Origin of the sequence: Halalkalicoccus tibetensis, from assembly GCF_037996645.1 — an archaeon.
In the GTDB taxonomy this organism is placed as follows: Archaea; Halobacteriota; Halobacteria; order Halobacteriales; family Halalkalicoccaceae; genus Halalkalicoccus; species Halalkalicoccus tibetensis.
Genome location: NZ_JBBMXV010000003.1, coordinates 56,380 through 110,142 on the forward strand (window position 1 = coordinate 56,380; position 53,763 = coordinate 110,142).

Annotated in this window: 56 protein-coding genes and 1 pseudogene (2 of these 57 cut by a window edge); 36 read left to right on the forward strand and 21 right to left on the reverse strand. The window is 69.2% G+C overall.

Translation table 11 applies throughout. From position 1 onward, the window contains the following. The 3 genes from WOA58_RS08715 to WOA58_RS08725 form a co-directional block, all read left to right on the forward strand. On the forward strand, positions 1–552 hold the 3' portion of the coding sequence (locus WOA58_RS08715) for a helix-turn-helix transcriptional regulator (protein ID WP_340603801.1). 237 nt of this gene lie to the left of the window's left edge; only the last 552 of its 789 coding nucleotides appear in the window; the start codon falls outside the window, past its left edge; it ends in the stop codon at positions 550–552. Positions 553–799: 247 nt separating this feature from the next. Then, on the forward strand, positions 800–1,171 hold the full coding sequence (hisI, locus tag WOA58_RS08720) for a phosphoribosyl-AMP cyclohydrolase (protein WP_340603802.1): 372 nt from the start codon (positions 800–802) through the stop codon (positions 1,169–1,171). After that, positions 1,164–2,294 carry a DUF7118 family protein gene (locus WOA58_RS08725; protein ID WP_340603803.1) on the forward strand — a complete coding sequence of 377 codons (1,131 nt, stop codon included), beginning with the start codon at positions 1,164–1,166 and terminating at the stop codon, positions 2,292–2,294. Before hisI ends, WOA58_RS08725 begins: the two co-directional genes overlap by 8 nt. Here WOA58_RS08725 and WOA58_RS08730 read toward each other — a convergent pair. Continuing rightward, on the reverse strand, positions 2,267–2,629 hold the full coding sequence (locus tag WOA58_RS08730; RefSeq protein ID WP_340603804.1) for a group I truncated hemoglobin: 363 nt from the start codon (positions 2,627–2,629) through the stop codon (positions 2,267–2,269). The two genes, WOA58_RS08725 and WOA58_RS08730, sit on opposite strands and share 28 nt — an antisense overlap. Positions 2,630–2,799: 170 nt before the next feature. Between WOA58_RS08730 and WOA58_RS08735 the strand changes: the two genes are divergently transcribed. Beyond that, positions 2,800–2,967, forward strand: coding sequence for a hypothetical protein (locus tag WOA58_RS08735; protein ID WP_340603805.1), 168 nt, complete (start codon positions 2,800–2,802; stop codon positions 2,965–2,967). A gap of 9 nt (positions 2,968–2,976) precedes the next feature. Here WOA58_RS08735 and glmM read toward each other — a convergent pair whose 3' ends face one another. Next, positions 2,977–4,344, reverse strand: a complete 1,368-nt coding sequence (gene glmM / locus WOA58_RS08740; RefSeq protein ID WP_340603806.1) for a phosphoglucosamine mutase — start codon at positions 4,342–4,344, stop codon at positions 2,977–2,979. 74 nt (positions 4,345–4,418) lie between these two features. Between glmM and WOA58_RS08745 the strand changes: the two genes are divergently transcribed. Both WOA58_RS08745 and prs read left to right on the forward strand, forming a co-directional pair. Next, on the forward strand, positions 4,419–5,189 hold the full coding sequence (locus tag WOA58_RS08745) for an HVO_0234 family beta-propeller protein (protein WP_340603807.1): 771 nt from the start codon (positions 4,419–4,421) through the stop codon (positions 5,187–5,189). Positions 5,190–5,227: 38 nt separating this feature from the next. Next, positions 5,228–6,076: a ribose-phosphate diphosphokinase gene (prs, locus tag WOA58_RS08750; RefSeq protein WP_340603808.1), complete on the forward strand. Its 849-nt coding sequence runs from the start codon at positions 5,228–5,230 to the stop codon at positions 6,074–6,076. On the opposite strand, the gene ileS is transcribed toward prs, so the two are convergent. Beyond that, positions 6,068–9,295 carry an isoleucine--tRNA ligase gene (ileS, locus tag WOA58_RS08755; protein WP_340603809.1) on the reverse strand — a complete coding sequence of 1,076 codons (3,228 nt, stop codon included), beginning with the start codon at positions 9,293–9,295 and terminating at the stop codon, positions 6,068–6,070. The two genes, prs and ileS, sit on opposite strands and share 9 nt — an antisense overlap. A 212-nt stretch (positions 9,296–9,507) precedes the next feature. Here ileS and WOA58_RS08760 point away from each other — a divergent pair, with 212 nt between their 5' ends. From WOA58_RS08760 to WOA58_RS08780, 5 genes are all read left to right on the forward strand, one after another. Beyond that, entirely contained in the window at positions 9,508–10,179 is a 672-nt protein-coding gene (locus WOA58_RS08760) for a uracil-DNA glycosylase (protein ID WP_390220769.1), read from the forward strand. A 32-nt stretch (positions 10,180–10,211) separates the two neighbouring features. After that, positions 10,212–10,637 (forward strand): HIT family protein, encoded by a 426-nt coding sequence (locus WOA58_RS08765; protein WP_340603811.1) that lies wholly within the window; start codon positions 10,212–10,214, stop codon positions 10,635–10,637. A 154-nt stretch (positions 10,638–10,791) separates the two neighbouring features. Then, on the forward strand, positions 10,792–11,676 hold the full coding sequence (locus WOA58_RS08770; RefSeq protein WP_340603812.1) for a transcription initiation factor IIB: 885 nt from the start codon (positions 10,792–10,794) through the stop codon (positions 11,674–11,676). A gap of 38 nt (positions 11,677–11,714) precedes the next feature. Further along, positions 11,715–12,302, forward strand: coding sequence for an imidazoleglycerol-phosphate dehydratase HisB (hisB, locus tag WOA58_RS08775; RefSeq protein WP_340603814.1), 588 nt, complete (start codon positions 11,715–11,717; stop codon positions 12,300–12,302). Then, on the forward strand, positions 12,302–12,805 hold the full coding sequence (locus WOA58_RS08780; protein ID WP_340603815.1) for an amino acid-binding protein: 504 nt from the start codon (positions 12,302–12,304) through the stop codon (positions 12,803–12,805). Before hisB ends, WOA58_RS08780 begins: the two co-directional genes overlap by 1 nt. A 1-nt stretch (position 12,806) precedes the next feature. Here the strand turns inward: WOA58_RS08780 and gdhB are convergent, their stop codons facing one another. The 3 genes from gdhB to WOA58_RS08795 all read right to left on the reverse strand — a co-directional run bounded on the left by gdhB (position 12,807) and on the right by WOA58_RS08795 (position 17,068). Further along, positions 12,807–14,078 carry a glutamate dehydrogenase GdhB gene (gene gdhB / locus WOA58_RS08785; protein WP_340603816.1) on the reverse strand — a complete coding sequence of 424 codons (1,272 nt, stop codon included), beginning with the start codon at positions 14,076–14,078 and terminating at the stop codon, positions 12,807–12,809. Positions 14,079–14,080: 2 nt separating this feature from the next. After that, complete coding sequence (locus tag WOA58_RS08790; RefSeq protein WP_340603817.1) at positions 14,081–14,254, reverse strand: rubrerythrin-like domain-containing protein; 174 nt, start codon at positions 14,252–14,254, stop codon at positions 14,081–14,083. Between the two features lie 66 nt (positions 14,255–14,320). Continuing rightward, a complete protein-coding gene (locus WOA58_RS08795) occupies positions 14,321–17,068 on the reverse strand; it encodes a bacterio-opsin activator domain-containing protein (protein WP_340603818.1) in 2,748 nt (915 codons plus the stop codon). Between the two features lie 152 nt (positions 17,069–17,220). Between WOA58_RS08795 and WOA58_RS08800 the strand changes: the two genes are divergently transcribed. From WOA58_RS08800 to WOA58_RS08810, 3 genes are read left to right on the forward strand one after another with little or no spacing between them, the layout of a single operon-like run. Continuing rightward, the gene (locus WOA58_RS08800; RefSeq protein WP_340603819.1) at positions 17,221–17,817 is read left to right on the forward strand and encodes an IMPACT family protein; all 597 of its coding nucleotides are present in this window, start codon (positions 17,221–17,223) and stop codon (positions 17,815–17,817) included. A 44-nt stretch (positions 17,818–17,861) separates the two neighbouring features. Next, entirely contained in the window at positions 17,862–19,868 is a 2,007-nt protein-coding gene (locus WOA58_RS08805; RefSeq protein ID WP_340603820.1) for a S9 family peptidase, read from the forward strand. A gap of 44 nt (positions 19,869–19,912) precedes the next feature. Beyond that, positions 19,913–20,131 carry a YgaP family membrane protein gene (locus WOA58_RS08810; RefSeq protein WP_340603821.1) on the forward strand — a complete coding sequence of 73 codons (219 nt, stop codon included), beginning with the start codon at positions 19,913–19,915 and terminating at the stop codon, positions 20,129–20,131. 93 nt (positions 20,132–20,224) lie between these two features. On the opposite strand, the gene WOA58_RS08815 is transcribed toward WOA58_RS08810, so the two are convergent. Together WOA58_RS08815 and upp are read right to left on the reverse strand one after the other, a co-directional pair. Continuing rightward, positions 20,225–20,425: a DUF7569 family protein gene (locus WOA58_RS08815; protein WP_340603822.1), complete on the reverse strand. Its 201-nt coding sequence runs from the start codon at positions 20,423–20,425 to the stop codon at positions 20,225–20,227. A gap of 31 nt (positions 20,426–20,456) precedes the next feature. Next, complete coding sequence (gene upp, locus WOA58_RS08820; RefSeq protein ID WP_340603823.1) at positions 20,457–21,182, reverse strand: uracil phosphoribosyltransferase; 726 nt, start codon at positions 21,180–21,182, stop codon at positions 20,457–20,459. Between the two features lie 54 nt (positions 21,183–21,236). On the opposite strand from upp, the gene WOA58_RS08825 reads away from it, so the two are divergent. Then, positions 21,237–21,644, forward strand: coding sequence for an SRPBCC family protein (locus WOA58_RS08825; RefSeq protein WP_340603824.1), 408 nt, complete (start codon positions 21,237–21,239; stop codon positions 21,642–21,644). Here WOA58_RS08825 and WOA58_RS08830 read toward each other — a convergent pair. After that, positions 21,639–22,790, reverse strand: coding sequence for a CobW family GTP-binding protein (locus tag WOA58_RS08830; protein ID WP_340603825.1), 1,152 nt, complete (start codon positions 22,788–22,790; stop codon positions 21,639–21,641). The genes WOA58_RS08825 and WOA58_RS08830 overlap by 6 nt on opposite strands. An 84-nt stretch (positions 22,791–22,874) precedes the next feature. Between WOA58_RS08830 and WOA58_RS08835 the strand changes: the two genes are divergently transcribed. Continuing rightward, positions 22,875–23,138, forward strand: a complete 264-nt coding sequence (locus WOA58_RS08835) for a hypothetical protein (RefSeq protein WP_340603826.1) — start codon at positions 22,875–22,877, stop codon at positions 23,136–23,138. Here the strand turns inward: WOA58_RS08835 and WOA58_RS08840 are convergent. Together WOA58_RS08840 and WOA58_RS08845 are read right to left on the reverse strand one after the other, a co-directional pair. After that, positions 23,123–23,314, reverse strand: a complete 192-nt coding sequence (locus WOA58_RS08840; RefSeq protein ID WP_340603827.1) for a VOC family protein — start codon at positions 23,312–23,314, stop codon at positions 23,123–23,125. The genes WOA58_RS08835 and WOA58_RS08840 overlap by 16 nt on opposite strands. After that, the gene (locus tag WOA58_RS08845) at positions 23,308–24,150 is read right to left on the reverse strand and encodes a VOC family protein (RefSeq protein ID WP_340603828.1); all 843 of its coding nucleotides are present in this window, start codon (positions 24,148–24,150) and stop codon (positions 23,308–23,310) included. The genes WOA58_RS08840 and WOA58_RS08845 overlap by 7 nt, the downstream gene beginning before the upstream one ends. Positions 24,151–24,228: 78 nt before the next feature. Here WOA58_RS08845 and WOA58_RS08850 point away from each other — a divergent pair, with 78 nt between their 5' ends. From WOA58_RS08850 to WOA58_RS08860, 3 genes are all read left to right on the forward strand, one after another. Beyond that, positions 24,229–24,525 (forward strand): hypothetical protein, encoded by a 297-nt coding sequence (locus WOA58_RS08850; protein ID WP_340603829.1) that lies wholly within the window; start codon positions 24,229–24,231, stop codon positions 24,523–24,525. Further along, the gene (locus WOA58_RS08855; protein WP_340603830.1) at positions 24,525–25,469 is read left to right on the forward strand and encodes an ArsA family ATPase; all 945 of its coding nucleotides are present in this window, start codon (positions 24,525–24,527) and stop codon (positions 25,467–25,469) included. The genes WOA58_RS08850 and WOA58_RS08855 overlap by 1 nt, the downstream gene beginning before the upstream one ends. A 141-nt stretch (positions 25,470–25,610) precedes the next feature. Next, positions 25,611–27,449, forward strand: coding sequence for a carbon starvation CstA family protein (locus WOA58_RS08860; RefSeq protein WP_340603831.1), 1,839 nt, complete (start codon positions 25,611–25,613; stop codon positions 27,447–27,449). Between the two features lie 164 nt (positions 27,450–27,613). Here WOA58_RS08860 and WOA58_RS08865 read toward each other — a convergent pair whose 3' ends face one another. Together WOA58_RS08865 and WOA58_RS08870 are read right to left on the reverse strand one after the other, a co-directional pair. After that, positions 27,614–28,207 carry a hypothetical protein gene (locus tag WOA58_RS08865; RefSeq protein WP_340603832.1) on the reverse strand — a complete coding sequence of 198 codons (594 nt, stop codon included), beginning with the start codon at positions 28,205–28,207 and terminating at the stop codon, positions 27,614–27,616. Further along, positions 28,204–28,581 (reverse strand): cupin domain-containing protein, encoded by a 378-nt coding sequence (locus WOA58_RS08870; RefSeq protein ID WP_340603833.1) that lies wholly within the window; start codon positions 28,579–28,581, stop codon positions 28,204–28,206. Before WOA58_RS08870 ends, WOA58_RS08865 begins: the two co-directional genes overlap by 4 nt. Before the next feature lie 87 nt (positions 28,582–28,668). Between WOA58_RS08870 and WOA58_RS08875 the strand changes: the two genes are divergently transcribed. From WOA58_RS08875 to WOA58_RS08885, 3 genes and pseudogenes are all read left to right on the forward strand, one after another. Further along, on the forward strand, positions 28,669–28,875 hold the full coding sequence (locus tag WOA58_RS08875; RefSeq protein ID WP_340603834.1) for a hypothetical protein: 207 nt from the start codon (positions 28,669–28,671) through the stop codon (positions 28,873–28,875). 49 nt (positions 28,876–28,924) lie between these two features. Next, positions 28,925–29,581, forward strand: a pseudogene (locus WOA58_RS08880) (DUF5828 family protein); the annotation flags it as partial. 185 nt (positions 29,582–29,766) lie between these two features. Further along, the gene (locus tag WOA58_RS08885; RefSeq protein ID WP_340603835.1) at positions 29,767–30,966 is read left to right on the forward strand and encodes an inorganic phosphate transporter; all 1,200 of its coding nucleotides are present in this window, start codon (positions 29,767–29,769) and stop codon (positions 30,964–30,966) included. On the opposite strand, the gene WOA58_RS08890 is transcribed toward WOA58_RS08885, so the two are convergent. Then, positions 30,967–32,325: a hemolysin family protein gene (locus tag WOA58_RS08890; protein WP_340603836.1), complete on the reverse strand. Its 1,359-nt coding sequence runs from the start codon at positions 32,323–32,325 to the stop codon at positions 30,967–30,969. Positions 32,326–32,407: 82 nt separating this feature from the next. Between WOA58_RS08890 and WOA58_RS08895 the strand changes: the two genes are divergently transcribed. From WOA58_RS08895 to WOA58_RS08905, 3 genes are read left to right on the forward strand one after another with little or no spacing between them, the layout of a single operon-like run. Next, positions 32,408–32,698, forward strand: a complete 291-nt coding sequence (locus tag WOA58_RS08895; RefSeq protein ID WP_340603837.1) for a glutathione S-transferase N-terminal domain-containing protein — start codon at positions 32,408–32,410, stop codon at positions 32,696–32,698. Next, positions 32,698–33,204, forward strand: coding sequence for a redoxin domain-containing protein (locus tag WOA58_RS08900; RefSeq protein WP_340603838.1), 507 nt, complete (start codon positions 32,698–32,700; stop codon positions 33,202–33,204). The genes WOA58_RS08895 and WOA58_RS08900 overlap by 1 nt, the downstream gene beginning before the upstream one ends. 24 nt (positions 33,205–33,228) lie before the next feature. Next, a complete protein-coding gene (locus WOA58_RS08905; protein WP_340603839.1) occupies positions 33,229–33,813 on the forward strand; it encodes an L-threonylcarbamoyladenylate synthase in 585 nt (194 codons plus the stop codon). Here WOA58_RS08905 and WOA58_RS08910 read toward each other — a convergent pair. Together WOA58_RS08910 and WOA58_RS08915 are read right to left on the reverse strand one after the other, a co-directional pair. Next, on the reverse strand, positions 33,796–34,452 hold the full coding sequence (locus tag WOA58_RS08910) for a CRISPR-associated protein Cas4 (RefSeq protein WP_340603840.1): 657 nt from the start codon (positions 34,450–34,452) through the stop codon (positions 33,796–33,798). The two genes, WOA58_RS08905 and WOA58_RS08910, sit on opposite strands and share 18 nt — an antisense overlap. A 42-nt stretch (positions 34,453–34,494) precedes the next feature. Beyond that, the gene (locus tag WOA58_RS08915) at positions 34,495–35,088 is read right to left on the reverse strand and encodes a hypothetical protein (protein ID WP_340603841.1); all 594 of its coding nucleotides are present in this window, start codon (positions 35,086–35,088) and stop codon (positions 34,495–34,497) included. 110 nt (positions 35,089–35,198) lie between these two features. On the opposite strand from WOA58_RS08915, the gene WOA58_RS08920 reads away from it, so the two are divergent. Genes WOA58_RS08920 through WOA58_RS08930 form a run of 3 tightly spaced genes read left to right on the forward strand, consistent with a single transcriptional unit; the run spans position 35,199 to position 37,164 of the window. Continuing rightward, complete coding sequence (locus WOA58_RS08920) at positions 35,199–35,777, forward strand: biotin transporter BioY (protein WP_340603842.1); 579 nt, start codon at positions 35,199–35,201, stop codon at positions 35,775–35,777. Further along, positions 35,774–36,472: an energy-coupling factor ABC transporter ATP-binding protein gene (locus tag WOA58_RS08925; protein ID WP_340603843.1), complete on the forward strand. Its 699-nt coding sequence runs from the start codon at positions 35,774–35,776 to the stop codon at positions 36,470–36,472. The genes WOA58_RS08920 and WOA58_RS08925 overlap by 4 nt, the downstream gene beginning before the upstream one ends. Further along, entirely contained in the window at positions 36,466–37,164 is a 699-nt protein-coding gene (locus tag WOA58_RS08930; protein WP_340603844.1) for an energy-coupling factor transporter transmembrane component T family protein, read from the forward strand. The genes WOA58_RS08925 and WOA58_RS08930 overlap by 7 nt, the downstream gene beginning before the upstream one ends. On the opposite strand, the gene WOA58_RS08935 is transcribed toward WOA58_RS08930, so the two are convergent. The 3 genes from WOA58_RS08935 to WOA58_RS08945 are packed head-to-tail and all read right to left on the reverse strand — an operon-like array spanning position 37,161 to position 42,250. After that, the gene (locus tag WOA58_RS08935; RefSeq protein WP_340603845.1) at positions 37,161–37,370 is read right to left on the reverse strand and encodes a DUF2171 domain-containing protein; all 210 of its coding nucleotides are present in this window, start codon (positions 37,368–37,370) and stop codon (positions 37,161–37,163) included. The two genes, WOA58_RS08930 and WOA58_RS08935, sit on opposite strands and share 4 nt — an antisense overlap. A 51-nt stretch (positions 37,371–37,421) precedes the next feature. After that, entirely contained in the window at positions 37,422–40,682 is a 3,261-nt protein-coding gene (fdhF, locus tag WOA58_RS08940) for a formate dehydrogenase subunit alpha (protein WP_340603846.1), read from the reverse strand. Then, entirely contained in the window at positions 40,679–42,250 is a 1,572-nt protein-coding gene (locus WOA58_RS08945; RefSeq protein ID WP_340603847.1) for an NADH-ubiquinone oxidoreductase-F iron-sulfur binding region domain-containing protein, read from the reverse strand. Before WOA58_RS08945 ends, fdhF begins: the two co-directional genes overlap by 4 nt. A gap of 271 nt (positions 42,251–42,521) precedes the next feature. Here WOA58_RS08945 and WOA58_RS08950 point away from each other — a divergent pair, with 271 nt between their 5' ends. Next, entirely contained in the window at positions 42,522–44,657 is a 2,136-nt protein-coding gene (locus WOA58_RS08950; protein ID WP_340603848.1) for a heterodisulfide reductase-related iron-sulfur binding cluster, read from the forward strand. Here the strand turns inward: WOA58_RS08950 and WOA58_RS08955 are convergent. Next, the gene (locus WOA58_RS08955) at positions 44,654–45,091 is read right to left on the reverse strand and encodes a TIGR00725 family protein (protein WP_340603849.1); all 438 of its coding nucleotides are present in this window, start codon (positions 45,089–45,091) and stop codon (positions 44,654–44,656) included. The genes WOA58_RS08950 and WOA58_RS08955 overlap by 4 nt on opposite strands. A gap of 66 nt (positions 45,092–45,157) precedes the next feature. Here WOA58_RS08955 and hemB point away from each other — a divergent pair, with 66 nt between their 5' ends. From hemB to WOA58_RS08985, 6 genes are all read left to right on the forward strand, one after another. Then, entirely contained in the window at positions 45,158–46,207 is a 1,050-nt protein-coding gene (gene hemB / locus WOA58_RS08960; protein WP_340603850.1) for a porphobilinogen synthase, read from the forward strand. Between the two features lie 413 nt (positions 46,208–46,620). Further along, positions 46,621–48,450 carry an ammonium transporter gene (locus WOA58_RS08965; RefSeq protein ID WP_390220784.1) on the forward strand — a complete coding sequence of 610 codons (1,830 nt, stop codon included), beginning with the start codon at positions 46,621–46,623 and terminating at the stop codon, positions 48,448–48,450. Positions 48,451–48,588: 138 nt separating this feature from the next. Beyond that, complete coding sequence (locus tag WOA58_RS08970) at positions 48,589–49,290, forward strand: TOBE domain-containing protein (RefSeq protein ID WP_340603851.1); 702 nt, start codon at positions 48,589–48,591, stop codon at positions 49,288–49,290. A gap of 24 nt (positions 49,291–49,314) precedes the next feature. Next, positions 49,315–50,655 carry a glutamate-1-semialdehyde 2,1-aminomutase gene (hemL, locus tag WOA58_RS08975; RefSeq protein ID WP_340603852.1) on the forward strand — a complete coding sequence of 447 codons (1,341 nt, stop codon included), beginning with the start codon at positions 49,315–49,317 and terminating at the stop codon, positions 50,653–50,655. Further along, complete coding sequence (locus WOA58_RS08980; protein ID WP_340603853.1) at positions 50,656–51,315, forward strand: hypothetical protein; 660 nt, start codon at positions 50,656–50,658, stop codon at positions 51,313–51,315. A gap of 59 nt (positions 51,316–51,374) precedes the next feature. Next, the gene (locus WOA58_RS08985) at positions 51,375–52,103 is read left to right on the forward strand and encodes a hypothetical protein (protein ID WP_340603854.1); all 729 of its coding nucleotides are present in this window, start codon (positions 51,375–51,377) and stop codon (positions 52,101–52,103) included. Between the two features lie 14 nt (positions 52,104–52,117). Here the strand turns inward: WOA58_RS08985 and WOA58_RS08990 are convergent, their stop codons facing one another. Further along, entirely contained in the window at positions 52,118–52,774 is a 657-nt protein-coding gene (locus WOA58_RS08990) for a helix-turn-helix domain-containing protein (RefSeq protein ID WP_340603855.1), read from the reverse strand. A 114-nt stretch (positions 52,775–52,888) separates the two neighbouring features. Between WOA58_RS08990 and hemC the strand changes: the two genes are divergently transcribed. Beyond that, a protein-coding gene (gene hemC / locus WOA58_RS08995; RefSeq protein WP_340603856.1) for a hydroxymethylbilane synthase crosses the window boundary here: on the forward strand, positions 52,889–53,763 show its 5' portion. Its footprint extends 271 nt past the window's final position; 875 of the gene's 1,146 nt are visible here — the first part of the coding sequence; the start codon lies at positions 52,889–52,891; the stop codon falls past the right edge of the window.

A 53,763-nucleotide genomic window follows, 5' to 3' on the forward strand; every position in this document is an offset into this window, starting at 1 on the left:
GGGCTGACCGACACGGTCGGGCTCGTCGAGGAGTACGGCGAGAACCTCGAGGCGCTCGCCGAGGCCGGCTTGGAGCTGTCGCCGGCCGTCCTCGAGGGCGCGACCGTCGTGACGGCGACCGACAGCGATCCCCACGCCCCGCTTCGCCACTACACGGATCGCGTGCTGGAGACCGATTCGACGCGCTTTCAGGGGATCGTCCCGGTGGTCAGCCCGCTGTTCAACGAGGCCCACAAGACGCTGCTCGATCGGGGTATCGAGGGCGAGATCGTGCTCGACTCGACGGCGCTTGCGGCCTCGAAGGAGGAGTACGACGCGGCGTTCGACGACGCCCTCGCCACCGACGAGCTCTCGCTGTACGCCCACGGCGACTCGTTCTCCTTCGGGCTCACGATCATCGGTGATCGGGTCTTCCTCGGCGCCTACGAGGGCGGCCAGTTCGTCGCCTGCTTCGAGTGGGTCGACCCCGAGGTCAGGGAGGCGGCGCTCTCGACCTACGAGAGCCATCGGGAGGCCGCCCGCGAGGTCGACACCGCGGTGCTCTCCTCGTAGGGGGTGTCCGACGGCGTGACACATGTGGCGGTGGGTAGCTATAGGATCCACTCGGTCGTAGCATCGGGTACGGGTCGCCGGCGTGCCGGATCGGTGGTGCCCCTGACAGACGCACCCGGCCGGCCCGATGTTCGATCCACCCTGCGCTCGTGGTCAGCACCGACCGATCCACGCTCCTGCTTTCTACCGTCGACCGTCAATCGGCCGACACGGAAGACCTATTCGACGCCGGGGGTTCACTCGAACCATGAGCAGCGACGCCCCGGACCTCGAGTTCGACGACCGCGGGTTGCTCCCCGTGATCGCCCAGTCCGCGGAGACGGGCGACGTACTGATGCTGGCGTACGCGAACCGCGAGGCGGTCGAGCGGACCCGCGAGACCGACCGCGCACACTACTACTCGCGGAGCCGCGAGGCGCTCTGGGAGAAGGGCGCGACCAGCGGCCACGTCCAGGAGATCGAGGAGATCCGCGTCGACTGCGACGGCGACACCCTGCTCTACCTCGTCGAACAGGCGGGTGGGGCCTGTCACACCGGCCACCGCTCCTGTTTCTACCGGACCGTCGAGGGCGAGCACGTCGGCGAGCGTGTCTTCGACCCCGATGACGTGTATGAGTGAACCCGACCCCGAACGCCGGCTGGCCGACGCCCACGACCGCTACGAGGCCGCCGATGCGGCCGTCGAGGCGGTCGGCGAGGCCGAGCTCCGGCGGATCGCCGAGGCCCGCGAGCGCCTCGCCGACCTCTTCGCGCGCTACGAGGACCGGGCGACCGGCACCGGCGACTTCAAGGGGTTCATCGAGTTCCAGAGCACGCTCGACGACCTCGTCTCGGGACTCCCGGAGGAACTGCGCCATCGCGAGGTCTTCGAGGACGTCGAGGACGTCTTCGACAAGCGCCGGCTGAACGAGGGGGATTTCGAGCGCGCCCGCGGGCTGCTCGACCCCGTCGAGGACGACGTCGAGCTCCTCGAGGAACGCCGGGAGGCCCGCGAGAAACTGCGCGAGGCGCGCCTGGGAGCCCGGCGGCGCATCGAGGAGCTCGACGGGAAGATCGCCGAGTACGATCGGCTGCTCTCGCTGTCGGAGGTCGACCTCGAGGCGCCGGTCGCGGACCTCCGGGTGCCGATCGAGGGGTACAACGACGCGGTCACGCGGGAGTTCGAGGAGTACCGCTCGCGCGTGAGCGCCCGCGAGCTCCTCGCCACCCTCGATCGCATCGACTGGTTCCCGCTGGTCGGGACTCCGGAGGTGCCGGCGGATCTGCGGGCCTACATCGGGCGCGCCGAGGCAGGGACCGAGCCGCTGCCGAAACTGCTCGAGTACGCCGGCTACTCCCGTTCGAAGCTCGAGCACTACGTCGAGGACGCCGACGCCCTGAAGCGGGCGGTCGCGACCCGGCGGACGGCGATCGAGCGGATCGACGCCGAGCCCTTCGAGATCGAGTGGCCGCCCCGGCCCGCCGACGAGCTGCGCTTCCGGCTGCGGGAACTGCGGGGAGCGATCACGCGGTTCGCGTCCGAGGAGACGATCGCCCGTCTCCGCGAGGTCCGGACGCTGACGCACGACCCCGACTACGAACGCCTGCGCCGGGCGGCCGAGGCCCGCGAGCTGCTGGGCGAGGAGGAACGAAAGCGGCTCGCGAGCGGGGCGATCGCCGACGAGAAGGAGGAGGCGATCGAGGAGAAACGGCGGCTTCGCGAGGCCCTCGAACGCTACGCGCCGACGATCGCGTCCTCGTAGCTCGCGACCTCCTCAAGGACCGCCTCGCGGTCCTCGCCGGGGACGTCGAACTCGACGAGCGCGTCGTTCAGGTGGGTCGCGATCGCGTCGAACTCCTCTTCGGTGATCCCCATCCCCTCGTGGGCGGCCCGCATGTCCTCGCCGGCGTACTCGACCGGCCCTCCCGTAACGGAGCTGATGAACTGGGCCTGGTGGGCGATCTGCTTCTGCATGTCGGTGTCCTCGAAATAGCCGTTAACTAGGTCGTCGGCGAGCACGCGGTCGTAGAACTCCTCGACGACGGCCTCGATCGAGTCCTCGCCGCCGAGTCGGTGATAGAGCGTTTCCTCTGACATACGGATCGGCGTTCACGCCCCCGATACATACCTCCTGGGCCGAACGCGTTCGGCCGGGCTCTATCAGTGGCCGGACCTCGATTGTGCTGGATTGTCGCTGCAGGACGTGGCGAGGAGCGACACATCTCGCAGCAACCAGTTATATATTCCTTGGTATTGATTTGTATCAGATGGTATCTGAAGAGAACAAAGTGGTCGCCGTCACGGCGACGACCGCGCTCGTGCTGTTGGTCGGGCTGTCGGCATACACGGACCTCTCGTCGGGAGTCGTTGCCGGCGTCGTGTTCGTCGTCGGCATCCTTCTCCCGCAAGTATATCTCAACTACGGCCGGGCCTGAGAAGCGATTCTAGTCGGCGTCGCTTCGCGCCGCCTCGGCGGCGTCGTAGAGCCGGGCGGCGAGCTCCTCGGCGCGGGCCTCCCCGCGGGCCTCGGCGTAGACCCGGATGACGGGCTCGGTGCCGCTGGGCCGGGCGAGCACCCAGCCGTCGCCGAAGTCGAGCCGGACGCCGTCGGTGGCGTTCACCGCCGCGTCGGACTCGCTTGCGACCTGCTCGACGGCCGAGAGCATCGCCTCGCGCTCGGATTCGCTCGCGTACTCGAGCTTCAGCCGGACGTTGTGGTAGCCGCCGAAGGGCTCGATCACCTCGCTGGCCGGCGTCCCCGCGATGAGCTCGAGGAAGCGCGCGCCGATGTAGGCGCCGTCCCGGGCGAGGCTGTACTCGGGGAAGTAGATCCCGCCGTTGCCCTCGCCCGCGACCGGCACGGGGACGCCCTCCTCCTGAAGCTGCTGGATCCGGCTGGTGATGTAGGTGCTGCCGATCGGGGTGAGCTCGAGGTCCGCGCCCGTTCGATCGCAGACGTCGACCAGCCGTTGGGAGACGTTGACCGCGGCGACGGTGGCATCGCCGGGGCCGAGCTCGGCGTCGGCCAGCGCCGCGAGCGCCGTGTCGCCCTCGATATACCCGCCGGATTCGTCGAAGAAGATCGCCCGGTCGCCGTCGCCGTCGTGGGCGATCCCGACGTCGGCGTCGCTCGTCCGCACGAGGGTCGCGAGGTCCGCGAGGTTGTCCTCGACGGGCTCGGGGTTCCGCCCGGGGAACCGGCCGTCGGGCTGGGCGTTGACGGTGAGGACCCGACAGCCCAGCTCGCGGAAGAGTCGGGGGCTGGTCGCCGAGGCCGCCCCGTGGCCGGGGTCGATCGCGACCGTGAGGTCGGCGTCGGCGATCCGCTCCCGGTCGACCGCCGCCAGCACCCCGTCGACGTACTCGCGGGCGGCGTCCTCGACGGCGTGCTCCCGGCCGGTCCCAGACCAGGAGCGCGAGCCGTCGACCTCCGAGAGGAAGGCCTCCTCGACGGCCTCGAGCTCGCCGACCGAGAGCTCGGTGCCGTCGCCCCCGATCAGCTTCACGCCGTTGTAGGCCGGCGGGTTGTGCGAGGCGGTGATCATGACCGTCGGCACGCCCTCGCGGGCGGCGTAGGCCTGTGCCCCCGGCGTCGGCAGCGCCTCCAGCCGGTCGACGTCACAGCCGACGCTCTGGAGGCCGGAGACGGCGGCGTTCTCGAGCATGCGTCCGGTGTGGCGGGTGTCGCGGGCGACGGCCACCCGGTCGGCTCCCCAGACCATTCCCGCGGCGGCCACGACGTGCAGGACGAACTCCGGGGTGATCTCCTCGTTCACGACCCCGCGCGTCCCGCTCGATCCGAACACGTCCATCGCGTGTCAGTCGGGAACGGGAGGGCAAATGAATTCCGGAACAGCCATTTGGCGCCCGGGCGCGAACCCGAGGTATGAGCAGCATCGAGGAGAAGCGCGTCTACGCCGAGAAGAGCGGCGAGGCGACCCTCCGTCTCGCGAGCGACGTCGGCGTCGTCCGCGTCTCGGTCTCGGCCGACTCGATCGGGGAGTTCGGGATCGAACACCGCTGTACCGCCCGCGACCTCTCCTATTGTGGCGGACTCGCGGTCGCCACCGACGAGGACGTCCTGCTGGACGGCGAGCCGACGGGGTTCGGCCCCGCAGTCGCGGTCGGCGGAAGCGAGGTACCGATCGCCGCCGGCCCCGAGGGACGGGTCGCTCGGTACGCGAGCGGGGAGTGGGAGGAACTGGGCCGTCTTGACGGCGTTCGGGCGGCCGACGGCGACCTGCTGGCGGCCGCTGATGGGGTCTACCGCGCGGGTGACGGGCTCGCGCACGTCGGCCTCGAGGGCGCGGCCGACGTCTCGGTTCCGGGGGTTCCGCTGGTGGCGACCGCCGACGGGCTCTATCGGCTGGGCAACGGCTGGATGCGCGAGGCGGAGGGCGGGTTCGAGCGGGTCGCGGCCGACCGGGACTCCCCGCCGGGCGAGCTCGCGCGGGCGTGTGCGCTCGGCGGCGGTGCGCTGTACGTCTACGACGGCGAGTGGCGCGAGCGCGACGTCCCCGAACCCCTGGCGGCGGCGACGATCGGCGAGGCGATCTACGGCGCGACCGCCGACGGAACGCTGTACGTCGACGCGGGCGACGGCTGGCGCTCGCAGGCGCTCGGCGTCCCCGGGGTGGGGGCGATGCTGGTCGGCTAGATCGAAAACGGGTTTAGCGCGCCCGGCAGAACCCCTGTATGATCGTACCCGGTTCGTCCTCACAGTCGCTGGCGGCGGCCCTGGCAAGCGAGCTCGACCGGCCGCTCGCGCCCGTCGAGTTCGAGCGCTTCCCCGACGGCGAGCTGCTCGCGGCGGCGCCCGAGATCGAGACCGATTCGGCCGTCGTGGTCGCCTCGACGACGACGAGCGACGCCCATCTCGAGCTGCTCCAGCTCCAGGACGCCCTGCGCGAAAGCGGCGTTTCGGAGATCACGACCGTCCTGCCGTACATGGGCTACGCCCGCCAGGACGACGCCTTCGAGCCGGGCCAGCCCGTCTCCGTCCGCGCGGTCGCCCGCGCGGTGAGCACGGGCACCGACCGCGTGCTGACCGTCTCGCCCCACGAGGAGAGCGCGCTCGAACACTTCCCGGTGCCCGCACACGCGGTCGACGGCGCGGGCGTGCTCGCCGATCCCCTCCCCGAACTCGCGGATCCCGTCTTCCTCTCGCCCGACGCGGGGGCGATCGAGCTCGCCGAGACCGTTCGAGAGAGCTACGGCGAGGGCGAGGCCGACTACTTCGAGAAAGTGCGCCATTCGGGCAGCGAGGTCGAGATCACGCCCAGCGACGTCGACGTGGAGGATCGGGACGTCGTGATCGCCGACGACATCGTCGCGACGGGCTCGACGATGAGTGGGGCGATCGCCGCGCTCGAAGGGCCGAGGAGAGTGTTCGTGACCTGCGTCCACCCGATGCTCGCGGCCAACGCCAGGACGAAGCTCGCGCGGGCGGGCGTCGAGCGGGTCTACGGCACCGACACGATCGAGCGCGCCGAGAGCGAGGTCAGCGTCGCCCGGCCACTGGCCGAGGCGATCCGCTCATTCTAGCGAGTCGATCGCGATCTCCATCCCGATCCCTTCGACCTCCCACTCGCGGCGGTGGCCGTCCTCGACGGTCCCCAGCTCCTCCGCGCGGACCTCATCGGTGATCAGCTCCTCGTGCTCCGTGACGAGCCTCGCGACCCGATCGTCCGCGATGTCGAGGTCGAGGCGGATCGGGGCGTCGAGCGGGAGGTCCAGTTCCTTTCGCATCTCCTGGACCCGCCGGATGACCTCGCGGGCGTAGCCCTCGCTCTCGATTCCCTCGGTGAGCTCGGTGTCGACGTAGACGACGCCGTGGTCGTCGCCCTCGATGGTGACCCGCGAGCCCGAGATCCCCTCGGGAGTCTCCTCGGTGAACTCGACCATCTCCTCGCGGAGCTCGACCTCCTCGCCGAGCGCCTTCGAGATGGCGGCCTCGAGGGCCTCTAAGGACGGATCCTCGACGCGAGCCTCGTTGAGCGCGCCCATGACCTCTCCCGCTCGATCGCCGAATTCGGGCCCGAGCACGCTCATGTCGGCCGCGGCGCTGTAGGCGAGCTCCTCGAAACGCTCGCCGGGCGCGACCACGCGCACTTCACGGGCGTTGAGCCGGTCCTCGAGGAGTTCCTCTTGGCGGCCGACGGCCTCCGCGAGGCGGTCGTCGCCCGCCGCGACCACGACCCGAGAGACGGGCCAGCGGAGCTTGCGCTCGGCCCGCTGGCGGGCGTTCGAGCCCGCCTCCTCGACCGCGCGAACGAGCTCGATGTCGGTCTCGAGGCGCTCGTCGAGCCAGTACTCGTCGACCTCGGGCCACTCGAGCATGTGGACGGTGTCGGGCGCCGACTCGTCGGTGAGCGCGCCGTGGATCTCCTCGGTGATGAATGGGGTATACGGCGCGAGCAGCGCACAGACCCGCTGGAGGACGTGATAGAGCGTCGCATATGCGGCGTTCTTCGAGGGGCTGTCCTCCTCGTCCCACATCCGCTCGCGGACGACCTGGATGTAGAAGCGCGAGACGTCCTCGACGACGAACTCCATCAGCGCCGAGAGCGCCTGGTCCTGGCGGAACTCGTCCCAGGCCTCGGTCATCTCGCCGGTCACGGTCTGGAGCCGGGCGAGGATCCACTCGTCGACGAGTTCGAGGTCCGAATCGACCGCCTCGAGGTCCGTCTCTTCGGGGTCGAACCCGTCCATGCGCATGTACGGCAGCGGGAACCGGAAGACGTTCCAGAGGATGTTGAGGTTCCGTTCCATCGTCGCCATCTCGTCCCACGAGAAGCGCATGTCCTCGCCCTGCGGATTGACCGAGAGCAGGAACAGGCGCATCGCGTCCGAGCCGTGTTTCCGGATCGCCTCGTGGGGCTGGACGACGTTGCCGACGGACTTGGACATCTTCTTGCCCTCGCTGTCGTTGGCGAACCCGTGCATCAACACCTCGTCGTAGGGGCTCTCGCCGAGCGCGGCGGTCCCCATACCTAACTGCGACCAGAACCACCCGCGGGTCTGGTCGTGGGCCTCCATGATGAGGTCGGCGGGCCAGAGCTCGTCGAAGCGCTCCTCGTCGCCGGGGTAGTCGAGGGTGCCCCAGGAGGCCACTGAGGAGTCGAGCCAGACGTCGAAGACGTCGGGGACGCGCTCGTAGGTGGTGCCCTCCTCGGTGATCGTCAGCTCGTCGACGGTCGGGCGGTGGAGGTCCACCTCGTCGGGATCGACCCCCTGATCGACCCGTTCGGCGAGCTCCTCCCGGGAACCGATCACGATCACGTCGTCCATCTCCCCGCTCCAGCCTTCGGGAGCCCAGATCGGGATCGGGATCCCCCAGTAGCGCTGTCGCGAGACGTTCCAGTCGGGGGCGTTCTCGACGAAGTCCCTGAATCGGTTGTCCCGTGCCCACTGGGGATGCCACTCCGAATCTTCGATGTTATCCAGAAGTTCGTCCTTGACGTCGGTGATCGTGATGAACCACTGGTCGGTCGCCATCTGGAGGATGGGGGTATCACACCGCCAGCAGTGGCCGTACGAGTGGGTCAGCGTTCCGGAGGCGACGAGCAGGCCCTTCTCGTCGAGATCGGCCGTGATCTCCTCGTCGGCGTCCTTGACGAACTGGTTCTCGTATTTGCCGCCCTCGCTCGTATACACGCCGTCGCCGCCGACCGGACAGAAGACGGGCAAGTCGAGTTCGGTGCCGCGCTCGAAGTCGACCTCACCGTGGCCCGGTGCGGAGTGCACCAGCCCGGTGTCCTCGGCCTCGACGTAGTCGGCGTGATACACCTGCCGGGTCCCCTCCTCGTCAGGGTTCGCGGGGACCTCCTCGCTCAGCGGGTGGTCGTACTCCCAGCCGAGCATCTCGGAGCCTGGAAGCTCCTCCTCGATCTCGTAGTCCTCGTAGCGGCCCTTCGAGAGGACGTTCTCGACACAGCCCTCGGCGACGTAGAGGACGTCCTCTTCGTCGTTCCTCGTCGCGCGGACCCGCTGGTAGGTCAGCTCCTCGCCGACCGCGACGAACTCGTTCGCCGGGATGGTCCACGGCGTCGTCGTGTAGATGACGAGGCTTCCCTCGCGTTCGGCGAGCGGGAACTCGACGTAGACGGTCGGGTCCTCGCGGTCCTCGTACTCGACCTCGTTGTTCGCGATCGCGGTCTCACAGCGCGGACACTGGCTGATCGAGCGTTTTCCCCGATCGACCAATCCTCGATCCGCGACCTGCGAGAAGCCCCACCAGGCGGCCTCCATGTACTCCGGCGAGACCGTTTTGTACGGGTTCTCCCAGTCCATCCAGACGCCGAAGGACTTGAAGTCGTCCTGTAGGCCCTCCAATTGTTCGTTCGCGAAGGATTGGCACTCCTCGATGAAGTTCTCCATCCCGAACTCCTCGATGTCCTTCTTGTTCTCGAAGCCGAGTTTCTCCTCGACCTTCGTCTCGATGGGCAGCCCGTGCATGTCGTAGCCCGGGCGGTCGGTGACGTCGTGGCCCTGCATCCGGATCTGGCGGATGTAAGCGTCCTTCAGCGTCTTGTTCCACGTCGTGCCCATGTGGGCCGCACCCGACGTGTACGGCGGGCCGTCGACGAAGAAGAACGTCTCCTCGTCGGCGAACGCTTCTTTCGTTTTCTCGTAGGCGTCGACCTCGTCCCAGTACTCGAACACCCGCTCCTCGACCGCCTCGGGGTCGTACTGGTCGGGCACCTCCCCGAACCGCGCGCCCTCCGAGGGATGGTCCTCCTCGTCGATATCGGACCTGCTCATACCAGTAGGAATCCGACGGGGCGGTAAAGAGCGTTCGGTCGAAAGCCCTCGGCACGCACTGGCGTGCGTGCCTCGCCCTTTTCATTTCCGGCCAGGCCCGCCTAGTCGCGGCGCGCGATCACGCGCCGCTTCCGAGGACGCCAACCCTACCCCGTCCCGCTCGCGTGGCTGCCGAAAGTGGCAGCCACGCTCGCGCTGGCCACCGCCTTTCGTTGCGACTCGACACGGCTTTGGCCGGCGAACTCCTCGAATCGACCGTGCCCGAGTACCCTGATTCACGCAACGTCCTCGAACCGAACTGCACCCGGTGTCCCCACCTCGCCGAGACCCGCGAGTGCATCTCGTGGGGGACCGGCCCCTTGGACGCCGACGTGCTGGTCGTCGGCGAGGCCCCCGGCGCGGGGACGCCTGAGGCCGACCGGTGGAAGGGCGGCAACTGGACCGGGATGGCCTACACCGCCCGCCATTCCGGGCGCGTGATCCGCGACCTGATGGAGGACGTCGGCTACCACGACGCCTACTACACGAACGCCGTGAAGTGCTTCCCGCCGGACGGCGAGGGTTCCAATCGCGAGCCCACCGACGAGGAACTCGCGACCTGCCGGACCCACCTCGTGACCGAGGTCGAGCAGATCGAGCCGGACGCGATCGTCCCGACCGGGAAGCACGCCACCGAGACGCTGCTCGCGCTCGACGGGAAGAGCCTGAATGGCTTTACGGATCACGTCCTGACGCCCATCGACTGCGAGGCGCTCTCGACGCCGCTCCTGCCCGTGCTTCACCCATCCTATCAGAACATCTGGATCGCGCGGCTGGGCTACGAGCCCGAGCAGTACCGCGCGGAGCTGCGCGAGGAGCTCGACGCGCTGTGTGCAGGCGGGTAACTTTCTTACTCCGAGCCGTCACACGTCGAGACATGGCAAGCATCTTCAGCCAGATCATCGACGGCGACATCCCCGCGCGGGTCGTCCACGAGGACGAGACGGCGTTCGCGTTTCTCGACGCCAACCCACTGGCACCGGGCCACACCCTCGTCATCCCCAGAGAGGAGTACGAACGACTGAACGACGTCCCCGAGGACGTCGCCGCGGACCTCTACGCGACGATCCACGAGCTGATCCCCGCGGTGGAGGAGGCCGTCGACGCCCCCGCCACGACGGTCGCGTTCAACAACGGCGAGGCCGCCGGCCAGGAGGTCCCCCACGTCCACTGTCACATCGTCCCCCGGTTCGAGGGCGACGGCGGCGGCCCGATCCACGCCGCCGCGGGCGAGTCCCCGAACCTCGACGACGACGAGCTGGACGATATTGCCGAGAGAATCTCGGCGAACAGCCAGGCATAGTCCGGCCATATCGCGAAGAGGATCTCCGCGAACAATCAGGCGTAGGCCCCTTCCATTACTGACGTCGTGACTGGCGGTTCGAAGGGGGCATCCCCAAATTGATTTGCCTTTTCTAAAGGTAGATTTAAATATGAGTCTGTTATATTATACTGACATGACAGTCGACACCCCCACCGTCTGTCCGGAATGTGATAGCGCGCTCATGACCGAGGAGATAGAGACCGTCTGCACCGAATGCGGGCTGGTCGTCAGCGAGGAGCGGATCGACCCCGGTCCGGAGTGGCGCTCGTTCGAGGACGACGATACCGACCGCCGGCGAACCGGCGCGCCGCTCTCGCGCTCCCGTCACGATTACGGGCTCTCGACGGAGATCGGCTACGGCGGGCTCAACAGGGCGACCGGGCGAAAACGTAGGCTGTACGCCCGGATGCGAAAGCAGAACCGGTGGCCCCAGTGCGAGACGAAGGCCGATCGTAACCAGCGCGACGTGTTCATGCAGATCCGCCGGCTGAGCTCGGCGCTGGCGCTTCCCGACTCGATCCGGGACCAGGCGTGTTCGCTGTTTCGCTCCGCCCAGAACGAGGAGCTCGTCACCGGGCGCTCGCTCGAGGGGTTCACCGCCGCGACGGTGTACGCGGCCTGCCGGGTCCACGGCGTCTCGCGGACCCGCGCCGAGATCCTCGACGCCTCACGCGCCACCCGGCCGGAGCTCGACGCCGCCTACGACGCGATCAACCGCGAGCTCGGCCTTCCCGTCGGGCCGCTCGATCCCGGGGACTACATCCCCCGGTTCGGGAGCCGACTCGACCTCCCGCGGGAGGTCCGGGCCCGCGGGACCGAGCTGCTCGAATCGGCGGTCGAGGACGAGCTGATCGGCGGGCACAACCCCGCCGGCGTCGCGGCGGCCTGCCTCTATACGGCCGCGCGGGAGCGCGAGGCAGGGGTCACCCAGAAGCAGGCCGCCGACGTCGCCGACGTGAGCCCACCGACGATCCGAGTCACGTATCAGGCGCTGTGCGAGGCCGACCTGACCGGCTAAGCGCAACCGCCATGTGCCCCCGGCGTGTTCGCTCGGCCATGACCGACCGGACGGCGGAGCGATCGAGAGGGACCGCCGAGACCGAGATCGAGTGCTCGCTCGACCTCGACGGAGACGGCGACGCGGAGATCGAGACCGGGATCGCCTTCTTCGATCACATGTTGACCGCCTTCGCGACACACGGCCTCTTCGATCTCACGCTTCAGTGCGAGGGCGACCTGGGGATCGACGACCACCACACCGTCGAGGACGTCGGGATCGTCCTCGGGGACGCTCTCAAGGAAGCCGTCGGCGACAAGTCGGGGATGGTCCGGTACGCGGATCGACGGGTGCCACTGGACGAGGCAGTCGCCTCCGTAGTAGTCGACGTCAGTGGCCGGCCCCGCTTCTACTTCGACGGCGAGTTCTCCCAGGACTCGGTGGGCGAGCTGACCAGCGATATGGCCCGGCACTTCGCGGAGTCGCTGGCGATGAACGCCGGGCTCACGCTCCACCTGGAGGTCGAGGGCGAGAACGCCCACCACGAGATCGAGGCGCTGTTCAAATGCCTCGCTCGCGCGCTCGACGACGCGACCCGGATTGACGAGCGCCGGGGCGGGACCCCGAGCACGAAGGGCCAGCTGTGATGTTCGATGAGATCATGGCCAAGTTCGAGGGGTCGCCCAGCCAGCAGGCGGTCATTCGCCTGCTCCTCGAACGCGGCTTCTCGGTCAACGACGAGGGACGGGTCGTCTCGGGCGGGATCGAGATCCCCAACACGCAGGTCGCCCGCGAGATCGACGTCGATCGCCGGGTGGTCGACTCCACGACGGACGCGATCCTCGACGACGAGGAGCTCAGGCTCGTCTTCCAGAACATCTCCCAGATCCCGAGCCTGATGGATCTGGCGCCCGTCATCGACCTCTCGACGCTGACGATCGCGGTCCGGGACGCGGGCCAGGAGGGGATCGTCGCCTCCGTCACTGGCTTGCTCGCGGACAACGGCATCTCGATCCGCCAGACGGTGAGCGAGGACCCCGAGTTCACCGACGAACCGCGCCTCTACATCGTCACCGACGAGCCGGTTCCGGGGAGCGTGCTCAACGAACTGCGCGAGCTGCCGTTCGTCCGAAAACTCGAACTCCAGTAACCTACGGCCACAGCCCGCGGGCCTCGTGGGCGGCCCCGAGCCGTTCGAGCGCGAGCACGTAGGCGGCGTCGCGCCACGCCAGGTCGTGCTCCTCGACGCGATCCGCGACCGCGTTCCACGCGCGAAGCATCTCCGATTCGAGCTCCTCGTTGACGCGCTCGTGGCTCCACGAGCGCCGGTTGATGTCCTGGAGCCACTCGAAGTAGCTCACGGTGACGCCCCCGGCGTTCGCGAGGATGTCGGGAATCACGGACACCCCGCGTTCGCGCAGGATCGAGTCGCCCGTGACCGTCGTCGGGCCGTTCGCTCCCTCGACGACGAGATCCGCGGCGATCGCGTCGGCGTTGTCGGCGGTGATGACGTTGCCGACGGCCGCCGGCACCACCACGTCGACGTCGAGCTCCAGCAGCTCGTCGTTCCCGATCACGTGATCCGCGACTCGCGTGACCGCCTCGGGCTCCTCCTCGTGGGTCGGGATCGACGCGGTGTCGAGCCCGTCGGGGTCGTAGGCCGCGCCGTTGACGTCGCTGACAGCGACGACCGACGCGCCCCACGAGTCGAGCAGGCGCGCGGCGTTCGCGCCGACGCTGCCGTAGCCCTGGACCGCGACCGTCGCCTCCTCGATCGGGAGATCGTGGTACGCACACGCCTCCCGGACGACGATCGCCACGCTCCGGCCGGGCGCCTCCTCACGGCCGTGGCTCCCGCCGATCACCGGCGGCTTGCCGGTCACGACGCCGGGCGTGGTCTCGCCCTGCAGCACGCTGTAGGCGTCCATGAACCAGCCCATCGTCTCGGCGTCGGTCCCCATGTCGGGCGCCGGGATGTCGTGCATCGGACCGACGGTGTCGCGCAGCTCCTGGGCGAACCGGCGGGTCAGCCGCTCGGTCTCGCCGTCGCTCAGCCCCTTGGGGTCGACCACGACGCCCCCCTTCGCGCCGCCGAAGGGCAGGTCCATCACCGCGGTCTTCCATGTCATCCACATCGAGAGGCCGATGCACTCGTCCTCGGTGACGCCGGGGTGATAGCGCATCCCGCCCTTGAACGGGCCCCGAACGCTGTCGTGCTGGGCGCGATAGCCCGTGAACACCTCGAGGCTCCCGTCGTCGCGCTCGACCGGCAGCGAGACGCGCTGGACGCGCGCGGGGTGTTTCAGCCGCTCGACGGTCGCGGGATCGATGTCGACGTGGGCTGCTGCTCGCTCAAGCTGTCGGCGCGCCGTCGCGAGCGCCGTCTCGGGCTCCTCTCGCTTCTCGGTAACGGGAACGCTCATGGTCACTCGATCGAGGTCGCGCAGTTCCGGAACGAGGCGTCGCAGTTCGGACACGAGCCGGGGTGTGACGTCCCGGTCACACGGGTGCCACAGTCGAGACACTCGTAGGCCGATTCGGTCTCGGCGGCGGAGGCGACGTCCCACGTCAGGGTCGGTGAGGTACCGTTTGCTGTCATCGGCATGCAATACTTGCCGGACGGCGAAGTACGCAGGGGTTCAACTGAGAAGTCTGTTATGGTTCCTCATGCTTCAATAGTGAAGCCCCCGTCGAACAGCGCCCCGAAGAGCCGGCGCTGGGAGGCCCGGTTGAGCTGGTAGAACGCCGAGGCGCTGACTCCGAGCGCGTCGGCGACGGCCTCGCCCGAGCAGGCACGGGGCGACTCGAAGAAGCCGCTGTGGTAGGCCGTCCTGACGGCCTCCAGCTGGCGGTCGGTGAGCCGTTCGAGGAGCGCCGACCGGGTGTGGTCGGGCCCGCTTTCTCCGGCGCGCTCGCGCTGGGACAGCAGCGTCGCGTCGGCGTACAGCTCCGTGAGCGCCCCGTCGACCGCGCGGACGTCGGTCGGGTTCGGGACGTCGACGATCAGTCGGGCGCTCGCGTCGTCGGCGCTCGCCCGCAGGGTTCGGAGGGTCGCGCCGTGATCGGCGAGCCGGCTCCCGACGAACGGCGAGGCGAGCCGGAGCCAGAGGACGCCGCCGTCCTCGCGTTCGGCGATGGGGGTCGCCTCCTCGATGGTGGCGACGTCGTCCGCTGACTCGCGAACCCGGTCGAGCGACGCGCCCTCGGCGGTGACGAACGCGAGCACGCCGCCCTCGACCCGCCGGACGCCGCCGTCGAGGGCGACCCCGCAGTCGGCCGCGAGCGCGAGCGCGAGCACCGGACACGACTCCGAGCGGGTCTCGTACTCGAGCTCGGTGACCGTGTCGCTCAGAAGCGCGTCGCGCTGTTTGACCGCGGTGAGCGCCGCGGCGATGGTGTCGGCGAGCTCGAGGAACACCGTTCGGGCCATCTCGTCGAAGGCGTTGGGGCGGTCGGCGTAGACCGACAGCACGCCGTAGGAGAGTCCCTCGTGGGAGAGCGGGACGCTGAGCACCGACTGGTAGCCGCGTTCGAGCGCCGCCGTCCGCCACGGGGCCTCGCGAAAGCCCTCGGCGACGTTTCCGACGGCGACGGGCTCGCCCGCGGCCGCACGGAGCGCGGGCTCGTCGCCGTCCTCGAAGGGGAGGCCGTCGAGGTACTCGCGGCCCTCCCCCGCCCACTCGCGGGGAACGACGCCCTCGCCGTCGGGTTCACCGATCCAGGCAAAGCGGTAGCGGTCGTCGGTCGTGAGCCGGTCGCAGACCGCGCGTTCGATCTCCTCGCGGGTCTCGGCGGCGACGAGCGCCCCGTCGATTCCCCGGATCACGTCGTTGATCCGGTTGAGCCGCGAGAGCTCGCGGTTCCGCTCGCGGAGCTCCCGGTCGCGGTCGTGGAGGGCGCGCTCGCGTTCGAGGCGGTCGAGCGCCGCCTCGGCGGTCGCCGCCAGCAGATCCGCGAGCTCCTCGAGCACCGTTCCGAACTCCCCCTCGGCGTCGGCCACCAGCACGCCGTGATCGCCCAGCGGGGCCGCGAGCAGGCCGTCGTCCACGACGACCGACCCCCGGAGGAAGGCCCGGCCGATCGGGGAGTCCTCGCCGGGGCGGATCGGGTCGAGCGAGCGCCCCGCGGCGAACGCGTCGGTCGTCGCCGCCGGTTCGAGGGAGTTCTCCTCGGCGTCGAAAAGGTAACAGCCGGCCCCGGGGGCGTCGAGCACGTCCGTCGCGTCGGTCGCGACGATCCCCGCGATCTCCCCGCTCCCCTCGGCGTACAGCAGTTCGCGGGCGGTCCCGTGTAACGTCGAGAGCGCGCGCTCGCGCTGTTTCCGGGTGGTGACGTCCCGGCAGCTGTAGAGGGTGGTGCCGCCCTGGATCGAGACGCGTTTGGCGTTGACCAACAGGGTGTGCTCCCGGCCGGCGCGGTCGGTCGCGGTACACTCGATGTTCGTCAACACGCCCTTCTCGCGGAGCTCGGCGGGGTCGAACAGGTCGGGGCCGAGCAGCTCGTCGATCGTGCCCATCTCGCGGATCTCCTCGACCGTGTAGCCGAAGATGAAGTGGACGTTGGGGCAGATATATGTGAAGTGGCCCTCCTCGTCGGTGACCAGTACCGTGTCGGTCATGTTGTTGAGCGTCACGCGGTGGAGCTCCTCCGAACGCCGGAGCTCGTCGGCGAGTTCGACACGCTCGCTGACGTCGACGGCCGTCACGAGCAGGTGCTCCGTCCCGGAGACCGGTCGAACCGCCAGCTCGACCGTCTCCGGCGTTCGCTCGTCGTCCGCACAGTCGAGGAGGACGGTCGAGGAGTCGCCGCCGGCCCCGCGCTCGATTGCGCCTCGCAGCCGGTCGCGATCCGTCTCCGCCACCCACGCGTGGTTCCAGAGCGGCTCCTCGTGGTCCGTTTCGACGGGCGAGAACGACCGGGCGGCGTCGTTCGCCCGCCGGACCGCACCCGTCGAATCGAGCAGCCACGTCGCCGACAGCGACCCGTCGAACAGCGCGTCGAACTGCCGGGCGCGCCGATCGCGCTCCTCGCGGGCACGTCCGGCCTCGATCGCCGAGGCGACCCGCTCGCGGAGGGTGGCCGGCGCCGTCGCGTCGGCAGGGAGGTAGTCGGTCGCGCCCGCCCCGATCGCCTCGCTCGCGCGTTCCTCGTCGCCCGAGCGCGCGTAGACGACGACCGGGAGGGTCGGGCGGTCCTCGCGAACCGCCCGAAGCAGGTCGGGTGCGCTCCCGTCGGGGAACGAGAGCGCGCTGATCACGCAGTCGATCCGGGCGTTGTCGAGGCGGTCGAGCGCCTCCGTCGCGTCCACGGCGACCGACGTCCGAGGCGTGTCGAACGCCTCGCGGACAGCCGAGAGCCACGTCTCGTTGCCGACCAGCAGGAGTCGCGGTGGACCGGTATCGGGGACTGCCATCGCCGTTCGTAGCCGTCCGCGGCGGATAAGCGCCGCCCTACCGCACGGCCGTCACCGGACCCGTATCGACCCTCTGAACCGCCGACCGGAGCCCCGACCACGTCGGCCGGAACGGTCGATACCCCTTTGGACCGACGAAGCGTAGCGCGGCCGTGAGCGAGACCTACCGCACCGTTTCGGGTCGGGCGAGCGCCGCCTTCGAGGTGCGGGGCTCGGAGTTCATCGGCCATATCGCGCCCGCGGAGACGGTCGACGCCGCCGAGTCGTTCGTCGCGGAGGTCGAAGACGAGTACGCGGACGCCACCCACAACGTCCCCGCCTACCGGGTGCGGGCCGACCCCTTCCGCGAGTACGCGAGCGACGACGGCGAGCCCTCCGGGTCGGCGGGAAAACCCGCCCTGAACGTGCTCCAGGGCGAGGGGATCGAGAACGTCGCCTGCGTCGTCACGCGCTACTACGGTGGCACCAACCTGGGGTACGGGGGACTGGTACGAGCGTACTCGCGAGCCGTCAGCGAGGCGATCGAGGCCGCCGGAACCGTCGAGGAACGGCCCCACACCCGGCTCTCGATCACCGCCGGGTACGACGATTCGGGAACGGTGCGAGGGATCATCGAGAGCTCCGGCTGCGAGTTCGAGGCCGCCTACGACGAACGCGTCTCCTTCGCGGTCCGGGTCCCGAGCGAGGAGCGCGAGGCGTTCTGTGATCGGCTCAGGGACGCGACGAGCGGGCGGGTCGGGATCGAGTAGTTTCGGATCGAAACCCTATTCGCCCCGGCTCGTGAGGTCGAACCATGCAGACGATCAGTGCCAGCGACTACCATGACCTCGTTCGGGTGGGCGATCCCCGACTGTCGCCCGACGGCGAGCGCGTGGCGTTCGTGCGGACGGTTCCGAGGGACGACGAGGAGTGCGAGGCGACAATCTACACTGCCTCCCTGGGCGGGGGCGAGCCCCGGCGTTTCACGCTCGCGGAGGGGGTCGACTCGGAGCCGCGCTGGAGCCCCTCCGGCGACCGGCTGGCGTTCGTCAGCACGCGCGGCGACGACGACCGTCCCCAGCTCTGGGTCGCCCCCGTGGACGGCGGCGAGGCCCGGCCAGTCACGGACGTGGTCGGCGGCGTCTCGGGCATCGCGTGGCGCCCCGACGGCGAGGCGATCGCGTTCACCCAGTCGAGCACGGAGGAGGACCGCGAGGAGGGCCGGGACCTCGATCTCGCGGACCCCGACTACGAGCCCGAGACGTCCGACCCGCGCGTGATCGACCGGCTGGTCTACCGGGCGGGCGGGCGTTACTTCGACGGCGGACGCAGCCACGTCTACACCGTGAATCTCGCGGACGACGGGGTCACGCGGCTCACCGACGGCGACCACGACCACGTCGCACCCGAGTGGGGCGATTCCTCTACCCTCTACTACGCCGCGAAACGCACCGACGACCCCGACGACAACGCGATCCACGACGTGATCGCCCACGATCTCGAGGACGGAAGCGAGGAGGTCGTCGTCCGGACGACCAGCTGGGCGATCGGCCTCGCGGCGACCCCCGACGGCCGGGTCGCCTACCACTACACGCCCGACGAGGGATCGACGCTCCGGCAGACCGAGATCCGGGTGTTCGATCGCGGGGCGGAAACCGAGACGACCGTCACCGAGTCGCTGGACCGAACGCTGGAAGGGATACCGAAGTGGGGCCCCGAGGGGGAGCACCTCTACTTCCTCACGCCCGACGAGGGGGACGTGGTGCTCCGACGCGTTCGTGGGGACGGAAGCGACCTCGAAACCGTCGTTCGGGGCGGCCATATCGACGGGTTCGATCCCGGCCGGGACGCGGTCGCGACGACCAAAAGCGAGTGGGACCATCCGGGCGACCTGTTCGTCTCGACGCCCGCCGGCGCGGAGACCAACCGCCTCACGCGGGTCAACAGCGACTACCTGACCGACAGGGCGGTGCCCCAGCCCGAGGAGCTGTGGTTCGAATCGGACGGCGAGGAGGTCCAAGGCTGGCTGTTGACGCCGCCCGACATGGAGGCGGGCGAGAGCTACCCGCTGGTCGTCGAGATCCACGGCGGGCCCCACGCGATGTGGAGCACGACGGGGACGATGTGGCACGAGTTCCAGACGCTCGCGGCGCGGGGCTACGTCGTCTTCTGGTGCAACCCGCGGGGCTCGACGGGCTACGGCGAGGAGCACATGGCCGCCATCGAGCGCGACTGGGGCGCGGTGACGATGCGGGACGTGCTCGCGGGCGCGGACGCGGTCTGCGAACGGGAGTACGTCGACGCGGACCAGCAGTTCGTGACGGGAGGGAGTTTTGGAGGGTATATGACCGGCTGGATCGTCGGCCATACGGATAGATTCGAGGGAGCCGTCGCCCAGCGCGGCGTCTACGATCTGGCCTCCTTCTACGGCTCGACGGACGCGTTCAAGCTCGTCGAGTGGGATTTCGGGGCCGAGCCGTGGGACGAGCCGGAGTTCCTCTGGGAGCAGTCACCCGTCGCCCACGCGGGCGAGGTCGAGACGCCGACGCTCGTGATCCACGCCGACGAGGACTACCGGGTGCCCGTGAACAACGGGGAGATGTTCTACCTGTTCCTGAAGAAGAACGGCGTCGAGACACGGTTGGTGCGGTATCCCCGCGAGGGCCACGAGCTCTCCCGTTCGGGCGAGCCGGCCCACGTCGTCGACCGCATCGAGCGGATCGCGCGCTGGTTCGACGGGTATTCCGAGCGCCACGAGGTACCGAAAGCCCTCGAGCGCGGCGAGGAGGGGCTGTCCGCCGACGACCGTGAAGAGGGGTGACAGGTATCTGAAGGCTCAAGGCCCCTCGCGACGTGCGGCCGGGCATGGACAAGAACGTCGGCGGGATCGATCGCCGTCTCCGGATACTCGCCGGGATCGCGCTGCTCGCCTACGCCCTCCGGGCGAGGGGGCTCGGGCGCGTCGCCGCACTGATCACGGGCGCGGACCTGCTGCTCACCGCGGCGATCCAGCGCTGTCCGGCCAACGCCCTGTTCGGGATCGATACCTGCGGACACGCCGAGCGTGCCGAGCTCGGCTGGTGAGGAATATATAGCGTTCGGGGGGTGCGTTTCGCCTCAAGCGATCGGGATCGTGGGTCGCTCACGTCCGGCGGTTTCGACCCGAAGAAAGGGGGTTCACTCGACGAAGTCGATCCCGTCGATCGAGGGGGTAGGGTCCGAACCCATCCGGCGCTCGTAGCGTTCGATCCAATCGGCGAAACAGCCCGGACAGAGGGTCTGGGAGTCGACTTCCGAACCGTCCACCGACAGCGAGACGGTCCGCGAGAGGGGGGCCGCGACCTCCTTACCACAGTCGTCGCACGGAACGTCGGTCATGAGCGGTCTCGAACCGCCAGCCGAATAGCCCTTACGTCGTCCGGAACGCGCGATCGCCCGCGTCGCCCAGCCCGGGGACGATGAAGCCGTCGTCGTTCAGGCGGTCGTCGATCGAGACGGTGAGCAGCTCGGCCTCGGGGAACTGCTCGCCGACCCTGACCAGCCCGTCGGGCGCCGAGACCGCCGAGAGGACGAACAGGTGTTCGGGCCCGGGGGCGCCGTCGGAGCGTTGCTCCGACGAGCCTCCGGTCGTTTCACTCCCCGAGACGTTGTCGAGGATCCGGTCGAGCACGGCACACATCGTCGAGCCGGTCGCGAGCATCGGGTCCGCGACGATCACGGTGTCGTCCTCGCGGATCTCGGGCAGCTTCACGTAGTCGATCGTGATCGGGAACTCGCCCTCGTCCATGCCGGCCTCCTCGTCGCGACCCGCCGAGATGACGCCCTGTTTCGCCCGCGGAAACGCCTTCAGAAGCCCCTCGACGAACGGCGTCGCCGCCCGCAGCACGTTGATGATCACGACGTCGTCGAGACCCTTGACGCGCTCGCCCATCGTCGTCTCCAGGGGCGTCTCGATCTCGACGTACTCGGTCTCCATGCTGCCGTCGATGATCTCGTAGCCACAGATCCGCCCGAGCTTCACGAGCCCCTTGCGGAAGCCGACCTGTTCGGTCTCGACGTCACGGAGCCGGGAGAGGGTGTCGCGCGCCAGGGCGTGGGTGATGACGTGTGCGGTGTCGCGGTCCTCGATGGTCATACTCCCAGAGGGTCGTGCCGAGGGCCTTAATGTACCGATCCCCGAATCCCCGGCATGCGCGAGGTCAGCGTCTCACGGTTCGTTCGGGCGACGACGCGGCAGGTCGAGCGGGTGCTCTCGCCCGCGGCGCTCGTCGAGTACGAGGGGAGCTTCGAACCCCTCGAGACCGTCGAGCTCGGGGACGGGACCCGGGTGATCGCCGGGGCGAGCGGCCTCGAGATGGGGCTGTTCTTCGAGGAGCTCGAGGACGGCTATCGCTACGAGCAGGAGGGCGGGGCGGGCCCGTTCGAGCACATGGAGACGACGATCACCTACGCGCCCGAGAACGAGGGGACTCGCGTCCGGATGAGCTCGACGGTGACCCTCGACCTCTTCCCGCGGGTGCTCACCGACCGGGTGGCGGCCTGGAAGCGCGAAACCGAGCTCGAACGCGCCCTCGACGCCATCGAGGAGGCACTATGACTCGAACTCGACGGCCCCTTCGACGGGAAACGGTCCTCCGTCGCCGTCCTCCGCGTCGGTGAGACAGGCGTCGAGCCGGCCGATCAGGTCCCCGTGGTCGAGCTCGCGCCCGATGAACACGAGCGCCTGCTCGCGGTCGCCCCACCGCTCGTCCCACTCCAGGTCGGGGCGGTTCTCGCGGTAGAGGTCGCGCTCGACCTCGGGGCGGGCGGCGATCCAGGGCTCGCCGGCTGTCACCCGCGCGATCCGGCCCGCGTAGCTCAGCCGGAGCTTCGCGTCCCGGCCCGCGACCCAGAACGTCCCCTTCGCGCGGACCAGCTCCTCGGGCAGGTTCTCGAACAGGACGGCCAGCTTCTCGGGGTCGAACGGGCGCCGTCGCCGGTAGGTGAAGGAGGTCACGCCGTACTCCTCGGCCGGGCCGGCGTGATCGTGGTTGTGATCGGCGGAGTCGGCCGAGTGGGAGTGCTCGTGGTCGTCCGCTACCCCCGCGTCCGGATCGAACAGCCCCGTATGAAGGATCTCGCCGGGGTCGAGCGCCCCGAACTCCGTCCGGACGATTCGGGCCTCGGGCGCGAGCCGTTCCAGGACGGCTTCGACCTCGTTCAGTTCGGTGGGCGAAAGGAGGTCGCACTTGTTCAAAACGAGCACGTCACAGCACTCGGCCTGCTCGATCAGGAGATCCGAAAGGGGGCGGCTCTCCCCCCCGTCCGTCTCCGCGCGTCCGGGCTCGGCCTCGCCCGCGAACAGGTCGTGGAATCCGGCGGCGTCGACCACCGTGACGAGGGTGTCGACGTCGTAGACGGCGGCGGCCTTCGATCGGGTCGTGAACAGCCGGGCGACGGGCGCGGGTTCGGAGATGCCCGAGGACTCGACGACGAGGTGGTCGAACTCCCGCGAGCGCGCCAGGCGCATCACCGCGGTCTCGAGGTCGTCCTGCAGCTCACAGCAGATACAGCCGTTCGAGAGCTCGGCGATCCCGTCCGCGGAGCCGCCCTCGGCGATCAGCTCCGCGTCGACGTTCAGCTCGCCCATGTCGTTGACCAGCACCGCGACGCGCTCCTCGGCGTTGGCGAGGAGGTGGTTGAGCAGGGTGGTCTTCCCGGCACCCAGCGCACCCGAGAGGATCGTCACGGGGGTCGCGTCCATACGGGTAGAAGGGGTCCCGCGGGGCTTCAACGCACCGCCCACGGCCGAAACTGATTTATCAGTTTGGAGACGGGTAAGGGCACCGTGAGTCCGCTCGAATCCGCGATCGTCGCTGCACTCCCGCTTTCCGCAGTCGTGCTGACGGTGCTTGCCCGGTACTACGGCTGGGACAGTCAGGAGATACTCCGCAAGCAGTGGACCCTCCTGGAGGTGCTGTTCGCGCTCCTGATCGTCGGCGGATCGATCGCGCTCGGCGTACTGATCGGTGGCGTTCTCGGCGCGTTCGTCGCAGCAGGGTTCCTGTCGTATACGCTCGCCTTTCTCGCGGTGTACTACCGACGCGGATAGTCGACCGATGGCACTGGCAGGGACGGAAGCCGCGATTCGATCAGCGCACGGTCCTCGTGGTTGACCGTCCGCTCGAGGAAGCGCAGGCCGAGCCGCTCGACGGAGAAATCGCCGTTGACCCCCGGGTCGCCCGCGAGGCCGGTCACGTGGTGAAAGCCGGTGACGTCCCTCAGCATGCGTCCTCGACCCGAACGCGGAGTTCGATCCCGTCGGGGTCCGCGAGGGTGAGGGAGTCGGTTTCGGAGCCCGCGTCCCCGGCTCCGACCCGCTCACGGACCGCCGCCAGCGTCTCGCGATCGGGAACGCACAGCTCGAACCACGCCAGCCCGCGCCCGCTCGCCGGACTCGTCCGCCCGTTCCAGACGTTCAGCCCGACGTGGTGGTGGTAGTCGCCGGCCGCGAGAAAGAGCGCCGCGTCGCTCATCTCCTGGCGGACCCCCAGCCCGAGCCCGTCGACGTAGAACTCGCGGGCGCGCGGGAGCGAGGAGACCTCGAGGTGGACGTGCCCGACGGTCGTCCCCTCCGGAACCCCGGCGGCCCCCCGCCGGCGCTCGGCGAGGCCGTCGAGGTCCAGCGGGAGGGTGTCCATCGCGACCCGGCCGTCCTCGACCGGCCACTCCTCGCGCGGACGGTCGCGGTAGACTTCGACGCCGTTTCCCTCCGGATCGGTGAGGTAGAGCGCCTCGCTCACGCGGTGGTCGGAGGCGCCGTCGAGGCTCCAGCGCTCGCGGATCCGCCCGAGGGCGTCGCCCAGCGCCGTCCGCGTGGGGACCCGGAACGCCGTATGGAAGAGCCCCGTCTCGCCGGGCTCCCTCGCGGGCGCGTCGGGGTCGGCGAGCAGTTCGAGCAGCGGCGTCCCGCCCGTCCCAAGTGTCGTTCGCCCCTCCTCGCGGCCCATCGGGTCGAGCCCGATCACGTCCCGGTAGAACTCGGCGAGCCCGTCGGGGTCGTTCGCGCGCAGCGCGACCCTGCCGACGCGGGTCGAGGACGGAAGCGCGTTCGGTGTCGTCATGGGGGGAGTAGGTCCCGGTTCGGTATAACCCATCGCCCGAGCGACACCGTTTTGGGCGGACGGGTGGGATCGGTCACCATGGACCTCGCGGAGCGGATCGCGCGCTTCCGGCGCGTCGCGGAGGAGTGGGCTCGGGGGCTCTATCACGGGATGATCAGCCACCCGGCCTACGAGACGATCGAGAAGGAGGCAGAAGACCTCGAGGACGAGTTCATGCTCGCCTGCTTCCCCGACGCCTTCGGGATCCCCTCGCCGGTCTCGTACTACACCGCCGAGCTGCTTCCCCACCTCACCGACGAGTACGAGGCCTGGCAGCGCCGGATGTGGGATCGCGACTCGCTGATCGAGCGAAAGGGCCAGCAGTACCACTTCTGATGGCCGAGTTCGTCTTCTTCGGCGGCAAGGGAGGAGTGGGAAAGACCACCGTCGCCAGCGCCTACGCGCTCAAATGCGCGCGGGCGGGCCTCGATACCCTCGTCGTCTCGACGGACCCGGCCCACAGCACGGGCGACGTCTTCGACCAGGAGTTCGGCGACGACCCCCGCCCGGTCGAGGGGATCGAGAACCTGCGGGCGATGGAGATCGACCCCGAGACCGAGGTGCAGGAACACCTCCAGGAGACCAAACGCGCATTGGGCGAGCAGCTCAGTTCGGGGATGGCCGGCGAGATCGACCTCCAGATCGAGATGGCCCACCGCACCCCAGGGGCGTACGAGGCGGCGCTGCTCGATCGCTTCATCGACGTGATGCGCGATGCGGACTGCGACCGCATGGTCTTCGACACCTCGCCGACGGGCTCGACGCTGCGGCTGCTCTCCTTGCCCGATCTCCTCGAGAAGTGGGTCGACCGGCTCGCCCACAAGCGCGAGAAGAGCATCGACTACTTCGAGATGGCCGCCATCGGCAAGCAAGAACCGAGGAGAGTTCGCGAGGGCGATCCGATCCTGGCACGACTCCAGGGCCGGAAGGAACGGTTCTCGTATGCCGGCGAGGCCCTCCGCGGGAGCGCGTTCTACCTCGTCTGTACCCCCGACGAGCTCTCGGTCCGGGAGACCGAGCGCTCGCTGTCGACCCACCGCGAGTACGGCCTCTCGGTCGAGGGGGTCGTGATCAACAAGCGAACGCCCGAGCCCGAACCCCACGAGGAGGGACGGGGCGCGCGCTTCCTCCGCGAGAAGGTCGCGACCGAGCGCGAGCGGATCGACGAGATGCACGAGTCCTTCGACGCGCCGATCGTCGGCGAGATCGGGACCCGCGTCCGGGAGATCAAGGGCGACCTGCTGGCGGAGGTCGCGGCGGAGCTCGACGTCGACGTGTAGATCGGTCCGGTTGGCTGGGAGTCATAACAGGTCGGCTATGTCCTATATTTCGGACGGGTAACGGGGGGAACTGACCGACGTACCGGAGAAAGGATGAGTTATGTTTATAACATTCCTTAACTATTCGGGCGATAGAGTCACATGGTAGGAGTCATCTGGATCGTCGCGATCGTGCTCACGTCGTTCACGCTCGCGTACATCGGCTACGGGCGATATCTCTCACAGTTCGTCGGTCTCGACGACACGCGCGAAACGCCCGCACACAAGTATCGGGACGGCCAGGAGTACGTCCCGGCGACCAAGCCCGTACTGCTTGGCCATCACTACTCGAGCATCGCGGGCGGGGCACCGATCGTCGGACCGATCACCGCGGCGCTGGTCTGGGGCTGGCTGCCCGCCGTGCTGTGGGTCGCCATCGGCAACCCGCTGATGGGCGCGGTCCACGACTTCACCTCGCTGTCGGCGAGCCTGCGCCACGAGGGCAAGTCGATCGGCTACATCATCGGCGAGTACGTCGGCGAGCGCGGCAAGAACATGCTGCTGTGGTTCGCCTTCCTGCTCATCATCCTCGTGGTCGCGGTGTTCGCGCTGGTCATCGGCGTCGTTTTCGACGCCTACCCGCAGGCGGCGACCGCGAGCGTCATCTACATCGCGCTGGCGTTCGTCTTCGGGATCTGGCTCTACCAGCTGAACCTGCCGTTCTCGATCGGGACCGTCGTCTTCGTCGCGGGCGTCTTCGGCTCGGTCTGGGCCGGCATCCAGTACCCGATCGCGCTCGTCCCCGGCGACTACCCCGCCGGGACGGCCGTGCTGTTCGACGGGTTCCCGATCGCCCTGCTCGAGAGCCAGAACATCGCCGCGTGGGTCGTCACGATGCTGCTCTACGGCGGCGCGGCGAGCATCCTGCCGGTCTGGACGCTGCTACAGCCCCGTGACTACCTCTCGTCGTTCCTGCTGTACACCGGCGTCGGCGGCTCGCTGCTCGCGGTGATCGCCGGGACCTTCCTCACGACGACCGCCGAGCCCCTCGAGATCCAGATCGGCGCCTGGTACGGCTTCTTCGGACAGGGCAGCCCGCTCGCGGAGTTCCTGCCGGCACTGATGCCGCTGTTCCCCCTGCTGTTCGTCACCATCGCCTGCGGGACGATCAGTGGCTTTCACTCGCTCGTCTCCTCGGGGACGACGGCCAAACAGCTCAACAAGGAGAGCGACGCCCGGCTGATCGGCTACGGGGGGATGCTCGCGGAGGGCCTGCTCGCCGCGGTCGCGCTGTGTGCGGTCGCGCTGATCGCCCTCCCCGCGGCCGACGGCGGGATCGGCCTCGCGCTGCCGAACTTCGCGGAGGGCGGCGGGATCATCCTCACCGCGCTCGGCGTGCCGCTGCTGATCGGCGAGGTGTTCATGGCGCTCGTGCTCGCGAGCTTCCTGCTGACGAGCATGGACACCGCCGTCAGGCTGGGTCGCTACATGATGGAGGAGATCGTCGGCACGCCCGAGTCCACGGCCCAGAGCTACGCCGCGAGCAAGTACGTCAACACGAGCGTCATCGTGCTCGTGGCGTTCTTCCTGCTCGGTAGCGGTCGCTGGGAGGACCTCTGGACGCTCTTCGGTGGCGCCAACCAGCTGCTGGCGGGGCTCGCGCTCCTGACGGGGACCGTCTGGCTCGCCAACTGGGATCAGACCAAACAGCTGTTCAGTACCGGCGTCCCGACGGCGCTGATGGCGATCATCTCGGTCTCCGGGCTCCTCTGGGTCGGGGGCTATCAGGTGTTCGCGGGTCGGTTGCTCGGCATCACCGCGGAGCCCGAGACGACGCTGCTGGGACAGGCCTCGGCGGTCGTCCAGATCGTCATCATCCTCACGCTCGTCGGACTCGCGCTGTCGCTGCTCAGGATCGGCTACGAGAACCTGCAGACGGTCCGCGGGGGTAGCGAGGCGGTCGCGGCCGACGGCGGCTCCGGGGACGACCGACCGGACTGACCCGGCCCGCGGCCCGTCACCCGCCCCTCTCTTTTCTCACCCGTGCCGACCGCCGGGAGCGTTCGGAGACGCCGGGCGACACCGACCGCCTTCTCGGGACCTGACGCGTCGCCGTCGTCAACACGGGTGTACTGGATCGAGGCGGCGACGGAGACCGATGGCGCTCAGCGCAGCAGGCGACGGGCGATCCGGGCGAGCAACCCCGAACGCTCCGCTTCGATCGGCTCCCACGGTGCGAACGCCGCCGCGACGTCCGCGTTCTCGCTCGCGAGGAGGCGCTCGTCGTCGGGAACGGCGACGATCAGGTTGACCTCGTAGTGGCCGTGGTAGCCGAACTTCAACAGCGTGCGATCCGAGAAGCCCGAGACGTGCTCGCGGACCCCGTCGTCGAACGCGTCGGCCACGAGCGCGAACGTGAACTCGGTGCTGTAGTGTTCGTCGGAGGGGACGATCCACTCCTCCGCGAGCGCGTGGCCCAGCTCGACGAGGCGATCGAGCTCGTCCTCACGAACCGTTCCGACCCGCCGGGCGAACAGATGCTCCGAGGAGTCGTGGTGGGCGAAGGAGATCGACGGGTGGAGGAACTGTTTCTGGTTGCGGACCGCGAGCTCGCCGTAGAGCTCGAACCGCTCGCCCCGGACCTCGAACCCCTTTCGGAGGTCGTAGTTGGCCGCGAGCCGGGCCGCGACCCGATCGAGATACGCGTCGTCCCACTCGGGGACCGCGGGTCGGGCGTCGGGGTCGCCCTCGGCGCTCATCGGTCGGGGTCGTACGCGCGGGCATCGTCGTCGACCGGTGGCGCGCCGACCGCGAGCACCCGGACCGGGTCGCTCGCGCCCTCGGGGTTGTACGCGCGGTGGGGGCTGTTCGGCTCGGCGACGAACGCCTCGTCGCTTCCGACGGTGAACTCCCCCTCGGGCGTCTCGACCGAGAGCCTCCCCGAGAGGACGTAGAACGCCTCCTCCTGTTCGTCGTGGGAGTGATAGACGACCGGGAGCTGCTCGCCGGGGTCGGCCTCGTAGACGTTCATCGCGAACTCCGAGAGGGCGGCGGCGGTGCCGATCGAGCGCTGGACGCACGGCCGGTCCGGCGTGGGATCGATCGCCTCGGGGTCGATGACCTGATATCCCATACCGGCGGGTCGTGGGCGGCGATCAAATACGTTGGCACTCCGACGGGTGACAAACTATAATCGCCTGGAGCGCGTACCGAGGCCCCGATGAGCGAGAAGAAGACCGAGGCATGCGGTCGGTGTGGCATCACGACCGTGGTCGACGCGGCCGGGAGCGATCGGGACGTCCTCGGGGAGGGCCGCATCGAGGTCGAGGAGGACCGACTGCGTCGGACCTCGCTTCACCACGTCGCCGCGGGCCGTGCGAAGGGCTGGTTCGACTCGCTCGGCGAGCGGCTGATCTACGGCCGCTAACGCGCGCAAGGCCAAGAGATATATATTCTCCGAAGATGACATAATACCAATGGAAGAGACAATCGCGGGATTCAAACGACGCGGGCGATGGGCCGACGTCGTCGAGCACGGCGAGCGGATCACGCGCGCGCTCCGCGAGGCCGGGGCGGCGGGCCCGGCGCTGGAGGAGTGGGACGAGTGGCGTCCGAAGTCCCACGAGCGCATCGACACGGACGTCAGCGAGAAAACCGCCGCGCAGGCCAGCGTCGACGAGGGGGAGGGCGAGCGCGAGGGGAAGGATCCCGACGAGGACCTCCAGTCGGCCGGCAAGCGGCTCACCGAGTCCTACGAGAAGCTCGAGGACAACGACGCCGACGCCGCGGTCGACAAGTGGGGCGAGTCGGTCGGTTACGTCGCGCGCGCGGCCGACTCGGCCAGCAGGAAGGCCCTTCGGGCCGTCGAGGACACCGTCTACCAGAAGGTCATGACCCAGCTCGCGCCCTACTACTTCGACAACGAGCTGGTGAGCGCGAACCTCCAGCGCACGACCCGGGGCGAGGTCCCGGAGTTCGTCTTCGAGGTCAACGTCAACGACGACGCGACGAAGTCAGAGGTCTCGCGGCGCCTCGCGACCTACGAGGAGGACATCGACCGCTGGCACGTCGAGAGCGAGAAGGAGGTCACCACCGTTGAGGCCGCCGAGGGCGTCGAGCCGACCGACGCGGAGCTCGAGGCGACGACCGCGAACCCGGAGGACGTCGAGAACCCCGCCGACGAGCTGATCGAGCACCTCCAGTCGGCCGAGCTCGCGGAGGGCGCCGAGACGACCGAGTCCGAGCGCGAGACGGCGTCGGCCGTCGCCGAGGACGACGAACGGTAGGCCTTAATGGCGGAGTCGCCGACTGGTAGTTGATGGTCGACGTCGCTACCCTGCTGACCGTTCTCGTCGCCGCGTTCGCAAGCCTGTTCATGGCGTGGGCGATCGGCGCCGGCTCGAGCGGCTCGACCCCCTTCGCCCCCGCGGTCGGCGCGAACGCCATCTCGGTGATGCGGGCGGGCTTCTTCGTCGGCCTCCTCGGATTCCTCGGGGCCGTCCTCCAGGGACAGAACGTCTCCGAGACGATGGGCCGCGACCTCATCGGCGGCGTTACCCTCACCGGCGAGGGAGCGGCGATCGCTCTGATCGCCGCCGGCGGGCTCGTCGCGATCGGCGTCTTCACCGGCTATCCGATCGCGACCGCCTTCACCGCCACCGGCGCCGTCATCGGCGTCGGGCTGGCGCTCGGCGGCGATCCCGCCTGGGCGCAGTACCAGCAGATCGCGGCGCTGTGGATCCTCACTCCCTTCGTCGGCGGCGCCATCGCGTACGGGACCGCCCGTGTACTCAGATACGAGGGGATCGCCGACCGGACGAGCGTCCCGCTCTGTGCGGGAGTGATCGGCGCGCTCGTCGCGAACCTCGAGTTCGCGCTGCTGGGGCCCGACGACGGGGCCGGGACGATCGCGGGGTCGATCTCGGCGAGCCTCGACGTCGGGCCGGTCGCCGGGGTCGACGCCGTGTCGATCCTCACGACGCTCGCGATCGCGGCGGCCTGTACCGCCGCGCTGTACCGGGAGATGGGTCACGACGTCGAGCGCGGCGAACGGCGGTTCCTGCTCGTGCTCGGCGGGCTGGTCGCCTTCTCGGCGGGCGGGAGCCAAGTCGGGCTCGCGATCGGGCCGCTGCTCCCGTTGCTCGACCCCTACGAGATCTCGGTGACGGCGGTGCTGGTCGGCGGCGGGCTCGGGCTGCTCGCGGGCTCGTGGACCGGCGCACCGCGCATGATCAAGGCGATCGCACAGGACTACTCCTCGCTGGGGCCGCGGCGCTCGATCGCCGCGCTCATCCCGTCGTTCATGATCGCCCAGACCGCGGTCCTGTTCGGCATCCCCGTCTCGTTCAACGAGATCATCGTCAGCGCGGTCGTCGGCGCGGGCGCCGCCGCGAGCACCGGCGGGGCGGGCGTCAGCAAGTCGAAGATGGGCTACACCGTCCTGGCGTGGGCCGGCTCGCTCGCGCTCTCGCTCGCGCTCGGCTACGGCGTCATGACGCTCGTTTCCCTGGTTCTGTAGCTACCCGTCGAGCTCCGGGTCGACCGCTTCGGCCTCCTCGTCGGGCTCCTCGATCGCGTCCCGCTGGATGCGGGCCTTCATGATCCGGGTGTTCTCGACGGCCTCGACCGTGATCTCGACCGTCCCGTAGGCGATCGACTCGCCCTCCTCGACGAGCCGGCCCGCGCGGTTGAAGATGAACCCCGCGATGGTCTCGAACTCCTCGCCCTCCGGGAGCTCGATCTCCAGGGCCTCGTTGACCTCGTCGATGTTGACCTCGCCGCGGACGACGACGGTGTCCTCGTCGATCCGCTCGATGGGCTCGTCCTCGCCGCCCTCGAGGATCTCGCCGACGACCTCCTCGACGAGGTCCTCCATCGTGACCAGCCCCTCGGTGGTGCCGAACTCGTCGATGACGATCACCATGTTCAGGCGGTCCTCGCGCATCTCAGCGAGCAGCTCGTCGACGTTCTTCGACTCGGGGACGTGCAGCGTCGGCGTCGTCAGGTCCGACAGCGTGAGGTCGCCCTCGCCGTACTGTGAGTGGCGCACCAGGTCGCGGATGGTGACGATCCCGATGACGTTGTCGAGGTTCCCCTCGTAGACCGGAACGCGCTCGTGGCCGCTCTGGACGCAGGTATCGATCGCCTCCTCGACCGAGGTGTCGGCGGTGACGGCGGTCATGTCCAGTCGCGGGGTCATCACCTCCTTGGCGATGGTATCGGTGAAGCGGAAGATCCGCTGGAGCATCTCGTGTTCGTCCTCCTCGATGACGCCCTCGCGCTCGCCGGTCTCGAGCATGTCCTGGATCTCGCCGCGGGTGACGTAGGGCTCCTCGATGGCGCCGCCCTCGCTGCCCGTCAGGCGGTTGATCTGGCGGGTGAGGTAGTCGAACAGCACCACGAGGGGGTACATCGTGTACTCGGCGAGCTTCAGCGGGCGGGCGATCCGCCGGGCCCACGACTCGGTGTGCTCGACGGCGTAGGACTTGGGCGCGCTCTCGCCGAACAACAGCACGAGCGCGGTGATGCCGAACGTCGAGATGACCGCGGCGGTCGCCCCGCCGAAGTAGAGGCCCAGAAGGCTCGTCGTGATCGCGGTCATGGCGATGTTGACGATGTTGTTGCCGACGAGGATCGTCACCAGCAGCCGGTGGGGGTCCTCCTTGAGCGAGCGGACCATCTCCGCGCCCGGGAGCCCCTCCTCGGCCATCGCGTCGACGCGGTGTTCGGCCAGCGAGAACATCGCGATCTCCGAGGAGGAGAAGAAGCCCGAGAGGACGATCAGCAGGACGATCGTCGCGATCCCGAGGATCGTCACCATCTGGGTGGTGAGCTCGATCCCGAGAGCGTCGACCTGGGCGAGAAGGGAGGCGTCCATTCAGTACCTCCCTTTCAAAGGCGCCGGGATTAAACGTTTCCGCCCCGCCGGATTTAGGCCGTCAGGGCACGTAGTCCCGCCCATGGGCGAGACACCGATCACGTTCTACCGGCTCCAGGCGTGTCCGTACTGCGAGCGCGTCACCCGCACGCTCGACGAGCTCGGCCTCGAGTACCGCTCGCGGTTCGTCGAGCCGCTGCACTCGAAACGGGACGTCGTCAAGCGGATCAGCGGGAAGCGTTCGGTCCCCGCGATCGTCGACCACGGGACGGGCGTGACGATGTCCGAGAGCGCGAACATCGTCGAGTACCTCGAACGGACCTACGGCGACGACGCCGACGGCAGCGAGGCCGAAACGGGAGGTGCGGCCTGATGGTCGAGTTCGACGTCGTCGAGCTCGGGCCCGCCGACCACCCCGAGGTCGGCGATACCGCTCCAGACTTCACCCGGCCGCTGGTGGGTCCCGAGTTCTGGGAGGACGTCTCGCTGTCGGCGCTGGCCGAGGAGGGGCCCGTCCTGCTCGTCTTCACCCCGATGGACGGCGCGTTCCCGGCGACCTACGTCTGGAACGAGATCCGCGACCGCGAGTGGGAGGAGTCGGTGCGGGTCGTCGGGCTCTCGATCTCGACGCCCTACGAGCACGCGGACCTGCTCACCGAGCGCGGGATCGACTACGAACTCTTCAGCGACCCCGGAAACGGCGTCGCCCGCGAGTACGGCATCGAGCACGCGCTCGACGGGATGACCGGGATCAGCGAGCCCCGGCCCGCGGTGTTCCTGCTCGATACGGATCGGACGATCGAGTACGCCTGGGTCGCCGAGGAGTGGCCCGACTTCCCGCCCTACGACGCGGTCGAGGACGCGATCGAATCGCTATAGGGGCCCGCGAACCGAGGGCCACGCATGGAGATCGAACGGGCGGTACGCGCGATCCGCGAGGGTGAACTCGTCGTCTACCCCACCGAGACGGTCTACGGGCTCGGCGCCGACGCCCTGGATCCGGCGGCCGTCGAGCGGGTCTTCGAGGCGAAGGGGCGGGATCGATCGAAGCCGCTGTCGATGGCCGTCCCCGACGTCGAGATCGCCGACGAATACACCGAGCTCACCGAGCGAGAGCGGGCGTTCATGCGCGAGTTCCTGCCGGGGCCGGTGACGGTCGTCGTCGAGGCCGGCCCCGAAACCCCTGAAGAGCTCACCGCCGGGCGGAGTCGAGTGGGGATCCGAATCCCCGACCACGAGCTCGCGCTGGCGCTGCTTGGCGAGGTCTCGCCGATCACCGCCACGAGCGCGAACGTGAGCGGCAACCCGAGCGTCCGGCGGGCGGCGGAGCTCGACCCCGCGATCCGCGAGGCCGCCGCCCGCGTGCTCGAGGGCGATTCCGGGACCGAGGAGACCGAGAGCACCGTCGTCGACGTCGAACGCGGGGAGATCCACCGTCGGGGCGCGCTCGCGGGGCGGATCGAGGACTGGCTACAGGCCGAGCAGTGAGCGGAGCGACCGGGTCCGGGTCCCGCAGCGATCGCGGTACTCACAGGAGTCGCATTTGGCACTGTTCTTCAGGCGCGAGGGCGGGCCGTCGATCGTTTCGACGCTGCGGATCGCCCCGCGGTAGGCGGCCTTGCGGCGGGTCGTGAGGCCGATCCGCCGAACCACGCCGTAGGCCGGATATTCGACGAACGCCGTTTCAACTGCTCTCTCGCGCTCCCAGGAGAGGGCCTTCGCGAGCGCGACCGCCCGCACCGAGTGGGGCTCCCAGACCCCCTGCTCGGGCGGGGCGCCCGGCGAGACGTAGGAGGGCGCGAACGGCTTCTCGAGCACCTTCCCCGCGATCCCGCGACACTCCCGGCCCGTCAGGAGGACCTCGCGGTCGGCGGGGTCGGCGAGGGCGTCCCAGGGGTCGAGGCGATCCCGGGCGCGCCGGAGGTTCTCCCGGTACTCGTCGGGCGGGAGCTCGATCGGCCGGTCGGAGAGGGAGGCGTCGCTCGCGTCGATCAGATCGGGGTACTCGAAGGCGAGCGCCCGGCGCTTTCCGACCGACGGCGGCGTCTCGCGGTCGTCCTCGCGGCGGCGGTAGTAGAGCTGTCGGGGGCAGTAGGCGGCGGTCGAGAGGTCGCTTGCGGCGTGCACGGGTCCGTTGGCCCCGTTATCCGGTAAAAACCTTGCCGGACCTCACATCGAGACGTCGGTCTCCATTCCTTCCGTCGCTTCCTCGAGGCCGTCCTCGCGGGCGTCGCGGGCCAGCCGCGAGGAGAGGTCGCCGTCGGTGACGATCTCCTCGAACTCGTCGCGAAAGCGGTCGTTCGCGGTGCGGGCCTCGTCCTGGGCCTCGATCACGCACAGGGCCCGTTCGATCGTTTCCTCGTCGGTCTCGAGCTCCTCGGGGAGGTCCGCGTCCTCGTCGGCGTTTCGCAGCCGGCGCAGCTCGCGCAGCTCGAAGGGGAACTCCGTGTCCTCCTCGCGAAGCAGGTGGAGGTCGAACCGGGCTCGGGCGACCGACGCCTCCTCGACTTCGAGCTCCTCGGCCAGCTCGGCGTCGGACTCTTCGTCGAAGAACCCGCGGACGAGCCGCCGGTAGGACTCGTCGTCCCAGTCGGTCTCGAACTCGTAGCGCTCGCCCATCCGGTCGAGAACGTCGTCGAGGCGCTCGTCTTCGGGCTGCTCGTCGGTCAGTGACCCCGGGGTCTCCTCCTGCTGTTCGGTGACGGTCCCGTCATCGGCGACATCGAGGAAGAGATCCCGCAGTTCCTCCGTTTTTTCGTCCATCGTGACCCCTCACTCACATGGGTAGCGTATAAAGCCTGTCGGCGGCACCTGCAGGCTCGTCAACCGAAGATTGAATGTGGTTGACGGAGAGTTCGGGACGTGATCCCACGATGAGCACGGGGACGGAGTCGGTCGAGCTGGTCGAGGACGCGACGGTACGGAACGTGGCACGGGCGGCGTTGTTCGCCGCGCTGACCGGCGCCTTCGCCTACGTCTCGTTTCCCTACCCGCTCTCGCCCGCGCCGGTGACCCTGCAGGTGCTTGGGGTGTTCCTCGCGGGCCTCCTCTTGGGGCCGGTCTGGGGCGGGGCGGCGATGGTGCTGTATCTCACTGCGGGGGCGGTCGGCGCGCCCGTGTTCGCGGGCGGCGAAGCAGGAATAGGATCGTTGGTCGGGCCGAACGCGGGCTACCTCTGGTCGTATCCGCTCGCGGCCGGCGCGGTCGGCGCGCTCGCCCACGGACGGAGCGTGGGCCCGCTCGGTTCGATCGGCGTCCCGCGGCTGGTGGCGGCGATGGCCGCCGGCGTCGTCGCCATCTACGGCCTCGGGGTCGTCGGCATGGCCCTCGTGTTGGACCTCTCGCTTTCGAACGCGGTGGTGGTGGGGGCGCTGGTCTTCCTGCCCGCGGAGGCGCTGAAGATGGCCGCCGCGATCGGGATCGTCCGCAGCGACCGGCTGAGCGCCGCATGATCGAGACCCGGGGGCTGGTGCATCGCTACGGCGACGGCATGCCGGCACTCGACGGCGTCTCGCTGACCGTCGCCGACGGCGAGTTCCTCGTGCTCGCGGGGCCCAACGGCTCGGGCAAGAGCACGCTGATCCGCCACTGGAACGGGCTTCTGGAGCCCGACGCGGGCGAGGTGCTGGTCGACGGCCGTAAGGTACGGGAGGACCTCGTGGCCGCCCGCACGAAGATGGGGATGGTGTTCCAGAACCCGCGCGACGGCTTCGTCGCCGCGACCGTCGGCGCGGACGTCGCCTTCGGCCCCGAGAACCTCGGGCTCGCTCGCGAGGAGATCGACCGCCGGGTCGGAGAGGCGCTTTCGGCGGTGAGCCTGGGGGGACGACGCGAGGAGCGGATCGAGACGCTCTCAGGGGGTGAGCAGGAGCGCCTCGCGATCGCGGGCGCGCTCGCGATGGAGCCCGATCACTTGGTGCTCGACGAGCCCTTCACCGGCCTCGACGAGCCCGCACGGCGGGCGGTGCTCGACCGGCTCGAATCGCTCTCGCGGGCGGGGACGGGCGTGATCGTCGTCACCCACGACCTGCGTGACGTCTTCCCGCTCGCCGACCGACTGGTCGTGCTCTCGGACGGCCGGGTGGTCCGGGACGGTGCTCCGGAAACGGTCGACCTGTCGGGGCTGGGCGTCCGGGCGCCATGCTGAGCTACTCCTCGGGGGACTCGCTCGCCCATCGCCTCGACCCGCGGACGAAGCTCGCCGTCCAGATCGGGTTCGTCGTCGCGGCGTTCGCTCACACCACGCCACGGGGGCTCGCTCTGCTGACCGTACTGGCGCTCGCGATCCTCGCGGGCGCGCGTCTCTCCCCGCTCTCGGCGCTGTACGCCTACCGATTCGCGCTGCCGTTTCTCGCGGTCGGCCCGCTGATCGAGGGGGTCACGCTCTCGGGGTTTGATCCCGTCACCGCGCGGGAGACGGCGCTCGCGAGCTATCGCGTTCTGCTCATTCTGCTCGTCTCCGCAGTCTACGTCCGCTCGACGCCGGTGAGGGAGTCGCGGGCGGCGATCCAGTGGACGATCCCCGGGAAACCGGGCGCCTTCCTCGGGATGGGGGCCGCCTTCGTCTTCCGGCTGTTCCCTCTTCTGGTCACGGACCTGAAACGGGCCCGGGAGGCGATGGCCATCCGGCTGGCGAGCGAGCGTCCGGTCCACGAACGCATGGCGCTGCTGGCGGTGACGGGCGTGGATCGGGCACTCTCGCGGGCGGACGACTTCTCGCTGGCGCTTCGCGCGCGGTGTTTCGTGTGGAACCCGACGCTGCCGCGGCTCGCGTTCGCCCGGCTCGATACGCCGGCGCTCGGGTTCGCGGCCGCGCTGGTCGTCTGGGCGCTCGTCTAAGTGCTTCGGACGATGACGACCGTCCCGTCGGTGATCTCCTCGATGTCGCCGGCGTGGATCTCCTGCTGGCGCTCCTTCTCCATCTCCGTGTCGGTGAAGTTGACGTAGAACTGCTCGCCCTCGATGTCGGTCACGGTGCCGACGTGCTGGCCGTCCTGAGTCTCGACGTCCTTGCCGATCAGGTCGTCGGTGAGTTCGGCTGCCATGCCCGGCGGTTCACCGACGGAGTGGATAGCTCTGGTGCGTGCGATGGCCGGTCAGTCGTCGGCCGGTGACTCGGGCGTGCCGAGGGGCTCGGTCTCGGGGTTCGCGCCGACCGAGCGCACCCGCACGCTCGCCATCTTGTAGTCGGGGATCCGGCTGATGGGATCGAGCTCCTCCTGGGTCAGCTTGTTGACCGCGCCCTTCGCGAAGTGCATCGGGATGAACACCTTCCCCGGGGCGGTGCGGTCGGTGACCTTCGCCTTGACGACGATCGAGCCGCGCTTGGACTCGACCTCGACGTACTCGCCGTCGGCGACGCCGATCGTGCCCGCTGTCTCGGGGTGGATCTCGGCGTAGCTCTCGCCGACGTGGCTCATCAGCCCCTCGTCGCGCCGGGTGAGCTGGCCGGTGTGCCAGTGATACAACACCCGCCCCGAAGTCAGCGCGATCGGGAACTCCTCGTTGGGCAGCTCCGTGGGATCGCCCAGATCGGCGGGGACGAACCGGGCCTTGCCGTCCTCGAAGTTGAACCCCTCGGTGTAGAGGTTCGCGGTCCCGGGGTGGTCCTCGTCGGGGCAGGGCCACTGCAGGCCCTCGCCGCGCTCCTCGAGGCGTTCGTGGGTGATCCCGCCGTAGATCGGCACCAGCTCGTTGATCTCGTCCATGATCCCGGTGGGGTTCTCGTAGCCCCAGTCGAAGCCCAGCCGTTCGGCGAGCTTCTGGACGATCTCCCAGTCGGCGTGGGCCTTCCCCGGCGGGTCGGCGACCGGCCGGACCATCTGGACGCGGCGTTCGGTGTTCGTGACGGTGCCGTACTTCTCGGTGATCGCCGCCGCCGGCAGCACGACGTCGGCGTACTCGGCGGTCTCGGTCATGAAGATGTCCTGGACCGCGAGGAACTCGAGCTCCTCCAGGCTCTCGCGGGCGTTCGTGAGGTCGGGCTCGGAGATCGCGGGGTTCTCCCCGACGACGTACATCCCGCGGAGGTTGCCCTCGTCGACCTCGTCGAACATCTCGGTCACGCGAAGGCCCGGCTCGTCCGGCGGGCGCACGCCCCACTCCTCCTCGAACCGCTCGAGGACGCCCTCGTCGGAGAGTTCCTGGTAGCCCGGCAGGTTGTCCGGGATCGGCCCCATGTCGCCGCCCCCGCCCTGGACGTTGTTCTGGCCGCGGAACGGCGAGAGCCCGGCGTTCGGCTTGCCCAGGTGGCCCGTCACGAGTGCCAGATCGGCGAGCGCCAGCACCGTCTGGGTGCCGTAGGTGTGCTGGGAGATGCCCATCGCCCAGCCGAACACGCAGGTGTCGGCCTCAGCGATCGTCTCGGCGGCGTTCGCGAGCTCCTCGGGCGAGACGTTCGTCAGCTCCTCGACCTTCTCGGGGGTGAACTCCTGAACTTTCTCCTCGACGGCCGCGAAGTTCCGGGTGCGCTCCTCGATGAACTCGTCGTCCTGGAGGTCGTTCTCGACGATGTGGCGGATCATCCCGTTGATCCACGCGATGTCATGGCCGCCCTCGGTGCGGGTGTACTGGTCGGCGTGTTCCGCGAGGTCGATCTTCCGGGGGTCGAAGACGAACAGGTCCGCCCCGTCGCGGGCGTTCTGTTTGATCCGTGTCGCGAGCACGGGGTGGCTCTCGGTGGTGTTCGCGCCCGTGATCAGGTAGCAGTCGGTGTTGCCGATGTCCTCGATCCGGTTGGTCATCGCGCCGTATCCCACCGTCTGTTTCAGCGCCGCGACCGTCGAGGAGTGACACAGCCGCGTACAGTTGTCGATGTTCTTCGTTCCCAGCACCTGGCGGGCGAACTTCTGGATCGCGAAGTTCTCCTCGTTGGTCGTCTTCGAGGAGGAGAGCACCGAGACGGTGTCGGGGCCGTACTGGTCCTGAATGTCGGAGAGCCCCTCGGCGACCCGATCGAGCGCCTCCCCCCAGGTCGCCTCGCGGAACTCGCCGTCCTCCTTGACGAGCGGCTGGTCGAGACGCTCGTCGCTGTTGACGTAGTCGTAGCCGAACTTCCCCTTCACACACGTCGAGAAGTCGTTGGCGGGCGTCGCCTCGGGATCGGCCGGCCGGGCGGCCAGCACCTCGTCGTCCTTGCCGTAGAGGTCGAACCGACAGCCCACGGCGCAGTAGCCACAGGTGGTCTCGGCCTTGTCCATCCGCGAGAGGCGGGCCTTGCCGACGTTCTTCCCGATGTCGAACAGCGCGCCCTCGGGCATCGAGTTCCCGGCCGTGTACTCGGCGGCGTGCTCGACGTCCGCCATCGCCTCGTCGACGACCTCGCGGGCGCGATTCCCGGCGGCCTCGCGGGCGGCGGTGGCCTCGCGCTTCGCGCGGGCCATCATCCGCGCGACGCCCGATCTCCCCTCGACGCCCTCGTTGTCGCGTTGACGGCCCCTGAGTTGGCGGTTGGGGGCGTCGGAGGTCTCGATGGTGTCGACGGGGTCGCGCTCGATCACCGTGCCGATGGAGTTCTTCTGGGTGAACCCCGGCAGCGGCAGCGTCGTCTGATCGACCAGCCCCTTCTCGGTGAGCGCGCCGGTCGGACAGACCGTCGCGCAGTGCCCACAGGAGACACACGTCGAGTCGTCCATCGTCTCGGCCTCGCTCTGGAAGCCGATCCGGGTGTCGGGGCCCGACCCCTCCATGCGGAGGACGCCCTCGACCTGCACGTCGTTGCAGGCCTCGACGCAGCGATTACAGAGGATGCACTTGTTCCGGTCGATCTGGATGAACGAGGAGGTGTCGTCGATGGGCTCGTAGGCCTCGCGCTCGTCGAACACACCATAACGAGGTTCCTCGACGTCGTTCTCGATCGAGGCGTCCTGCAGTTCACAGCGGCCGTTCTGCGAGCAGGTCGTACACCGGAGGTTGTGGTCCGACAGCAGCAGGTCGAGGTTCACGTCGCGGGCCTCGGTCGCGTCGCCGGTGTCCGTGCGGACCTCCATGCCGTCCTCGACGGGCTGGCTACAGGAGGGGACGAGCCCCTCGCTGTCGGTCTCGACCATGCAGGTGCGACACTCGCTTCGCGGGCCGATCTCGTAGCGTCCGTGATCGCCCTCGTCGCCTTCGTCACCGCGCTCGTAGTAACAGACCGCTGGGACGTTCCCCTCGGTCTCGACGGCCTCGACCGCGTCGAGCAGGGTCGCGCCCGACTGGACGGCGACGGACTCGCCGTCGACGGTGAGCCGGACCATCCCCCCCCCGTAGTCGAGGTTCGGGTCGTTGGCGGTGCCGGTCCTGAACTGTTCCGTCAGCGGCGTGCTCGGCTGCGGGTCCTCGATCTCGGGGACGCGTGGTGTGGGGTGTGTGCTCATGATTCGACCGTGGATTCGGGTCGTCTGGCGGTCCGTTCGTCGATCTCGCACTCGCCGCTCGGGCAGTGGTCGCGGGCGTGGGCGGCGAACTCGGTCTCGAAGGCGTCCATCGCCGAGGTGACCGGCCGGGAGGCCGACTGCCCGAAGTAACAGATGCTCGAGCGGCGCATCACCCGCGAGAGCTCGCGGATCGCGCCGCTGTCGAAGTCGCCGTCGTAGATGTCCCGGAGGAGCTCGACGAGCTGTTTCGAGCCGTTCCGGCAGGGGACACAGCGCCCGCAGTTGCCCTCGCGCGCGAACCGCGCGCGCTTGCCAGCGAGCGCGACGGCGCACCGCGACCCGTCGAACAGCTCGACGACGCCGTTGGTCCCGAGGTTCGAGGAGCGAAGCGCCGGCGCGCTCATGGGGGTCTCGAGCGATCGGGTGAACCCGCCGAACCGGCCGCCGACGCACGCCAGCTTGAACTCGTCGCGCGAGACGGCCCCGAGCGCATCGGAGAGCAGCGTCCCGGTCGGGAGCTCGACGGTCGCGTGCTCGTCGCCGTCCGCGACGGTCACGACCCGGGTCCCGGGGTCGGCGTCCTCGGGGTCGAACCGGTCGGGTTCGAGCAGTGCCGTTCGGAGCTGGGCGAGGGTTCGGGGGGTGTGGATCGCCGTCGGCCGCCCGAACAGCCCGTGTTCCTCGGGGCCGGGCGGGCTCCGACGCGCCTCGATGCGGTCGCTGCCCTCGAGCGACTCGAGCGCCATCGTCCGCTCGCCGGCCTTGTACTCGTCGGGGCCCGCGGCGACCTGGATCTCGACGTCCGTTCCGTCGGCGAGCGCGCCGGCAGCCGTCTCGCAGCGCTCGGTCGCGAGGTCGTCGGTCTCGTTGGCGTAGACGACGACGTCCTCAGCGCCGACGGCCGCGGCGGCCGCCAGCGCGCCGTCGAGGACGGCCACCGGCGCGCCCTCCAGCAGCAGGCGGTCGGCGTCGGCGCTCGGGTCGGCCTCGTTTCCGTTGACGACGACCACCGGGTCGCCGTCGGCCTCGCGGACCGTCTCCCAGACGGGCGCGAGCGGCCGGTCGTGGCTCCCGTCGCCCCGGCCCCGGCCCAGCAGCCCGAGCGCCTCGCAGTCCTCGCGGAGCCCCGCGGGGTCCTCGCGGGCGTCCTCGGAGACCAGCCCGCCGTAGTCCTCGGGGAAGGCGGGGGCGAGCCAACCACAGGGCGCGAGCGCGCCGCGGCGACCGACCGAGAGCGGCCCCGTCTCGGGGACCGGCAGTCGACGGGTGTCGGGGTCGTGCTCGACGACGTGACGCGCGTCGTCGGTCGGGAGCTCGCCGCCCTCCGTTCGCTCGACCAGCTCGCGGGCCTCAGTCGGCGAGCAGTCGACGTGATACGTGGTCCGGCCCCCGTCGGTCACGAGGAGCACCGGCGCGAGCGCCGTATGGCCGAGCGATCCCACCTCGACGACCGGGAGCTCCGCCGCGGCCTCGCGCGCGGAATCCAGAACGTCGGCGTGGCGACCGTCCGCGGCGCTGCAGACGCGCACGACCGACGAGTTACCCATCGCTCCCCTGTCCAACGTCATGCACTGGCAGTCGTGACAGAGATGAAAAAAGGGACCGGACTGCAGGAGCAACCCGCGATCAGAACGGCGGCGCGATCCGGCGCTGGTTGGCCGGTCGGACGGCGGCCGCGAGGGCGGCGAGGGCCATGACGGCGACGAAACCGGCGATGCGGACGAGTCGCTGCATGGGCCGACGTCCGTCCTCGCGCTCCATAGCCGTTCTGGATGCTCTCGCGTGCCGCCCGGGGGGTCAGTGGTAAGACTTATGCGCCAGCTACTCCGGTGAACGATCATGCAGGTCCTCCAGGCGGGTGGGGAGGTCACCCGCGAGACGTTCTGGCAGATCGGCCCGCTGGGCCGGGGGATGTTCTACTTCCTCTCGGTCGTCGCCGTGCTCGTCTTCGTCTACGGGGTCTACGAGCGCTTCGCCCGCTACACGGAGGGCGAGGCCGACCCCCGCGACAGGCTCGACGACCTCGGCTCGCGGGTCGTCACGGCGGCGCGGATCGCCGGATCCAACGGGAAACAGTTCGACCGCGACCTCTACGGCGGGCTGATGCACGCCTTCGTCATGTGGGGGTTTCTCGTGTTGCTGATCGGGACGACGATCCTCTTCATCGACATCGACTTCTACAACGTCCTCACGGGCGAGTCGTTCTGGCAGGGCGACTTCTATCTCGCCTACCAGCTCGTGCTCGACGCCTTCGGTCTGCTGTTCGTCGTCGGGCTCGGGATGGCGATCTACAGGAGATACGTCGTGCGCAACGAGCGGCTGTTCGGCCCCCACTCGAGCCTGGAGGACGACGCCTTCGTCTGGACGCTCTTCCTGCTGGGCGTGGGCGGCTTCCTCGTCCAGGGCGTCTCGATGGTCGGCCAGGAGATCCGCGCCGCCGAAACCGTGAGCTTCGTCGGCGTCTTCACCGCCGGCCTGCTCGAAGCGGGGGGGCTCACCCCCGAGGGCGCGGCGGCGATCTACCCGTGGGTCTGGTGGCACCACTCGATCCTCGCACTCGTCTTCGTCGCCTGGATCCCCTACGCCAAGCCGTTCCACATGCTCTCCTCGTTCGCGAACGTCGTCACGCGCGACGAGAAGGCGGGCAGGGTCCTGCCGAACGTTCCCGCCGACTTGGACGCGACAAACGCGGAGGACATCGACGACTTCAGCTGGAAGGAGCTGCTCGACCAGGACGCCTGCACCAAATGCGGCCGGTGTTCCGCCGTGTGCCCCGCCAAAGCCGCGAACAGGCCGCTCGACCCGCGCGACGTGATCCTCGATCTCAAGAGCTACCGCGAGGAGGTCGACGCCGGCGGGGAGACGAAGCCCATCGTCGCGGACGGAGGTGGTAGCGTCATCGACAGCGAGACGATGGAGTCCTGTATGGCCTGCATGGCCTGTATGGACGCCTGTCCCGTCGAGATCGAGCACCTCAACTCCTTCACCAGGATGAACCGCCAGCTCACCGATCAGGGCGACGTCGATTCCAACGTTCAGGGGGTCTTTCAGGACGTGATGCGGAAGGGCAACACGTTCGGCGAGCCCCAGCGAAAACGCGCCGACTGGGCCGATGAGCTCGAGTTCGACCTGGCCGATGCGCGCGAGGAGGAAGTCGAGTACCTCTGGTACGTCGGGGACTACCCGAGCTTCGACGACCGGAACAAGCGAGTGGCGCGCTCGCTCGCGAAACTGTTCGAGCAGGCGGGCGTCTCCTTTGGCATCCTCTTCGACGACGAGCGGACGGACGGCAACGACGTCCGCCGGATCGGCGAGGAGTTCCTCTACCTCGAACTGGCGGGCCACCACGTCGAGACCTTCGAGGAGTGTGCGTTCGAGCGGATCGTCTGCACCGACCCGCACTCGTACAACACGATGAAGAACGAGTATCCCGAGGTCGACTTCGCGGAGTTCGCCGACGACCCGATGATGCCCTTCGAGTACGACGGGCGCTGGAACGCCGAGGGGGAGATCGAGGTGCTCCACTGGACGCAAGCCGTCGAGGAGCTGGTTCGGGAGAACCGTCTGGGACTGTCAGGGGATGAACTCGATTATACCGTTACGTACCACGACCCCTGTCATCTGGGGCGATACAACGACGAGTACGAAGCCCCCCGCGACCTCGTCCGGGCGACGGGCTGCGAGCTGTACGAGATGCCGCGCAACCGCGCGGACTCGTTCTGTTGTGGCGGGGGCGGGGGCGGCCTCTGGATGGAGTTCGACGAGGAGCCAAAACCCAGCGAGGAACGACTGCGGGAGGCCCTGCAGGACACCGACGCCGGCTCGGGGGTCGAGAAGTTCGTCGTCGCCTGCCCGATCTGCACCACGATGTACGAGGACGGCAGAAAAACGGGCGGCTACGAGGACGACCTCGAGATCGTCGACGTCGCGGAGCTGCTGGTCGAGGCCGTCGACTCGAAGGGAAGGGCGGACTAAGCCTCCTCGACGTATCCCACGGCGGCCTCGGGCGAGGCGACGGCCTCGACGCCCGCGACGTCGTGGCTCGCGATCCCGGCGACGGGCCGCCCGAAATCCAGCGCATGGGCGATCTCCGAGAGCGTTCCATACTTCCCGTCGATGGCGATCACCCCCTCGCCGTTGAGCGCGACCAGTACGTTACGGGCGTTGCCGATCCCGGTGGCGATCGGCACGTCGACGTAGTCGTTCGCCTCGTTCGGATCGGTGCTCGGCAGGATCCCGATGGTCTCCCCGCCCGCCTCCTTCGCGCCGCGGCAGGCCGCCTCCATCACGCCCGTCCGGCCGCCACAGACCAGCGTGTGGCCGCGCTCGCCGAGCAGTTCCCCGACCCGGTAGGCGACCTCGGTGTCCTCGTCGCCGACCGTCCCGCCGCCGATGACGCTGACGCGCATGCCGGACGTTCGTGCGCGTGACTACATACTCGACACGCCTTTGGACCGTCCGGCCCGAGGACCGGTATGGACATCACGAAGCGCCCGCGCCGACTGCGGAGCGACGGCGTGCGCCCGCTGGTCAGCGAGACCGCCCTTTCCCCCTCGGACCTGATCGCGCCCGTCTTCGTCGACGCGACCGCCGACGAGCGCGTGCCGATCGAGTCGATGCCCGGCCATGAGCGCGTGCCCGTCGAGGGGATCGCAGAGCGGGTGCGGGAAGTACGGGAAACCGGCGTCGAGGCCGTCATGCTGTTCGGGATCCCCGAGGAGAAGGACGAGCGGGGGACCCGCGCGTGGGCCGACAACGGCGTCGTCCAGCGTGCGCTGCGGCGGATCTCCGAGGAGACCGACGCCTACGTCATCACCGACCTCTGTTTCTGCGAGTACACCTCCCACGGCCACTGCGGGATCCTCACGAGCGAAGCGAGGGAGGGCTGGGAAGAACTCCGCTCTTCCGACGGTATCGAGGAGGGAGCAGAGGAGGACCCCCACATGACCGTCGACAACGACGCGACGCTCGAACTCATCGAGCGCACCGCCCTCTCGCAGGCCGAGGCCGGCGCGGACATGATCGCGCCCAGCGGGATGATGGACGGGATGGTCGCGACCATTCGGGACACGCTGGATCGCGAGGGGTTCACCGAGGTGCCGATCATGAGCTACGCCGTGAAGTACGAGTCGGCCTTCTACGGACCGTTCCGGGACGCAGCCGACGGCGCACCCAGCTTCGGGGATCGTCGACACTACCAGATGGACCCCGCCAACCGACGGGAAGCGATCCGGGAGGCCCGCCTCGACGCCGAGCAGGGCGCCGACGCCCTGATGGTCAAGCCCGCGCTGCCCTATCTCGATATCGTCCGGGACGTCCGGGAGACGACCGACCTGCCGGTCGCCGCCTACAACGTCTCCGGGGAGTACGCGATGCTCCACGCCGCCGCGGGGAAGGGCTGGCTCGACCTCGAGGCGGTGGCCGCCGAGTCGCTGCTCTCGATCAAGCGCGCGGGTGCGGACCTGATCCTGACGTATTTCGCCGAAAGTGTTGCTGAGACACTTTCGGCTGACCATCGGACGTAGTCCGATGACTTCGCGGAAAGCATCACGGGCGAGCTTTCCGCGGACAGCCGGATGCAATCCGGCGACTTCGCCGAGGAGGTCGCGAGCGAGCTCCCCGGCTGATCGGGCCGACAGCGTCCGTTTCGCGGGCGCGTCCGGGGTATCGCGCCGTCGGGGCGCCCGCCGAGCGCCGGCCGACGTCCGGTCGGTTTCCCGGCAACGATTGTCGCGGAACCGGACGAAGAACGACCTTATATAGCTATTATCCCATTGTGTATCGTACGTTTGTATACTATATGCGTTGAAAATATAGTATCACGAAGGCAACATCTATATACTACGGATTCCATCCCTTGAACCGTGATTCGGAGTACATCCATACTCGAAATCGGTTTGAACAGTAACGATCGTCCATTCGTCGGGGGTGATCGGTCGTGATCGATCCGGTGATGCTGCAGGTCGAGACGGCCGACCTGGAGGCGCTCGCGACGGGGATGAACCTGATGTGGGCGCTGACGGTCACCTTCCTGATCTTCTTCATGCACGCCGGCTTCGCGATGCTCGAGGCGGGGCAGGTCCGCTCGAAGAACGTCGCGAACCAGCTCACGAAGAACATGCTGACCTGGGCGGTCGGCATCGGCGTCTTCTTCGTGGTCGGGATGGGGATCTCGAACAACGTCGGTTCCCTGCTGGGCGGGGGCGAATCGAGCCCCCTGACCATGTTCGGCGAGGGCTCGTTTGACTGGGCGATGTGGCTCTTCAGCGCGGTGTTCGCGATGACCGCCGCCACGATCGTCTCCGGTGCGGTGGCGGGTCGCGCGAAGCTCCGCGCGTACGTCACCTACACGTTCGTGCTCGCGGCAGTGATCTACCCGGTCGTCGCCGGCATGGTCTGGTACGCCCCCGGCGGCGAGCCGATCCTCGCGGCGTTCGGCTTCGCCGACTTCGCGGGCGGGATGGTCGTCCACGGCGTCGGCGGCGTCGCCGGCCTCACGGCGGCCTGGATCATCGGCGCGCGCATGGACCGGTACAACGAGGACGGCTCGGTGAACATCATCCCCGGCCACTCGCTGACCTTTGCAGTTCTCGGGACGCTGATCCTCTGTTTCGGCTGGTTCGGGTTCAACGTCGGGACGGCCGCGACGGTGGTCGACCCGGCGACGCTCGAGCTCGCCGACTTCGACTACGTCGGCAGCGTCGCGATGGTCACCGCGCTGGGCATGGGGCTGGGCGCGATCGGCGCGTCGGTCGCCTCGCTCGGCATGAACGGCAAGGTCGACACGCTCTACGTCGCGAACGGCATGCTCGCCGGCCTCGTCGGCGTGACCGGCCCGACGGATCTCATCACGCCGATGGGCGCGATCGCGATCGGCTTCATCGCCAGCGCGCAGCTCCCGCTGGTCTTCCGGTTCGTCGAACAGACGCTCAAGATCGACGACGTCTGTGCGGTCTTCCCGGTCCACGGCAGCGCCGGGATGCTCGGGCTGATCCTCTACCCGCTGTGGTCGATCGAGGGCACCGCCATCGGCGGTGGCGTCATCGCGGGCGGGATCCTCTCGATCGAGGCGGGCGCGTTCGTCCCGCAGATCGTCGGCGTTGCCGTCATCACCGTCTGGACCGTCGTCGCCACCGGCGCGGTCTGGGGCGCGTTCAAGGCGGTCGGCCAGGCGCGGGTCACCCCCGAACACGAGCGTGACGGGCTCGACCTCGCCGAACACGGCGTCGACACCTACCCCGAGTTCGGCAAGCCCGACGTCGCGGCCGCGACCGACGGCGGCCACGAGGTCGTTCGGACAGACGGCGGTGAGCGTTCCGAAGGACAGCGAGATACGTCAGAACCTCGTTCTGATGGTAGTGAGCGTTCCGAAGGATCGCGATCCTCGTCGGAGCTTCGGTCCGACGGCGGTGAGGCGATCGACGGCGAGATCAAGATGGTCAGCGCCATCATCCGGCCCGATCGGCTGGGTGAGGTCAAACGCGAGCTCGCGGCCGCCGGCGCCCCCTCGCTGACGGTGACGAACGTCTCGGGTCGGGGCTCGCAGCCCGCGAAGAAGGGCCAGTGGCGTGGCGAGGAGTACACCGTCGACCTCCACCAGAAGGTGAAGGTCGAGTGCGTCGTCGCCGACGCACCCCTCGAGGACGTGATCGGCGCGATCCGCGAGGGCGCGAACACCGGCGAGCCCGGCGACGGCAAGATCTTCGTGACCCCCGTCGAGGACGCGCTGCAGGTCCGCACCGGCAAGCGCGGCCCCGACGCGGTCTGAGACCCGGCCGAGGGAATCACCGTCCCTCGCGGTCGCACCAATCGCTGTTTTCCCGCTTTTTCACGCCCCGCGAGCCCGTGGTTCGGGCGGGGACGGGTTCGTCGATGGATTGATCGGCCGGGCCCGGAGTACAACGGTATGGGAAGCGACGAGGTGCGCGGGGCGGTCGAGACGCGGCTCGCCGTCGGCGACCTGTCGGTGACCGCCCGCGACGTCGAGCTGCTCCGCGCGATCGCCGAGCACGGCTCGATCCACGCCGCGGCGAGCGCGCTCGAGCGCTCCTACGCCCACGCCCAGCGCCGGGTGGTCGAGCTCGAGGAGGCCGCGGGCCCGCTGGTCGAGCGGACCCGTGGCGGCTCGGGCGGCGGCGGGAGCACGCTCACCGAGAACGCCCGGGAGCTGCTGGCGCGCTTCGAGCGCCTCCGGACCGCCGCGGACGGCCTGACGGCGGTCGTCGAGAACGTCCTTCCCGGGCGGGTCGTCGAGCGTGACGGCGAGCTCGGGGTCGTCGACTGCCCGCCGGGGCGGGTGCGCGCGCTCGTTCCGGCAGAGGGCGAGGCGGTCGAGGCGACGATCCGCTCGGACGCGATCACGCTGAGCCCGCCCGATGGAGCGCCCGCCCCGGGGGAGACCAGCGCGCGAAACCGGTTTCCCGCGACCGTCGAGGCCGTCGAGCGTGGCGAGGCGGTCGCGCGCGTCCGGCTCGCCGTGGACGGGACGCCGCTGGTCGCGCTGGTGACGCGGACGAGCGTCGAGCGCCTGGGGCTCGAGCCCGGCCGGGAGGTGGTCGCCTCGTTCAAGGCGACGGCGACGCGGGCGACGCCGACACACCCCGATTAAGTAGCCCGACGCGCAAGCAGGGATATGACGCTTGAGAACTCGCGGGAGCTCTACGACCGGGCACTGTCGGTGCTTCCCGGGGGGGTGAACTCCTCGGTGCGCGCGGCGATCCAGCCGTATCCCTTCTTCGTCGAGCGCGGCGACGGCGGCCACGTGATCGACGCCGACGGCAACCGCTACATCGACTGGGTGATGGGGCTCGGCCCTCTCCTTCTGGGCCACGACCTTCCCCAGTCGGTCGAGTCAGCAGTGCAAAAGCAGGCCAGCGCCGGCCCGATGTACGGCGCGCCCACCGAGATCGAGGTCGAGCTCGCGGAGTTCGTCGCGCGCCACGTCCCGAGCGTCGAGTCGGTCCGGTTCGTCAACTCGGGGACGGAGGCGACCGTTTCCGCCGTGCGCCTCGCGCGTGGCTACACGGGCCGCGAGAAGATCGTCGTCATGCAGGGCGGCTATCACGGCGCCCAGGAGTCGACGCTGGTCGAGGGCGACGCCGACAGCCCGGCGCCGAGCACGAAGGGGGTTCCCCAGTCCTTTGCCGAGCACACCATCCCGGTGCCGTTCAACGACACCGAGGCCGTCGAACGGGTCTTCGAGGAGCGCGGCGAGGAGATCGCGGGCGTGCTCGTCGAGCCGATCCTCGCGAACAAGGGGATCGTCTCCCCGGTCGACGGCTACCACGAGACCCTCAGGAAGCTCACCCGCGAGCACGGCTCGCTTCTGATCTTCGACGAGGTCATCACCGGCTTCCGGGTGGGCGGGCTCGCCTGCGCCCAGGGGAAGTTCGGCATCACTCCGGACGTGACGACGTTCGGCAAGATCGTCGGCGGGGGCTTTCCCGTCGGCGCGATCGGCGGGCGTTCGGAGGTCATCGAGTCGTTCACCCCCTCGGGCGACGTCTTCCAGGCGGGCACCTTCTCGGGCCACCCCGTGACGATGGCCGCCGGATTGGAGACGCTGAAGTACGCCGCCGAGAACGACGTCTACGACCACGTGAACGGGCTGGGCGAGCGGATGCGATCGGGGCTGACGGACATCTGTGCGGACCAGGCCCCCGAGTACACGGTCGTGGGGACCGACAGCCTGTTCAAGGTGATCTTCACGCGCGAGGCACCCGTCGAGGGCGGGAGCCACTGCGGGTCGGGCTGCGAGCAGCGCACCGACTGCTCGCGCTACACCCACTGTCCGAAGACCGGCGCGGACGTCGCGAGCGCGGAGGTCGATCGCTGGAACCGGCTGCTGTGGCCCGCGATGCGCGAGCAGGGGGTCTTCCTCAGCCAGAACCAGTTCGAGTCCCAGTTCGTGAGCGACGCCCATACCGAGGAGGACGTCGAGGAGACCCTCGAGGCGTACAAGCACGCCCTGTAGATGGCCGGCGGGCCGTGGTACCGGCTGCTCGAGAGCCTGCTGTTCGCGCTCCCCCCGGTGATCGGGGTCGGGATCGTCGGCGTTCTTCAGGGCCACCCCGACCCGTTGGTCGGGCGGGTGCTGGTCGCCGTCGCGAGCGTCGGGAGCGTCCTGATCCGGGTCGGCGTTCCGCTTTCGATCCTGTTCGACGGCCGCGAGCTCCGCCGCCGCGGGGAATGGTCGCCGAACGCTCCCCTCTACGCGCTGGGGGCGCTCCTGGTCTCGGCACCCGCGGTCGGGCTACTCTACCTCTACCGGCGTCACGACCGGGTGGCCGTCTCGCCCGGCTGGAACGGCTGGTGGGTCGTCGTCGCCGCCTCGCTTGGCGGGGCGCTCTCGGGAATCCCGATCGCCCTGCTCGCGTACGTCCTCGCGCTGCCCGCGCCCGTCGTCGCCATCCCGGCCGTGCTGGGAAGCCTCGCGCTGGCGGCGTTCCCGGTGGGGATCTACCGGGACGCGGTCTACCTGCGCAACTCCGATTCGAGCTGGCGGCCGAACCCGGCGCTCTACCTGGCGCTCGCGTTCGTGAGCCTGCTTGTTGCGCTCCTCCAGCCCCCGGTGGCGGCCTACTACCTCTACCGACGCGAGACGGACCTGCCGACGGCCCGAGGAGGTGGATAAACGGGCTGCCCATGCAAGCATCGTCAGGAAGCCGAACCCGGGAGTATCTACGTGTTGCAATGGCACATAGCTTCACCGAGGACGACGAGGGCAAGACCGTCGTCAACGACCAGGGCGATGAGGTCGGTATCATCGCGGACGTCGAGCACGGAACGGCCTACGTCGACCCCGATCCCGGGGTAACCGACAAGATCAAGTCGAAACTCGGGTGGGACGACCGGGGCGAGGACACCTACCCGCTGCAGGAGGAGTCCGTCGACTCGGTCACCGACGACGAGATCCGGCTCGGGTCGGCGACCACGACCGGCTCCGGCGTCGATGCCGGGACCGGCGGCTCCGACACCACGACCGGATCCGGTGCCAACACGCCGACGGGCGACGCCGGCACGGCCGGCGCCGGCACCACCGGCGGGACGACCGGTGCCGCCGGCAACGCCGACAGCGGCGTCACCGACGACGATGACGGCCTCATCGGCGACGACGACGATACCGTCGGGAGCGACGACGGACTCACCGACGACGACGACGGAATCATCGGTGACGACGACGACACCATCGGTAGCGACGACGATGGGTTCACCGACGATGACGACACCATCGGCGACGATGACGACGGACTGCTGGACGACGACGATGACACCATCGGCGACGACGACGATGGGATCATCGGCGACGACGACGATACGATCGGCGATGACGACGACGGACTGCTGGACGATGACGATGATACGATCGGTGACGACGACGATGGTCTGCTGGACGACGATGACGACGACACGCGTCGGTAGGCCGTTCGCAGTTCCTACAATTCTTCGGGCGCACCCGTGGTGAGTGCCGACTCGATCAGGTTCCGGTGGCCCCGGCGCAGCCGCTCGGAGAGCGCCTGGTGTGAGATGCCGAGGGCTGCGGCGAACTCGCCGAGCGTGATCTCCCGCGGGACGCTGTAGTAGCCCCGCTCGACGCCCCCCACGAGCGTGTCGTGTTGCTCCTCCGTGAGGCCGTAGCGGCTGTGGCGCTCCCCGGCGAGGTCGTAGACGCTCGCTACCTCGAACTCGAAGCCCGCCTCCCGACAGCGGCCATAGGTCGCCGAGAGCGACGCCCGATCGGAGAAGAGCACCCGGAGGCGCCACCGCCCATCGCTGCCGGTCGCCGAGAGGACCGTCGAGTCGCCGTCGAGGATCGTTCGGATCGGATCGATCGAGTCCACCCAGTCCATCCGATAGAGCCGTTCGTCGTCGAGCTCGGAGAGGCACTCGACCCCGTCGACGGTCGGGTCGTCGGACAGCGCCGCCTCCAGGGTCTCGAACTCGTCGGTCCGGGCCCACACGAACGGGATCAGGCGCTCCTCGCGGTGGGCCGCGACGCGTTCGATCTCGAACTCGACGTCGGGGACGCCCACGAGGGCGTCCCGCAGCGCGAACTCCGCGGCCGGCATCGTGAGCTCCGCGATCGTTCCCATGCAACGACCAAAAGGGCCGACAGGATAAGGATGCGCACCCGTCGCATGGTTGTCACGTCGACCGACGATACCGACAACAGGCAGTATATGTGCCTCGGGGGCCGACGTGGCGGTATGACCACGCGATCGAACCCGATCCGGCTGGCGACGCGCGGATCGGACCTCGCGCTCGCCCAGGCCGAGTCGGTCAAGCGGGCGCTCTCGGGACGCCGGCGGGAGGTCGAGCTCGTCGAGGTCGAGACGACCGGCGACCGGATCCGCGACGAGCTCATCCACCGGCTGGGCAAGACCGGCGCGTTCGTCCGCAGCCTCGACGAGAAGGTACTAGAGGGGGAGGTCGACGGCGCGATCCACTCGATGAAGGACATGCCCACCGAGGACGCCGAGCTGGTCGTCGCCGCGATCCCCCAGCGCGGCCCGCCCGGCGACCGCCTCGTGACCCCCGACGGGGCCACGCTAGAGGGGCTCCCCGAGGGCGCCGTCGTCGGCACGGGGAGCCTCCGTCGGAAGGCCCAGCTGCTGGCGGAGCGGCCCGACCTGACCGTCGAGCCGCTGCGGGGCAACGTCGACACCCGCGTCGAGAAACTGCTCTCGAAGCCGCTCAACGAGGAGTACGACCGCCGGGTGGCCGCCGACGAGGAACGAAAGGCAAGCACCGACGACGAGTTCGAGCCGGAGTTCGACCAACGGCCCGAGGAGTGGGTCGAGGAGCTCTCGGAACGCGAGCGGGCGGCCTTCGAGCGAAGCGAGTCCTTCGACGCGATCGTGCTCGCGGGTGCCGGCCTCGAGCGCTCGGGGCTGGATCGGGAGGTCCCCACGAGGGAGCTGCCCACGGAGTCGTTCGTCCCCGCGGCGGGCCAGGGCGCGATCGCGGTCGCGATGGCCGACGGCGAGCTCGCCCGCGAGGTCAACGACGCGATCGACCACCCCCGGAGCCGCGTCGAGACGACCGTCGAGCGCTCGATTCTGGCGGCGCTGGGTGGCGGCTG

Bases quoted from the DNA above. Each gene is read 5' to 3' on its own strand.
- WOA58_RS08765 (WP_340603811.1), top strand. From the start codon at position 10,212: ATGGCAAGCATCTTCAGCCAGATCATCGACGGCGACATCCCCGCGCGG.
- WOA58_RS08730 (WP_340603804.1), bottom strand. From the start codon at position 2,629: ATGTCAGAGGAAACGCTCTATCACCGACTCGGCGGCGAGGACTCGATC.
- WOA58_RS08930 (WP_340603844.1), top strand. From the start codon at position 36,466: ATGCTGAGCTACTCCTCGGGGGACTCGCTCGCCCATCGCCTCGACCCG.
- WOA58_RS08985 (WP_340603854.1), top strand. From the start codon at position 51,375: ATGGCACATAGCTTCACCGAGGACGACGAGGGCAAGACCGTCGTCAAC.
- WOA58_RS08845 (WP_340603828.1), bottom strand. From the start codon at position 24,150: ATGACGACACCGAACGCGCTTCCGTCCTCGACCCGCGTCGGCAGGGTC.
- WOA58_RS08885 (WP_340603835.1), top strand. From the start codon at position 29,767: ATGGTCGACGTCGCTACCCTGCTGACCGTTCTCGTCGCCGCGTTCGCA.
- WOA58_RS08855 (WP_340603830.1), top strand. From the start codon at position 24,525: ATGGCCGAGTTCGTCTTCTTCGGCGGCAAGGGAGGAGTGGGAAAGACC.
- fdhF (WP_340603846.1), bottom strand. From the start codon at position 40,682: ATGAGCACACACCCCACACCACGCGTCCCCGAGATCGAGGACCCGCAG.
- WOA58_RS08865 (WP_340603832.1), bottom strand. From the start codon at position 28,207: ATGAGCGCCGAGGGCGACCCCGACGCCCGACCCGCGGTCCCCGAGTGG.
- hemB (WP_340603850.1), top strand. From the start codon at position 45,158: ATGGACATCACGAAGCGCCCGCGCCGACTGCGGAGCGACGGCGTGCGC.
- WOA58_RS08825 (WP_340603824.1), top strand. From the start codon at position 21,237: ATGCGCGAGGTCAGCGTCTCACGGTTCGTTCGGGCGACGACGCGGCAG.
- WOA58_RS08950 (WP_340603848.1), top strand. From the start codon at position 42,522: ATGCAGGTCCTCCAGGCGGGTGGGGAGGTCACCCGCGAGACGTTCTGG.
- prs (WP_340603808.1), top strand. From the start codon at position 5,228: ATGATCGTACCCGGTTCGTCCTCACAGTCGCTGGCGGCGGCCCTGGCA.
- WOA58_RS08935 (WP_340603845.1), bottom strand. From the start codon at position 37,370: ATGGCAGCCGAACTCACCGACGACCTGATCGGCAAGGACGTCGAGACT.
- WOA58_RS08915 (WP_340603841.1), bottom strand. From the start codon at position 35,088: ATGGACGAAAAAACGGAGGAACTGCGGGATCTCTTCCTCGATGTCGCC.
- WOA58_RS08780 (WP_340603815.1), top strand. From the start codon at position 12,302: ATGTTCGATGAGATCATGGCCAAGTTCGAGGGGTCGCCCAGCCAGCAG.
- WOA58_RS08920 (WP_340603842.1), top strand. From the start codon at position 35,199: ATGAGCACGGGGACGGAGTCGGTCGAGCTGGTCGAGGACGCGACGGTA.
- hisB (WP_340603814.1), top strand. From the start codon at position 11,715: ATGACCGACCGGACGGCGGAGCGATCGAGAGGGACCGCCGAGACCGAG.
- WOA58_RS08735 (WP_340603805.1), top strand. From the start codon at position 2,800: ATGGTATCTGAAGAGAACAAAGTGGTCGCCGTCACGGCGACGACCGCG.
- WOA58_RS08970 (WP_340603851.1), top strand. From the start codon at position 48,589: ATGGGAAGCGACGAGGTGCGCGGGGCGGTCGAGACGCGGCTCGCCGTC.
- hisI (WP_340603802.1), top strand. From the start codon at position 800: ATGAGCAGCGACGCCCCGGACCTCGAGTTCGACGACCGCGGGTTGCTC.
- WOA58_RS08945 (WP_340603847.1), bottom strand. From the start codon at position 42,250: ATGACGTTGGACAGGGGAGCGATGGGTAACTCGTCGGTCGTGCGCGTC.
- WOA58_RS08725 (WP_340603803.1), top strand. From the start codon at position 1,164: ATGAGTGAACCCGACCCCGAACGCCGGCTGGCCGACGCCCACGACCGC.
- WOA58_RS08805 (WP_340603820.1), top strand. From the start codon at position 17,862: ATGCAGACGATCAGTGCCAGCGACTACCATGACCTCGTTCGGGTGGGC.
- WOA58_RS08890 (WP_340603836.1), bottom strand. From the start codon at position 32,325: ATGGACGCCTCCCTTCTCGCCCAGGTCGACGCTCTCGGGATCGAGCTC.
- glmM (WP_340603806.1), bottom strand. From the start codon at position 4,344: ATGGACGTGTTCGGATCGAGCGGGACGCGCGGGGTCGTGAACGAGGAG.
- WOA58_RS08830 (WP_340603825.1), bottom strand. From the start codon at position 22,790: ATGGACGCGACCCCCGTGACGATCCTCTCGGGTGCGCTGGGTGCCGGG.
- WOA58_RS08770 (WP_340603812.1), top strand. From the start codon at position 10,792: ATGACAGTCGACACCCCCACCGTCTGTCCGGAATGTGATAGCGCGCTC.
- WOA58_RS08850 (WP_340603829.1), top strand. From the start codon at position 24,229: ATGGACCTCGCGGAGCGGATCGCGCGCTTCCGGCGCGTCGCGGAGGAG.
- WOA58_RS08840 (WP_340603827.1), bottom strand. From the start codon at position 23,314: ATGCTGAGGGACGTCACCGGCTTTCACCACGTGACCGGCCTCGCGGGC.
- WOA58_RS08925 (WP_340603843.1), top strand. From the start codon at position 35,774: ATGATCGAGACCCGGGGGCTGGTGCATCGCTACGGCGACGGCATGCCG.
- ileS (WP_340603809.1), bottom strand. From the start codon at position 9,295: ATGAGCAGGTCCGATATCGACGAGGAGGACCATCCCTCGGAGGGCGCG.
- WOA58_RS08745 (WP_340603807.1), top strand. From the start codon at position 4,419: ATGAGCAGCATCGAGGAGAAGCGCGTCTACGCCGAGAAGAGCGGCGAG.
- WOA58_RS08790 (WP_340603817.1), bottom strand. From the start codon at position 14,254: ATGACAGCAAACGGTACCTCACCGACCCTGACGTGGGACGTCGCCTCC.
- WOA58_RS08795 (WP_340603818.1), bottom strand. From the start codon at position 17,068: ATGGCAGTCCCCGATACCGGTCCACCGCGACTCCTGCTGGTCGGCAAC.
- hemL (WP_340603852.1), top strand. From the start codon at position 49,315: ATGACGCTTGAGAACTCGCGGGAGCTCTACGACCGGGCACTGTCGGTG.
- WOA58_RS08810 (WP_340603821.1), top strand. From the start codon at position 19,913: ATGGACAAGAACGTCGGCGGGATCGATCGCCGTCTCCGGATACTCGCC.
- WOA58_RS08895 (WP_340603837.1), top strand. From the start codon at position 32,408: ATGGGCGAGACACCGATCACGTTCTACCGGCTCCAGGCGTGTCCGTAC.
- WOA58_RS08980 (WP_340603853.1), top strand. From the start codon at position 50,656: ATGGCCGGCGGGCCGTGGTACCGGCTGCTCGAGAGCCTGCTGTTCGCG.
- WOA58_RS08860 (WP_340603831.1), top strand. From the start codon at position 25,611: ATGGTAGGAGTCATCTGGATCGTCGCGATCGTGCTCACGTCGTTCACG.
- WOA58_RS08875 (WP_340603834.1), top strand. From the start codon at position 28,669: ATGAGCGAGAAGAAGACCGAGGCATGCGGTCGGTGTGGCATCACGACC.
- WOA58_RS08900 (WP_340603838.1), top strand. From the start codon at position 32,698: ATGGTCGAGTTCGACGTCGTCGAGCTCGGGCCCGCCGACCACCCCGAG.
- WOA58_RS08870 (WP_340603833.1), bottom strand. From the start codon at position 28,581: ATGGGATATCAGGTCATCGACCCCGAGGCGATCGATCCCACGCCGGAC.
- WOA58_RS08815 (WP_340603822.1), bottom strand. From the start codon at position 20,425: ATGACCGACGTTCCGTGCGACGACTGTGGTAAGGAGGTCGCGGCCCCC.
- gdhB (WP_340603816.1), bottom strand. From the start codon at position 14,078: ATGAGCGTTCCCGTTACCGAGAAGCGAGAGGAGCCCGAGACGGCGCTC.
- WOA58_RS08905 (WP_340603839.1), top strand. From the start codon at position 33,229: ATGGAGATCGAACGGGCGGTACGCGCGATCCGCGAGGGTGAACTCGTC.
- upp (WP_340603823.1), bottom strand. From the start codon at position 21,182: ATGACCATCGAGGACCGCGACACCGCACACGTCATCACCCACGCCCTG.
- WOA58_RS08990 (WP_340603855.1), bottom strand. From the start codon at position 52,774: ATGGGAACGATCGCGGAGCTCACGATGCCGGCCGCGGAGTTCGCGCTG.
- WOA58_RS08955 (WP_340603849.1), bottom strand. From the start codon at position 45,091: ATGCGCGTCAGCGTCATCGGCGGCGGGACGGTCGGCGACGAGGACACC.